Source organism: Providencia sp. UF-183 (assembly GCF_058246155.1).
The window spans coordinates 1-57,671 of sequence record NZ_JBSICD010000015.1; the positions used below are offsets into that span (position 1 = coordinate 1).

The 57,671-nt window shown below is 41.8% G+C and carries 53 protein-coding genes, 1 tRNA gene and 1 pseudogene (1 of these 55 running past the window's edge); 33 read left to right on the plus strand and 22 right to left on the minus strand.

The features are described from left to right. Both AC4IFT_RS14210 and AC4IFT_RS14215 read left to right on the plus strand, forming a co-directional pair. On the plus strand, positions 1–737 hold a 737-nt coding region (locus AC4IFT_RS14210), incomplete at its 5' end, for a DUF4225 domain-containing protein (RefSeq protein WP_490751645.1). Then, positions 734–1,018 carry a hypothetical protein gene (locus AC4IFT_RS14215; RefSeq protein WP_490751647.1) on the plus strand — a complete coding sequence of 95 codons (285 nt, stop codon included), beginning with the start codon at positions 734–736 and terminating at the stop codon, positions 1,016–1,018. The genes AC4IFT_RS14210 and AC4IFT_RS14215, both read left to right, overlap by 4 nt. A gap of 60 nt (positions 1,019–1,078) precedes the next feature. Here AC4IFT_RS14215 and AC4IFT_RS14220 read toward each other — a convergent pair whose 3' ends face one another. From AC4IFT_RS14220 to AC4IFT_RS14230, 3 genes are all read right to left on the minus strand, one after another. After that, positions 1,079–1,903, minus strand: a complete 825-nt coding sequence (locus AC4IFT_RS14220) for a DUF932 domain-containing protein (RefSeq protein WP_490751648.1) — start codon at positions 1,901–1,903, stop codon at positions 1,079–1,081. A gap of 59 nt (positions 1,904–1,962) precedes the next feature. After that, on the minus strand, positions 1,963–2,364 hold the full coding sequence (locus AC4IFT_RS14225) for an antirestriction protein (RefSeq protein WP_490751708.1): 402 nt from the start codon (positions 2,362–2,364) through the stop codon (positions 1,963–1,965). A gap of 229 nt (positions 2,365–2,593) precedes the next feature. After that, positions 2,594–2,941 carry a hypothetical protein gene (locus tag AC4IFT_RS14230; RefSeq protein ID WP_490751650.1) on the minus strand — a complete coding sequence of 116 codons (348 nt, stop codon included), beginning with the start codon at positions 2,939–2,941 and terminating at the stop codon, positions 2,594–2,596. A 99-nt stretch (positions 2,942–3,040) separates the two neighbouring features. On the opposite strand from AC4IFT_RS14230, the gene AC4IFT_RS14235 reads away from it, so the two are divergent. From AC4IFT_RS14235 to AC4IFT_RS14270, 8 genes are all read left to right on the plus strand, one after another. Continuing rightward, positions 3,041–3,616: a YagK/YfjJ domain-containing protein gene (locus AC4IFT_RS14235; RefSeq protein WP_490751651.1), complete on the plus strand. Its 576-nt coding sequence runs from the start codon at positions 3,041–3,043 to the stop codon at positions 3,614–3,616. Positions 3,617–3,819: 203 nt separating this feature from the next. Beyond that, on the plus strand, positions 3,820–4,035 hold the full coding sequence (locus AC4IFT_RS14240; RefSeq protein WP_490751652.1) for a helix-turn-helix transcriptional regulator: 216 nt from the start codon (positions 3,820–3,822) through the stop codon (positions 4,033–4,035). A gap of 302 nt (positions 4,036–4,337) precedes the next feature. Further along, the gene (gene hsdR / locus AC4IFT_RS14245; protein WP_490751653.1) at positions 4,338–6,779 is read left to right on the plus strand and encodes an EcoAI/FtnUII family type I restriction enzme subunit R; all 2,442 of its coding nucleotides are present in this window, start codon (positions 4,338–4,340) and stop codon (positions 6,777–6,779) included. A gap of 71 nt (positions 6,780–6,850) precedes the next feature. Further along, positions 6,851–8,323, plus strand: coding sequence for an N-6 DNA methylase (locus AC4IFT_RS14250; protein WP_490751654.1), 1,473 nt, complete (start codon positions 6,851–6,853; stop codon positions 8,321–8,323). Next, positions 8,323–10,098 (plus strand): restriction endonuclease subunit S, encoded by a 1,776-nt coding sequence (locus AC4IFT_RS14255; RefSeq protein ID WP_490751655.1) that lies wholly within the window; start codon positions 8,323–8,325, stop codon positions 10,096–10,098. The genes AC4IFT_RS14250 and AC4IFT_RS14255 overlap by 1 nt, the downstream gene beginning before the upstream one ends. A gap of 10 nt (positions 10,099–10,108) precedes the next feature. Continuing rightward, positions 10,109–11,200: a DUF8606 domain-containing protein gene (locus AC4IFT_RS14260; RefSeq protein ID WP_490751657.1), complete on the plus strand. Its 1,092-nt coding sequence runs from the start codon at positions 10,109–10,111 to the stop codon at positions 11,198–11,200. A gap of 145 nt (positions 11,201–11,345) precedes the next feature. Beyond that, positions 11,346–12,509, plus strand: coding sequence for a DUF4268 domain-containing protein (locus AC4IFT_RS14265; RefSeq protein ID WP_490751659.1), 1,164 nt, complete (start codon positions 11,346–11,348; stop codon positions 12,507–12,509). A 1,065-nt stretch (positions 12,510–13,574) separates the two neighbouring features. Next, on the plus strand, positions 13,575–16,181 hold the full coding sequence (locus AC4IFT_RS14270) for an SIR2 family protein (protein WP_490751660.1): 2,607 nt from the start codon (positions 13,575–13,577) through the stop codon (positions 16,179–16,181). Positions 16,182–16,976: 795 nt separating this feature from the next. Here AC4IFT_RS14270 and AC4IFT_RS14275 read toward each other — a convergent pair. From AC4IFT_RS14275 to AC4IFT_RS14285, 3 genes and pseudogenes are all read right to left on the minus strand, one after another. Then, positions 16,977–18,100 (minus strand): annotated as a pseudogene (locus tag AC4IFT_RS14275) (tyrosine-type recombinase/integrase). A gap of 219 nt (positions 18,101–18,319) precedes the next feature. After that, positions 18,320–18,404: transfer RNA gene (locus AC4IFT_RS14280), tRNA-Leu, on the minus strand. Between the two features lie 244 nt (positions 18,405–18,648). After that, a complete protein-coding gene (locus AC4IFT_RS14285; RefSeq protein WP_273839056.1) occupies positions 18,649–18,804 on the minus strand; it encodes a hypothetical protein in 156 nt (51 codons plus the stop codon). Positions 18,805–18,821: 17 nt separating this feature from the next. Here AC4IFT_RS14285 and ampH point away from each other — a divergent pair, with 17 nt between their 5' ends. Both ampH and AC4IFT_RS14295 read left to right on the plus strand, forming a co-directional pair. Continuing rightward, on the plus strand, positions 18,822–20,045 hold the full coding sequence (gene ampH / locus AC4IFT_RS14290; RefSeq protein ID WP_490734121.1) for a D-alanyl-D-alanine-carboxypeptidase/endopeptidase AmpH: 1,224 nt from the start codon (positions 18,822–18,824) through the stop codon (positions 20,043–20,045). Positions 20,046–20,243: 198 nt separating this feature from the next. Next, positions 20,244–20,747 (plus strand): hypothetical protein, encoded by a 504-nt coding sequence (locus tag AC4IFT_RS14295; protein ID WP_490734119.1) that lies wholly within the window; start codon positions 20,244–20,246, stop codon positions 20,745–20,747. Between the two features lie 55 nt (positions 20,748–20,802). On the opposite strand, the gene lptG is transcribed toward AC4IFT_RS14295, so the two are convergent. Beyond that, positions 20,803–21,879, minus strand: coding sequence for an LPS export ABC transporter permease LptG (lptG, locus tag AC4IFT_RS14300; protein WP_219244846.1), 1,077 nt, complete (start codon positions 21,877–21,879; stop codon positions 20,803–20,805). Further along, positions 21,879–22,976 carry an LPS export ABC transporter permease LptF gene (gene lptF, locus AC4IFT_RS14305; RefSeq protein ID WP_490734116.1) on the minus strand — a complete coding sequence of 366 codons (1,098 nt, stop codon included), beginning with the start codon at positions 22,974–22,976 and terminating at the stop codon, positions 21,879–21,881. The genes lptG and lptF overlap by 1 nt, the downstream gene beginning before the upstream one ends. Positions 22,977–23,315: 339 nt before the next feature. On the opposite strand from lptF, the gene pepA reads away from it, so the two are divergent. From pepA to AC4IFT_RS14325, 4 genes are all read left to right on the plus strand, one after another. Beyond that, the gene (pepA, locus tag AC4IFT_RS14310; RefSeq protein WP_219244848.1) at positions 23,316–24,827 is read left to right on the plus strand and encodes a leucyl aminopeptidase; all 1,512 of its coding nucleotides are present in this window, start codon (positions 23,316–23,318) and stop codon (positions 24,825–24,827) included. Positions 24,828–25,048: 221 nt separating this feature from the next. Further along, complete coding sequence (locus tag AC4IFT_RS14315; RefSeq protein WP_490751662.1) at positions 25,049–25,498, plus strand: DNA polymerase III subunit chi; 450 nt, start codon at positions 25,049–25,051, stop codon at positions 25,496–25,498. A 35-nt stretch (positions 25,499–25,533) separates the two neighbouring features. After that, positions 25,534–28,404: a valine--tRNA ligase gene (locus tag AC4IFT_RS14320; protein WP_353244094.1), complete on the plus strand. Its 2,871-nt coding sequence runs from the start codon at positions 25,534–25,536 to the stop codon at positions 28,402–28,404. A gap of 170 nt (positions 28,405–28,574) precedes the next feature. After that, complete coding sequence (locus tag AC4IFT_RS14325; protein WP_490735762.1) at positions 28,575–29,069, plus strand: GNAT family N-acetyltransferase; 495 nt, start codon at positions 28,575–28,577, stop codon at positions 29,067–29,069. Positions 29,070–29,137: 68 nt separating this feature from the next. Here the strand turns inward: AC4IFT_RS14325 and rraB are convergent, their stop codons facing one another. Further along, entirely contained in the window at positions 29,138–29,551 is a 414-nt protein-coding gene (gene rraB, locus AC4IFT_RS14330) for a ribonuclease E inhibitor RraB (protein WP_353244034.1), read from the minus strand. A 162-nt stretch (positions 29,552–29,713) separates the two neighbouring features. On the opposite strand from rraB, the gene argF reads away from it, so the two are divergent. The 10 genes from argF (at position 29,714) to AC4IFT_RS14380 (ending at position 38,535) form a co-directional block, all read left to right on the plus strand. Beyond that, positions 29,714–30,739 (plus strand): ornithine carbamoyltransferase, encoded by a 1,026-nt coding sequence (argF, locus tag AC4IFT_RS14335; RefSeq protein WP_490735759.1) that lies wholly within the window; start codon positions 29,714–29,716, stop codon positions 30,737–30,739. 388 nt (positions 30,740–31,127) lie between these two features. Continuing rightward, entirely contained in the window at positions 31,128–31,631 is a 504-nt protein-coding gene (locus AC4IFT_RS14340; RefSeq protein ID WP_490735757.1) for a hypothetical protein, read from the plus strand. 185 nt (positions 31,632–31,816) lie between these two features. Further along, on the plus strand, positions 31,817–32,245 hold the full coding sequence (locus AC4IFT_RS14345) for a hypothetical protein (RefSeq protein ID WP_490735755.1): 429 nt from the start codon (positions 31,817–31,819) through the stop codon (positions 32,243–32,245). Between the two features lie 12 nt (positions 32,246–32,257). Continuing rightward, positions 32,258–32,557, plus strand: coding sequence for a hypothetical protein (locus AC4IFT_RS14350; RefSeq protein WP_490735753.1), 300 nt, complete (start codon positions 32,258–32,260; stop codon positions 32,555–32,557). Positions 32,558–32,591: 34 nt separating this feature from the next. Then, positions 32,592–33,527, plus strand: a complete 936-nt coding sequence (pyrB, locus tag AC4IFT_RS14355; protein WP_206083264.1) for an aspartate carbamoyltransferase — start codon at positions 32,592–32,594, stop codon at positions 33,525–33,527. Between the two features lie 13 nt (positions 33,528–33,540). Continuing rightward, complete coding sequence (pyrI, locus tag AC4IFT_RS14360) at positions 33,541–34,005, plus strand: aspartate carbamoyltransferase regulatory subunit (protein WP_206083263.1); 465 nt, start codon at positions 33,541–33,543, stop codon at positions 34,003–34,005. A gap of 134 nt (positions 34,006–34,139) precedes the next feature. Then, the gene (ridA, locus tag AC4IFT_RS14365) at positions 34,140–34,526 is read left to right on the plus strand and encodes a RidA family protein (protein ID WP_206083262.1); all 387 of its coding nucleotides are present in this window, start codon (positions 34,140–34,142) and stop codon (positions 34,524–34,526) included. A gap of 383 nt (positions 34,527–34,909) precedes the next feature. Next, positions 34,910–37,048, plus strand: a complete 2,139-nt coding sequence (gene nrdD, locus AC4IFT_RS14370) for an anaerobic ribonucleoside-triphosphate reductase (protein WP_490735751.1) — start codon at positions 34,910–34,912, stop codon at positions 37,046–37,048. A gap of 4 nt (positions 37,049–37,052) precedes the next feature. Then, a complete protein-coding gene (nrdG, locus tag AC4IFT_RS14375; RefSeq protein WP_490751664.1) occupies positions 37,053–37,517 on the plus strand; it encodes an anaerobic ribonucleoside-triphosphate reductase-activating protein in 465 nt (154 codons plus the stop codon). 76 nt (positions 37,518–37,593) lie between these two features. Continuing rightward, on the plus strand, positions 37,594–38,535 hold the full coding sequence (locus AC4IFT_RS14380) for a 5'-nucleotidase (RefSeq protein ID WP_273803447.1): 942 nt from the start codon (positions 37,594–37,596) through the stop codon (positions 38,533–38,535). Between the two features lie 42 nt (positions 38,536–38,577). Here the strand turns inward: AC4IFT_RS14380 and AC4IFT_RS14385 are convergent, their stop codons facing one another. Together AC4IFT_RS14385 and bhsA are read right to left on the minus strand one after the other, a co-directional pair. Then, positions 38,578–39,021, minus strand: coding sequence for a YhbP family protein (locus AC4IFT_RS14385; RefSeq protein ID WP_490751666.1), 444 nt, complete (start codon positions 39,019–39,021; stop codon positions 38,578–38,580). Positions 39,022–39,314: 293 nt separating this feature from the next. Beyond that, positions 39,315–39,566 carry a multiple stress resistance protein BhsA gene (gene bhsA / locus AC4IFT_RS14390; protein ID WP_219244861.1) on the minus strand — a complete coding sequence of 84 codons (252 nt, stop codon included), beginning with the start codon at positions 39,564–39,566 and terminating at the stop codon, positions 39,315–39,317. A gap of 281 nt (positions 39,567–39,847) precedes the next feature. On the opposite strand from bhsA, the gene AC4IFT_RS14395 reads away from it, so the two are divergent. Next, complete coding sequence (locus tag AC4IFT_RS14395) at positions 39,848–40,186, plus strand: GIY-YIG nuclease family protein (protein ID WP_490735744.1); 339 nt, start codon at positions 39,848–39,850, stop codon at positions 40,184–40,186. Here the strand turns inward: AC4IFT_RS14395 and AC4IFT_RS14400 are convergent. Both AC4IFT_RS14400 and ubiT read right to left on the minus strand, forming a co-directional pair. Next, positions 40,156–40,662: a GNAT family N-acetyltransferase gene (locus tag AC4IFT_RS14400; protein ID WP_490735742.1), complete on the minus strand. Its 507-nt coding sequence runs from the start codon at positions 40,660–40,662 to the stop codon at positions 40,156–40,158. The genes AC4IFT_RS14395 and AC4IFT_RS14400 overlap by 31 nt on opposite strands. Continuing rightward, entirely contained in the window at positions 40,656–41,180 is a 525-nt protein-coding gene (ubiT, locus tag AC4IFT_RS14405) for a ubiquinone anaerobic biosynthesis accessory factor UbiT (RefSeq protein ID WP_219249530.1), read from the minus strand. The genes AC4IFT_RS14400 and ubiT overlap by 7 nt, the downstream gene beginning before the upstream one ends. A gap of 375 nt (positions 41,181–41,555) precedes the next feature. Here ubiT and ubiU point away from each other — a divergent pair, with 375 nt between their 5' ends. The 4 genes from ubiU to AC4IFT_RS14425 all read left to right on the plus strand — a co-directional run bounded on the left by ubiU (position 41,556) and on the right by AC4IFT_RS14425 (position 44,396). Then, positions 41,556–42,551 (plus strand): ubiquinone anaerobic biosynthesis protein UbiU, encoded by a 996-nt coding sequence (gene ubiU, locus AC4IFT_RS14410; protein WP_490735740.1) that lies wholly within the window; start codon positions 41,556–41,558, stop codon positions 42,549–42,551. Between the two features lie 18 nt (positions 42,552–42,569). After that, positions 42,570–43,445, plus strand: coding sequence for a U32 family peptidase (locus tag AC4IFT_RS14415; protein ID WP_490751668.1), 876 nt, complete (start codon positions 42,570–42,572; stop codon positions 43,443–43,445). A 100-nt stretch (positions 43,446–43,545) separates the two neighbouring features. Further along, positions 43,546–43,884 carry a type II toxin-antitoxin system PrlF family antitoxin gene (locus AC4IFT_RS14420; RefSeq protein ID WP_490751669.1) on the plus strand — a complete coding sequence of 113 codons (339 nt, stop codon included), beginning with the start codon at positions 43,546–43,548 and terminating at the stop codon, positions 43,882–43,884. A 17-nt stretch (positions 43,885–43,901) separates the two neighbouring features. After that, complete coding sequence (locus tag AC4IFT_RS14425; RefSeq protein WP_490751670.1) at positions 43,902–44,396, plus strand: type II toxin-antitoxin system YhaV family toxin; 495 nt, start codon at positions 43,902–43,904, stop codon at positions 44,394–44,396. 4 nt (positions 44,397–44,400) lie between these two features. Here AC4IFT_RS14425 and AC4IFT_RS14430 read toward each other — a convergent pair whose 3' ends face one another. Genes AC4IFT_RS14430 through AC4IFT_RS14440 form a run of 3 tightly spaced genes read right to left on the minus strand, consistent with a single transcriptional unit; the run spans position 44,401 to position 47,682 of the window. Beyond that, the gene (locus AC4IFT_RS14430) at positions 44,401–45,558 is read right to left on the minus strand and encodes an ABC transporter permease (RefSeq protein ID WP_490751671.1); all 1,158 of its coding nucleotides are present in this window, start codon (positions 45,556–45,558) and stop codon (positions 44,401–44,403) included. After that, positions 45,555–46,700, minus strand: a complete 1,146-nt coding sequence (locus AC4IFT_RS14435) for an ABC transporter permease (RefSeq protein WP_225820555.1) — start codon at positions 46,698–46,700, stop codon at positions 45,555–45,557. Before AC4IFT_RS14435 ends, AC4IFT_RS14430 begins: the two co-directional genes overlap by 4 nt. Before the next feature lie 10 nt (positions 46,701–46,710). After that, positions 46,711–47,682: an HlyD family secretion protein gene (locus AC4IFT_RS14440; RefSeq protein WP_490751672.1), complete on the minus strand. Its 972-nt coding sequence runs from the start codon at positions 47,680–47,682 to the stop codon at positions 46,711–46,713. Positions 47,683–48,139: 457 nt separating this feature from the next. Between AC4IFT_RS14440 and AC4IFT_RS14445 the strand changes: the two genes are divergently transcribed. Continuing rightward, positions 48,140–49,825, plus strand: coding sequence for a LytS/YhcK type 5TM receptor domain-containing protein (locus tag AC4IFT_RS14445; RefSeq protein WP_490751673.1), 1,686 nt, complete (start codon positions 48,140–48,142; stop codon positions 49,823–49,825). An 18-nt stretch (positions 49,826–49,843) separates the two neighbouring features. Next, entirely contained in the window at positions 49,844–50,560 is a 717-nt protein-coding gene (gene btsR / locus AC4IFT_RS14450; protein ID WP_490751675.1) for a two-component system response regulator BtsR, read from the plus strand. 248 nt (positions 50,561–50,808) lie between these two features. Here the strand turns inward: btsR and AC4IFT_RS14455 are convergent, their stop codons facing one another. From AC4IFT_RS14455 to truB, 6 genes are all read right to left on the minus strand, one after another. Further along, a complete protein-coding gene (locus AC4IFT_RS14455; RefSeq protein WP_273803442.1) occupies positions 50,809–52,752 on the minus strand; it encodes a DEAD/DEAH family ATP-dependent RNA helicase in 1,944 nt (647 codons plus the stop codon). Next, entirely contained in the window at positions 52,742–52,822 is an 81-nt protein-coding gene (locus tag AC4IFT_RS14460; RefSeq protein WP_490751709.1) for a hypothetical protein, read from the minus strand. Before AC4IFT_RS14460 ends, AC4IFT_RS14455 begins: the two co-directional genes overlap by 11 nt. A gap of 101 nt (positions 52,823–52,923) precedes the next feature. Further along, positions 52,924–53,841: a lipoprotein NlpI gene (gene nlpI / locus AC4IFT_RS14465; protein ID WP_353244063.1), complete on the minus strand. Its 918-nt coding sequence runs from the start codon at positions 53,839–53,841 to the stop codon at positions 52,924–52,926. Between the two features lie 96 nt (positions 53,842–53,937). Continuing rightward, a complete protein-coding gene (pnp, locus tag AC4IFT_RS14470; RefSeq protein ID WP_490751676.1) occupies positions 53,938–56,064 on the minus strand; it encodes a polyribonucleotide nucleotidyltransferase in 2,127 nt (708 codons plus the stop codon). A 275-nt stretch (positions 56,065–56,339) separates the two neighbouring features. Continuing rightward, a complete protein-coding gene (rpsO, locus tag AC4IFT_RS14475) occupies positions 56,340–56,609 on the minus strand; it encodes a 30S ribosomal protein S15 (RefSeq protein ID WP_047755880.1) in 270 nt (89 codons plus the stop codon). A gap of 111 nt (positions 56,610–56,720) precedes the next feature. Beyond that, positions 56,721–57,671 carry the 3' portion of a tRNA pseudouridine(55) synthase TruB gene (gene truB / locus AC4IFT_RS14480; protein ID WP_219244875.1) on the minus strand. The gene runs 3 nt beyond the window's last position, so the window shows 951 of its 954 coding nt (coding positions 4–954); its start codon lies beyond the right edge, outside the window; the stop codon is at positions 56,721–56,723.

Genomic DNA, 57,671 nt, shown 5'->3' on the forward strand with positions numbered 1-57,671 from the left:
GCCAAAAAAGTTATGAACAAGGTTCCGCCGAGTTAAAACAGGAAGAGAAAAGCTTACTGGAACAATCACTAAACTGGTTAACTAATGGTCTTTCAATTTTTGGTGGTGCAGGCATGGTGTGGGCTGGTGGTGCATTATGTGGAACAGGGCTTGGCTGTATTATCGGAGCTCCTTTAATTGCACATGGCGCTAATGGTATTTACGAGGGTGTAGAAGGTTTAGTAGAAGGACGAGACGATATTGATGGCCCATTAAGAAAAGGTTATCAAATAGCGGCTAAAGAGCTTGGCTTTAATGAGTCTGTTGGAAATCTTACTTATGACCTTATAGATTTAGGAATATCTGTGCATGGTAAACTAAAACTCGTCCCAAAACTAAATGAATTTGGTGCTCCAAAGAAAAATCTATTTATTAAAGAGTACGCGCGACAAGATTTAGAAAAAGCATACAAACAAATAAGTGATAAACTTTTAAGTATTGAAATACTTAGTGATACTATCAATTTATTCAAAATAAAAGATGACATTCAGAATGCTTTTCTTCTAGACCAAGACTCTAATAATGTGATGATGGTTGTTGCTGAACCACAAAGCATTACTAATGTAAAAGATATTGTTGAGAACTGTGAACTTTACATTGTGATTTCAAACAATGATGAAAACAATTCTTACTACAAATGTACTGATGATAAAGGGAATGAGCAGAAGTATCACACTAATGGGGATATTATGAAATGATTCCCTATATTGCTTACTATTTTTTTGCTTTATTAGGGGTAATAGCCTATTTTGAAATAAAAAAACGCTATGCTGCAAATTATCATCACTCAAAACGATTAATTCTGGCAAGACGGCTCTTAATCATTTCTGATTATATTATTGCAGCCTATGGTATTTACTTAGCCTCAGAATTAAAAGGAGATACATTATTCAATTGGAGTATACTCGTTTCAGCTGTGATCATTTTATTATTTTATTTAAAAATGATATGGGCATTAGAGTCTTTAGGGCGGCGTTAATATAAGGTAGAGCCCTAGTCTCTACCCACATTATACCCTCCCTAAACACTCAATGGAGCTTCATTTGCCAATATACTCATACATCTTTTCTGTCATCACCCACAGCGCCTTATTCAATTTGATATCGCCATCAATGCCATTCACTGAACGAGTGCGAGCACGCTTACCTTTAGCGTTCCGACCAGTCAATCCCCCTTTGATTAAATTCTCCTGTAAACGTTGATACACCGTCCAGAGGTCATCTTTCTTATCTTCCCAGCGACGAGTCTGTAATACTTGTTCTTCGGTAATAGGTTGATGTTCCTCACCAAAGCGATACGTCAAAGCTGCTTGTGCCAAGGCTTGTTGTGCTGGTGGCGGTAACAATAGTGATTGCATTTGTTCACGCTTTTCAGCAACAGAATCAAACGTTTCTAAAACTTCATAAGCCCCTTCAATTACCTTCTCAATGACATCACCTTTATGGGGTACACGCACTTCACCAAAGGTATCTCCGCAAACTAAACCGTTGGAGCATACAGCTCTAAAAAGTCCCGGTAACATCTGATAACTACTTGAGCCGTCATGGCTATTGAGCAAAATAATTTCAGGAACTTGTATTCCCGTGATTTGGTCATGTCGTCTAAGTCGTAGCATGTGTTTAGTATGCTCTCGACGACTAGCATCACGTACACGAGTCTGACAGGCAAAGAACGGATAGAAACCTTCTTTTTGTAAACTATCGAGTAAGGTAATGGTTGGAATATAAGTGTAGCGGTCACTTCTGGATTCATGTTTCTCTTCAGAGAAAACACTGGGTACAGTACGGAACAATTCTTCGGCAGTTAACGGGCGGTCACGACGAATGCTATTCGCCGTACCAAAGCGGGAAGCTAAACGAGTCATAATTAATTTCCTTGAAAATAAATAAGATAGGTAAAACTGAAAAATGAATTAAGAGGGAGTTAATCGATAAGATGAAAAATAGCTGAACTTTCAGGATGTTGAATGGCGTAATCACGAAGCTGATAGAAACGCTCGACTAGCAATTCACTTTCTGTTCTAAATGACCACTGGCTATACAGCATCAAGCAGACAGCGACACCAGCCGCTTCAGGGCTCAGTTGTGCTTCATTGCCATTGTGCATATTGAATAGTGTGAGTTTTTCAGGGGCTAAATCTGGGTAAATAAATGCACCGCCGTTGAGTAATGTGCAGTATTCCCAATAGCCGCCTGTGTACTCATCACAGAACTGGCCCATGATAGTGAAAATCACTACTTCAAACGTGGCGGAGCCTTTAACGGTGCCAAAGTGGGTTTGCCAGAAATTCGGTCTAGCTGAAAGCGGCACGACATTAGCTTGCATAAGCGTGTTTGGTTGTAAGACTGAATAAGGGGAGGACATGTGATATCTCTATGTAATAATTGAATAATAAATAGGCTTAGGGGTATAACTAAGAATAGAATTGCGTTTGGTAGATGACGTGAGGCAATGAGTTTTACATTAGATGTCAGAGAGGGGGCACTGATAAACAAAATAAGGTAGCCTGCTATGTTGAGCAGGCCATAAAAGATTAAGTTAAAAATAAGAATGATTATTTGAAATTAAATGTCCATGCACCTTGATTTGTATCAACAGCCACTTCGAGCACATTACAGGGTGTTCCCGCTCGTTTCCCTGTGAAAATACGTTCATAAGTGCTGCCAAAATTCAGCCTAATTGACTTCCAAGGAAGATACTCTGCATCTTTACAGTTGCCTCGATTAACGATGCTTTTTTTGATAACCACACTATCGACATTGGAAGTAATATACACTTTACTGTATGTACGCCCTGCATTACTGGGGCCTGATTTGAGTTGAATCGGTGCTTGTTCAGCATAGACGGAAAAAGCACTGACCCCTAATAAGAGCGCACAAAGTAGTCTAATGATTGATGGCAAGGTCCCACCTAGAACTATCATGATTTACTTTCTATTTCATTCAAAATTTAAATAGTGCCGTTATCCCATGAGAAACATTAATCACTGAGGATAACCATTATGAAAAGTGCAATTAATTTTAATCACAAACCAGACTATTTATTACAACATGATTTATTTAATCATCAAGATGATCTATTTGAGTATTATTCAAAACTCCTCATGTTGCGTATCGATTTTGCTTATCGTAAAGACAGTGAATCATTTAAATATGCCGATATTTATCAAATCACGGCTGATATGATATCGCTGATTGAAAAGATAAAAGATATTTCTAGCATTGTAGGTTTTGCATGGGTATTAGAATATGGAGAGCAACATCGTTTGCATATTCACGCAGCATTTTACATTAATGGTCAACGTCATCAGAAGGTATGGAGTTTCTGGGAAGATATTCGCGATATATGGGATGAAGTTACTGAAGGTGAAGGTTATGCACACCACTGTGAACCAAAACCATATTATCGAGTTCGTGGTGAGCGTGTTATTAAACATTCCGATGAGAAGAAGCGCAGCGGTATGAAATATATATTAAGTTATTTAGGCAAAGACAGTCAGCGTACAGAACGCCGTATTTATCAGCTCAGCGATATTCCGACTGCAAAACAAATTGGAAGAAAACGAAATAAAAAATAGGTGAGTGAAAACTGGCATCATAATTTCATCCCCCCCTAACTCAGGGGGGAATTCTTCATACATGGGCAACAGTCATTAAGCTCGACCTAATCTTTCATGCTGAGTCAAAAATAACGCCAGTCAGTTATTGTTTGAAGGATTCCCGCAACTCCCATTATCCCTTTTCGAATCCTTCTCCTTTTCAATTATCGGAGAAACAAACAATGACTATTCAAACAACTGGCACCCCACTACTGAACGACCAATTCATTGACATGAAATTTATCACTAAACTAACGGGGTTAACGGATAAGTGGTTTTATAAGCTGATCCAAGATGGTGAGTTTCCTAAGCCTATCAAACTAGGGCGTAGCTCACGTTGGTTAAAGAGCGAAGTTGAAAATTGGTTACAAGCACGTATTGCTGAATCTAGAGCTTAATCATTACACTACCCTATCTTTCTGCATCAAAAGTGTGAATATTTAAACCATATCGTAAATTCAACAATGAAAACGTATCATGCTGCCATTAGGGATTGTATTCCCATTATCTATACTGGCTGAATGACTTTACGAATTTGTAGCTTGTCAGACCGATATACCATCTTGTAATAAAAAACATCTACCAACTGAAGAGTCATAATCATAGTATCACTAATCACACTCTGTTAGTTATAACCTAACTCCCTCCTATATTCTGTGTATAATTAAGCACTAAACCCAATTTCGTTGAGAGAGCGGCTATGGCTGGTATGAATAAATCTCATCTGACTGAAACAGACACCATTACAAAATATATCCTCCCAGCAGTTAAAGATGCAGGTTGGAACCTGATGTCGCAGATCCGCCAAGAGGTCAAACTTCGTGATGGTAAAGTGGTGGTCCGTGGTAAGTTAGCAGCACGGTTGACAGTGAAATCAGCCGACATAGTGCTCTACCATAAGCCAGGGTTGCCCCTTGCCGTCATAGAAGCGAAAGCGAATAAACACGAAATGGGGAAAGGGATGCAGCAAGGGCTAGATTACGCACGCCTACTCGACGTCCCTTTTATTTTTGCTTCTAATGGCGATGGTTTTATCTTCCATGACAAGACCAACCCTGTACAACTTGAATCCGAAATCGCTCTTGAAGATTTTCCAACACCAGAACAGCTTTGGGATAAATACTGTACTTGGAAAGGTTTTACTGCCGAGCAGCTACCTATAATTAGTCAAGATTACTACGATGATAGTAGCGGGAAGTCCCCTCGTTATTATCAACTACAAGCCATTAATAAAACCGTAGAAGCCGTTTCAGCTGGACAAAAACGTGTATTACTCGTGATGGCTACGGGGACTGGCAAAACCTATACCGCATTTCAAATTATCTGGCGTCTATGGAAAGCAAAAAATAAAAAACGCATACTTTTTCTTGCCGACCGCAATATCCTTGTCGATCAAACTAAAAATAATGACTTCCAACCTTTTGGCAGTGCAATGGCAAAAGTGACAGGTAGAACAATTGACCCAGCCTATGAAATTCAATTGGCACTCTACCAGGCAATTACTGGCCCAGAAGAGCACCAAAAAGCTTTTAAACAAGTTGCTCCCGATTTCTTTGACCTGATTGTTATCGACGAGTGCCACCGAGGTAGCGCCTCGGAAAACAGCGCATGGCGAGAAATTCTTGAATACTTCAGCAGTGCGACCCAAATTGGCTTGACCGCAACACCAAAAGAAACCGATGACGTTTCTAGCACTGATTACTTTGGCGACCCCGTTTATACTTATTCACTTAAAGAAGGTATCGAAGACGGCTTCCTGGCACCTTATAAGGTGGTACGAGTCGATATCGATGTCGACTTACAAGGTTGGCGTCCCACAAAAGGCCAAGTTGATAAACAAGGCCAGCTAATTGATGACCGAATTTATAACCAAAAAGACTTTGACCGCACTATGGTGATTGATGAGCGTACCCAACTGGTGGCTCAAACCATTACTGATTACCTAAGACGCACCAATCCAATGGATAAAACCATCGTTTTTTGTAACGATATTGACCACGCTGAACGTATGCGCCGTGCATTGGTAAACCTAAATCCAGAGCAAGTGCGAAAGAATGAAAAATACGTGATGAAAATCACTGGCGATGACGACATCGGTAAGGCACAACTCGATAATTTCATCAACCCGAAAAAACCTTACCCAGTGATAGCGACTACCTCAGAATTGATGAGTACAGGTGTAGATGCGCAAACATGCAAACTGGTTGTGCTAGACCAAAACATTCAATCCATGACCAAATTCAAGCAGATCATCGGGCGTGGAACACGTATTAACGAGAAGTTCGATAAACTTTGGTTCACCATTCTCGATTTCAAAAAAGCCACCGAACTGTTTGCAGATGAGCGCTTTGATGGCGTACCTGAAAAAGTGATCCGCACAACACCTAACGATATTTCCGATCCCGAGTCTGATTTCAATGATGTATTAGAAGATGAGGCTTCAGGAAACGAAGCGTTAGATCACGATGTATTTACTGGTGCAGAAGAACCTTCCGCTCACTATGGTACCACATCAGAAAGTGACAGCGGTGCTTTTGAAGAAAGCGACGAAAACAGAATTCGTAAATATCATGTCAACGGAGTTACCGTAAAAGTACTGGCAAAACGTGTCCAATATTACGATGCCGATGGTAAATTAGTCACCGAATCCTTTCAGGACTACACCCGTAAAACGCTACTCAAAGATAAAGACTTTGCCTCTCTTGATAACTTCATTCGAAAATGGCACTCTGCTGAACGCAAACAGGTTATTATTGATGAGCTCCAGCAACTCGGCGTGCTTTGGGAAGTGTTAGCAGAAGAAGTGGGCAAAGATCTTGACCCATTCGATCTCCTTTGCCACGTGGTTTATGGTCAACCGCCCCTGACGCGTAAAGAACGGGCTGACAACGTGCGTAAACGTAACTACTTCACCAAATATTCAGAATCTGCACAACATGTACTCAATACCTTGCTGGATAAATACGCAGATGAAGGCGTTCAGGAAATTGAAGACATTCAGGTACTAAAACTGAAACCGTTCGACAGCCTAGGCCGTCCGCTAGAAATCATCAAAAGTAGCTTTGGTAATAAACAAGCTTACGAGCAAGCGGTCAATGAACTGGAAGACCAAATTTATCAGTTACCACCTCGTCAGGCCTAATAACCCATATTATTTTACCACCGTGAGTCATCAACTCTCGGTGGTTTCATTTTTACCAATGGAATACAAACATGTCGATTAGCTCAGTAATTAAATCCTTACAAGACATCATGCGCAAAGATGCAGGTGTAGACGGTGATGCTCAACGCCTTGGGCAACTGTCCTGGCTATTATTTCTGAAAATATTTGATACTCAGGAAGAAGAGCTTGAACTCGAGCAAGACGATTACCAACTCCCCATTAATGCGCGTTACTTATGGCGTACTTGGGCAGCAAACAACGAGGGAATTACTGGGGATGAACTGCTCGAATTCGTCAATGACGATTTATTCCCTGCTTTGAAAAATCTCGCAGCGCCTATTGATAAAAATCCGCGGGGTTTTGTGGTAAAACAAGCGTTTAGCGATGCCTATAACTACATGAAAAATGGTACGCTTCTACGCCAAGTCATCAATAAACTGAATGAAATCGACTTCAGCAGCAGCCAGGAACGTCATCTGTTTGGTGATATCTACGAGCAGATCTTGCGCGACCTGCAAAGCGCCGGTAATGCGGGCGAGTTCTATACCCCGCGTGCGGTGACGCGTTTTATGGTCAACCGCATCGATCCAAAGCTTGGCGAGTCGATTATGGACCCGGCATGTGGTACCGGCGGCTTCCTTGCCTGCGCGTTCGACCATGTGAAACAACATTACGTTAACACCACTGAAGATCATAAAACGCTACAACAACAGATCTTTGGTGTAGAAAAAAAACAGCTCCCACATTTGCTGTGCACCACTAATATGCTATTGCATGGTATTGAAGTTCCAGTACAAATTCGTCATGACAACACATTGAACAAGCCACTATCCGCTTGGGATGAACAACTCGACGTCATTATCACCAACCCACCGTTTGGTGGCACTGAAGAAGATGGGATCGAGAAAAATTTTCCAGCGGAAATGCAGACTCGAGAAACCGCTGACTTGTTCCTGCAATTGATCATTGAAGTGCTTGCGGATAAAGGCCGTGCAGCCGTCGTTCTGCCGGATGGCACACTGTTTGGTGAAGGCGTCAAAACCAAAATCAAAAAACTACTGACCGAAGAGTGTAACCTACACACCATCGTGCGTTTACCAAATGGCGTGTTTAACCCATATACCGGAATCAAAACCAATATTCTGTTCTTCACCAAAGGCCAGCCAACCCAAGAAGTTTGGTTCTACGAACACCCCTATCCTGAGGGAGTTAAAAACTACAGCAAAACCAAACCGATGAAGTTTGAAGAGTTCCAGAGTGAAATCAACTGGTGGGGTAATGAAGCCGATGGTTTTGCCAGCCGGGAAGAGAACAAGCAGGCATGGAAAGTCGGCATCGACGAGATTATCGCCCGTAACTTTAACCTTGATATCAAAAACCCATATCAAGGCGAAACTATCAGCCACGATCCCGACGAATTACTGGCGCAATACCAAACACAACAAGCTGAAATTAGTGAATTACGTCATCAATTACGCGATATTCTTGGTGCGGCATTAGCTGGCAATAAGGAAACAAACTGATGACCGTTGAGAAGCTAATTACCGACCATATCGATGTTTGGTCTTCCGCGCTGCAAACTCGCTCCACCGCAGGGCGTGGCAGCAACGGTAAAATTGATCTTTATGGTATTAAGAAATTGCGCGAGCTGATTTTAGAACTGGCAGTTCGTGGAAAATTAGTACCGCAAGACCCAAACGATGAGCCTGCATCTGAGCTGTTAAAACGTATTGCAGCTGAGAAAGCGGAGCTGGTGAAGCAGGGAAAAATAAAAAAACAAAAACCACTGCCAGAAATTAGTGACGATGAGAAACCGTTTGAATTGCCAGAAGGGTGGGAGTGGGTGAGATTTGGAGACATATCAGAAATAGAGCGAGGCGGATCTCCTAGACCAATTAAAGATTATTTGACCACTGAGAAAGATGGTCTTAACTGGATAAAAATTGGAGATACCGATATTGGCGGTAAATATATTTCTTCGGCTAATGAAAAAATTAAGCCTTCAGGTCTACACAAAACACGTATGGTATATCCTGGTGATTTCCTTCTTACGAACTCAATGAGCTTTGGGCGGCCTTATATAACTCTTATTGAAGGTTGTATACATGACGGTTGGCTAAGAATCTCCCCTCCATCTTTGCTAGATAAAAATTTTCTTTACCAATTACTGTCTTCACCATTTATTATAAAAGCATTTAAAGAAAAAGCATCAGGTGCAGTTGTATTGAACCTTAATGCAGATAAAGTACGTGAAACTTTTATTCTTATTCCTCCATTTGATGAGCAACAACGAATTGTTGAAAAAGCTAATGAGCTCATGATTCTCTGCGATCAACTAGAACAACAATCGCTAACCAGCCTTGATGCCCATCAACAGCTCGTTGAAGCCCTGCTAGCAACGCTTACAGATAGCCAAAACGCAAAAGAACTCTCTGAAAACTGGTCGCGAATTAGCCAGCATTTCGACACACTATTTACCACCGAGGCGAGCATCGATACGTTAAAGCAAACCATTTTGCAATTAGCCGTCATGGGTAAACTGGTGCCACAAGATCCTAACGATGAACCAGCTTCTGAACTGCTAAAACGTATTGAACAAGAAAAAGTACAGATGGTGAAAAACGGTAAAATTAAAAAACAAAAACCATTGCCGCCGATTAGTGATGAGGAAAAACCATTTGAGTTGCCACTGGGATGGGAGTGGTGTCGCTTAGGGGATCTAGCTCATAATTCAGAAGCTGGCTGGAGCCCTCAATGCGAGGCTTCACCAAGAGTTGATGATAATTGGGGAGTATTGAAAATTAGTTCCGTCACATGGAGTGAATTTAATCCTAATGAAAATAAAGCACTTCCAAAACATTTAGAACCTAAAATAGAATATGAAGTGAAGGCAAGGGATTTTTTAATTTCAAGAGCAAATACTGCCGACCTTGTGGCTCGCTCTGTCGTAGTTCCTGATTCTCCACCGAAACATTTAATGCTTAGTGATAAAATCATTAGGTTTCAATTCTCTAAATTAGTCGATGCGAACTATATTAATTTAGTCAATAACTCTAAGTATTCTCGAACTTATTACTCTGAGGTTGCTGGTGGAACGAGCTCTTCAATGAAAAACGTATCAAGAATACAAGTATCTTCCTTACTGGTTGCCTTACCTTCTTATAGCGAACAATTAAATATAGTTGAGAAAGTGCGCGATTTGACATTGCTATGTGAACACCTCAAATCCCGACTGCAATCCGCTCAACAAACCCAGCTCCACCTTGCGGATGCTCTCACAGAAGCTGCATTAAACTAAGGAACAGACGATGTCGATCAATCATGCTATCTGGCGTGTTGGTGATAATCCCCAACCGCTAATAACTAGCAAACTTGCCAGCGAACAACTACTGGAAAAAATGATTTTAAACGACCCAGCTATTCTCTCTGACCAATGGATGATTATTGGGCATCAAGAAAATACTCTCGATAAAGGTCGTATCGACCTACTGGCAATTGCTCCAGATGCATCTCTGATCCTAATTGAGCTTAAACGTGACCGTACACCGCGTGAGGTAGTCGCACAAGCACTGGATTATGCCTCTTGGGTTGATGACCTCAGTGCTGATCGTCTGTCGCAGATTTACGAAAAATTCTCTAATGGAGGAAACCTAGGTGATGCATTCAAACAACGTTTCAATGTTGAGCTAGAAGAAGAATCACTTAACCAGTCCCATCAAATTATTATCGTCGCAGCAGAAATCGACCCGTCTACTGAACGTATCGTGGACTATCTAAGCAAAAATGGTATTTCGATCAACGTTCTGTTTTTTAAAGTATTCCAACACGGCGATGAACAATTTCTAAGTCGTGTTTGGCTTATTGACCCAAGCGAAACACAAACCAATGCGGCACTGGCAACCACTGGCTCAAATGCGAATACCAAGGAACCTTGGAACGGTGAGTTTTATGTCTCTTTTGGAGGCCGAATTTGGGAAGAGGCACGCCGTTACGGATTTATCAGCGCAGGTGGTGGAAGCTGGTATAGTCAGACACTAAAACAGCTTCAACCAGGTGATCGTGTGTGGGTCAAAATTCCAGCGACAGGTTATGTTGGTGTTGGCATTGTACAAAGCACCGTTGAACCTGCTAGTAGCTTTACCATCAACACTGATGATGGTGAAAAACTGGCAATGGATGTACTCAAATACAGCGAGCTTTATCAACAGAATGCAAATGACCCTGATAAATCTGAGTATTTTGTTCCTGTAAAGTGGCTAGAAACCCGTGATGAACAAGAGGCAGTTAGTGAAGTCGGATTCTTTGGTAATCAAAATACGGTCTGCAAACCCACAACACCGAAATGGCGTCACACAGTCGAAAAATTAAAGCGCTATTTTACAAACTGGGATGCGAAATAGTTATTTCCGATGGTGCTTTTGCGGGATATATAAAATACTAGTACTTGATAGGCGTTTTAACTAGGCTTTCAGACATTCTAGCCGTCAACTACTCTCAAGCGAAATTACATTACCTAAGGCTGAAAAGAACTAAAAGAGGCAATTCATGTATAAAGTCGATAAGCAGGAAAATACCCTACACTCTTTACAAGAAGTGTCTTTCAGTAGCTTAGGTTTCCGTGAACGTGAACATCTACAAGAATGGTTAGCTAAAAATCCGCAAGCATTAACTAAAAAAGAAGAAGTTAACGATGAACTGTTAATTATACAAAAAGAATTTGCTGGATTTGATGAAACTAAAGAGCGTCTAGATCTACTTGCATTAGATAAAGATGGTAATTTGGTGATTATTGAAAATAAGCTTGATGATTCAGGCCGTGATGTGGTTTGGCAATCACTAAAATATGCGGGGTATTGTGCTAATTTACGTCAAGAAAGTATCATTGATATATTTCAGCGCTATCTCAACCAGTATGAACCAAATGAAACGCGCTCAGCATCTGAAATCATTATTGAATTTATTGGCCGTGAAGTTGTACTTAACCGCAAAGGTACACAACGCGTCATCATGGTAGCTGCTCATTTTCGCAAAGAAGTGACCAATACAGCATTATGGCTGATGCAGTTTAATATTCGTATCCAATGTTTTAAAGTCACTCCTTATTGCTTTGGTAACGACGTGTTTATCGATATTCGACAAGTTATCCCAACGCCTGAAGCCGAATCGTTCATGATCGGCATGGCACAAAAAGAAGCAGAAGAACAATCATCAGGTAATGACCTTCAGCAGCGCCACTATTTACGACGTGAGTTTTGGACACAAGCACTAGAAGAGTTTCGTCGCAGTCGCTGCGATCTTTTTAATAATCGTTCACCATCAACAGATCATTGGTTAGCTGCGGGTTCTGGTCTCAGTGGAGTACCATATGAGCTGATTTTTTCGCAAAAAGATGCCCGAGTACAACTCAATCTTTCTCGAGCAGATGCCCAAGAAAACACATGGTTGTTTGAACATTTACTCGAAAAAAAATTACAAATTGAGCATACTTTTGGTCATAAATTAGAATGGAGACCATTACCAGAGCGAAAAAGTTGCCAAATAGTATTCCTTCAATCTTTTGATGGCATGGATAAAGAACAATGGCCAACCATCATAAATTGGATGATTGAAAATATGTCCAAATTAGAACTTGCTTTAAGACAGCCTCTTGCAGAACTTTCTATTGAGCTTAAACAGAGTGGCCTAATCACAGAGGGTGAAGAAGAGTAAATTTTAAATGAAAAGGTTTTAGACAAATTAGGTTCTATTAATTTTTGGAGTAAAACTGGGGAATTTCACATGCCCCTAGTATAGACTATAATGGTGAAAAGGCAGTATGTTCATCTTTATAAGATTTGTTTGCCCAGTGGAGTAAACACTCGAATAACTTTTGTAACTAAAACGGTTGTACTTACAACACAAGTATTTGATGAATTTAGTTGTGGGGTAATTTTGCATCGTTGATAACGCAATCCTGTGATGTTATTGAGGTAAGAATATCACCTCTAGTCAGGTGGCCAAATTAACTATGCCACTTCAGTAGTACAATTTCTATGACTTTTCGGTCACCCTCTCCAAACTATATTTTATTATCTTGATAATCTAGACGTTCAAAGCCAAAAGTCTTCTGCAATTTTATACATTAAATACTCATAGATTTAATCTTAAACCTGATGGGTGTTCCTTCATTATTTTTCAATTAATACAGTTTGTTACATAAAAACAGAGATTTGGTTCAGCAGGTATATTTAAACAAGTCCCTTCTAAGTATGAGAAAAACGATACCACACCGTAATGCGCTAGAAAAATGAACCTGTCAGAATCAAGATTAGTGTTCAGAAATGAACTAGCCTAGAACTAATTATAATGACTAATTAATGATCTTCTGTAAATAACTCATAAATTAACATATAAAATTCAGCTAAAAATATTAGTTTTTATGGTTTATATATTTAGAAATTATTTAAACAAATACTCAAACCTTAATAATTAAGTAATTAGAACCAGCCAGCATTCAATCCCCTAAATAAAGACTCTCTGGTTTGCTTGATAACAATCAAATTTTCATTTAAATAACCGTCATATCAACTTAGAAAAAAATCTATTTTCCATTATATTTCATAAGATTTTTATAATCAAATTATTCCATTAAAAAATAAGTTTTAATCAAAATTAAAAACTAAAAAGCAACTTATATTTATTTTTTCATTGAAAAATTGAAGGGCAATCACTTTATTTAGGTAAAAAAAATGCCATAATTTTTATTAATTTAAGCAGAAAATCATAGGAACAAAAATGGATTCAGAAAAAAAGATGAATAATATCCCTGAAGTAAAGTTGTTATTCAAAAAACGAAGTATTAAAGATCTAGCTGACTATATAAGGATTAAATCTGGAACATCTCCCAATTATGCTATATTTCTTGGTGCTGGAGCATCGGTAACCTCCGGAATAAAAACTGGTTTTGAATTAGTTCAAGAATGGCGAAAGGAAATTTTTGATAGACTCAGTCCAAATCCTTACACTGACCCTGATTCAGCGGCAGAATGGTTAGCTGAAAATCATCCTGATTGGTATGATAAAAATAATGAATATTCTTCATTATTTGAAAAAAAATTTGATCTACCTTCACAGCGTAGAAGATTTGTTGAACTTCAAGTAGATAAAAAACTACCTTCTATAGGTTATGCATATTTAGTTGAATTATTTGAATCAAAATTTTTTGATACCGTTTTTACAACTAATTTTGATGATTTAATTAATGAAGCTTTCTATCAATTTTCTTCCGATAGACCCTTATTATGCGCACATGATTCATCTATAAAAGGCATTTCTATAGCATCATCTCGACCAAAAATAATAAAATTACATGGAGATTATCTTTTTGATAGTATCAAAAGCTCACTAAAAGAGACTGAATCGCTAGAAAATAATACCAAAGAAAAGTTAGTAGAGTTCTCCAAAGAATATGGATTAATATTTGTAGGCTATGCAGGAAATGATAATTCTATCATTGAGGTATTGAAATATTTATTAAAACAACCTGATTACTTAAAAAACGGGATATATTGGTGTAAAAGAAAAGGAGATAAAATTACACCTGAATTATTTAAACTCTTAAATCAGGAAAAAGTTTATTGGGTTGAAATTGATGGCTTTGATGAGTTAATGGCAGAGCTGGTTCATGAGCTCGGAAGTCAATTATCCCTGGGTGAAACTCTTAAATCAACGAAAAGAGAAAAAATGATACAAAATTTCATCACAGATAATCATGGTTTAACAAAAAACAAATTTATAAGTAAAGATTTAATAAAATTAAAAAAATACACATACACTCAAGACATATCTTCATTAATAAATGAACTATCTGAAAGTGATAATGATGAGCAAAAAATACCTGAAGAGGATTTCAAAAATTTACTATTCATTGATAACTTGATCAGAGAAAAAAATTTCTCTCTTGCAGAGGAAAAATTAAAAGACTTTATATCTGATAGTAACAATCATAACATAAAGTCAAAATATCTTCAGAGAATAATTAGTTTAAAAATTAACAATGAAGATATAAAGTCTGCTTTAGAATATAGTGATAAACTAATAGAGTTAGACGAATTTAATTTAAACAATGCATTATCCAGAACTAATATACTTCCTAAGTTAACTGAAAAAATACAATACTTAAAAGATTTGAAATTAAAATTCAATCATAGCATCAATGTAAAAAATAATTTATGCAGGATAGCCTTACGATATTTGGAATATAATAAAGAAAGCATTTTTAGCTTTAAGGAGATATATGACCTAATAGAAGAAAGTCTATATCAAGATAATAGCCTTCAAAACTCCGCATGGAGAATAAAATTCGACACAATTTTAGACGAGTATTCTGATTGTATAGATAAAAAAGAAAGAAGAGAAAAACTATACGCTTTGCTAAATAAAATTAAAGATATAAACCCGACACATGACACATATTTAAATATATTTTCATCTTGTTCTATATTAGAAAAAGAAAAATCAAAAATATTTGATTGCATTAGTCACCTAGAAAATGTATATAATTCTTCATCAAAAAATAAGAAAAAAAACATATTAAAATACTTAACTAAACTTCACTCATGTTTATTGACACTAGATGATGGAGAGAAAGAAAAAACTATTATTAATGAATTTATTAACAAATATTCAGAAGATGAAAACATTTCCAACATCGCTCCATTTAAATTATTTATAGCAAAATATGAAATAGGGCAAAATAAAGATATAGCCAAGGGAATTGAGTTAGCAAAAGAAGCAATCGATAGTCCTTGGAGAAATGAAAACATTCATGAAATTTTATCAATCTTACTAATTGATAAAAATAACATACAAATATCAGAAGAGTTCCTAGACAATATATCTAAAGATATTCCAGAAACATCCTATTTAGAAAGTAAAGTAGAAATATTAAATAGTAAAAATGAATTTAGTAAATCACTTAAGATTTTAGAAAAAATGTTTCATAAACAATATAATTTTAGTCGTTATATTTCTTCAAAAGTTTATACACTATTAATGGATGAAAACTATAACGAAGTCATTACTATTGTTAATGAAAACTTAGATAAGTTAAGAGATTACCAAGAAAAAGATATCCTTATAATTAACAGGGAATTAGCAAAATCAAAAATAGGAATAGACATATCGAAACATGAACTACATTCTATTATTTCTCACAACCAATCTAAAGGTGATGTAGCTATGTGTGCATTCTTCATTCTAGGAGACGAATTGAATGGTAACAGACAGCTTAAAAATGCTATAGAAAAGGATTATATGAATTATTTTAATTTTTTAAAATGGCCTGCAATACCTAAGAAATTTTTATCGATATATAGTAGTCAAGATAGTAAAGTAGCTTAACCTTGTATGGGTATTTTGGTAACTGCTAAAATATCCTTACAACCACATTATTTCACTACATCTATTCATGGGTTTAAACTAGAATTGTTTTAATTAATATATAAAAATAATCTTATAACCGCTTAATCATCAAAATATTCATAAAAGGAGCCATCATAATCTCTGATATTAATTCATAAAATTTAAGCAAAGAACTAATAATAAAGAAATCATCACTTCTTTAGATAAAGGTAGCGAAGCACAGTTCCTTATTTATTAATCATATCTGAAATAGAATCAACAAAATTTCCTTATCTTAGCCCCTTAGATAAACAAGCTTTTTGACTGCTTAAGGTTAAATATTAATACTGAAATGCATAGCGTAATTGACAAAAAATCTAAGGAAAAATTCACATTTGGCCTCCTTGATTTGAATGAAAGATTCCATATAGAAAATCATATTTATATTTCGACAAATACAATGTAACTAGTTGAGATGAATTTATTTTTCTTTAATCTTACAAAATCACTCTATCGAATAATATGTGATTATTGCGCTTAATACTGACATATAATCTGAATACATCTCAAAGATATTATTACGGCTAACTGTAAGAGCGACTTCAAGCTCAAAGTAGACTGTTAGATTTTTAATTATTGACCTTAGTCAAAATATAGTTTGGCCTACTACAACTATATTCTAAAAAAGCTATCTGTATATGGTTGTATAAAATACAACCATATACGCAACCTTCCAATTATTGCTAATATGCTATCGGCAACTTTTATAATTTAACTATGCAGCTAAGTCCAACATCACTTCCCAAACCCAAACGCCCCTACATGCCCTTCCCTATTCGCATCCAAATAATCCGCCCACCATTGCACCATCAGCCGCCTTTCCTCAATATGCTCCGCCTTATGAATATAAGCAGCTCTCACTGAGTTGCGCTCTTGGTGACTCATTTGCCTTTCTACTGCATCCTTCGACCATAACCCTGACTCAATCAACGAACTACATGCCATTGTTCTGAAACCATGTCCACACACTTCCGTCTTCGTATCATAGCCCATCACACGTAATGCATTGTTAACCGTGTTTTCACTCATTGGTTTTCTAGGATTATGATCGCCGATAAAGATCAGCTCATGGTTACCACTGAATTGATAAATCTGTTTTAAGATCTCAATGGCTTGTCGGCTAAGAGGAACTAAGTGAGGGGTACGCATTTTTGATCCGCGATGGGAATGCTTAACCCCTTCTATCGCTTCGCGTTCAGCGGGGATCGTCCACATGGCATTATCAAAATCGATTTCATCCCAACGGGCGAAACGCAGTTCACTGGAACGAATAAAGACTAATAAGGTGAGTTTGACTGCAAGTTTAGTTAAAGGTCTTCCTTTATAATCATCAATACGTTGTAAGAACTCAGGTAGGCGTTTAAGTTCTAAGGCTGCTCTGTGGACTCGTTTGCCTATGGCGACTGCGCCAGCCATATCTTGCGCTGGGTTATAGTCGATTAAACCGCTTTGTACGGCATAACGCATAATAGCTGTCACACGTTGTTGTAAACGTGCTGCCACCTCAAGACGTCCAGACATCTCCACGGTTTTAATCGGTTCGAGTAGGTCACGAGTTTTCAGTTCGGCAATATTGCGTTTACCAATAGCAGCAAAGATATTGTCCTCAAGACTTTTGAGGACTCGATGACTATGCCCTTCAGACCACTTTTTGTTGGTCGCGTGCCAATCGCGAGCAACTTTCTGGCGGCATCTCTTTTCTCTCTGGCTTCTGCGAGTGAGATTTCAGGATAGATACCCAGCGCTAACATTTTTTGCTTACCGCCAAAGCGATACTGTAAACGCCAATATTTTGAGCCGTTGGTATGTACCATCAAGTGCATACCATCACCATCGGTCAATTTATACGATTTACCCAAAGGCTTGACAGCCCTGACTTTAGCATCAGTAAGATGCCATAATTTATCTCCTTGCGTTGGTACAAACTATTATCGAATCGAGAGATACCAACACATATACCAACAGTAGGTACTTGATGTGGGTTGAACTTAGTATACTTGGGAAGACTGAAAAGTAGGAAAAAGCCTTGTAAAACTGGAATTTCAGACATAAAAAAAGACGCCTTAGCGTCTGATTTTTGGTGCCGAAGGCCGGACTCGAACCGGCACACCCGAAGGCGGTTGATTTTGAATCAACTGCGTCTACCAATTCCGCCACTCCGGCACTGAAGTGATGTGTTTCTTGGAAAACGCTGCCATTATACTTGCCTTGTGTCCACTGGCAACACTTATTCGTGCTGGAGGTGATTGTTCGATTAAAAATAAAGCATATTGAACAATAATATTGGGATCGAGTAGGAAAGCTTCTTTTGTTTATATATTGATTAATGAGTATGTTAGTTTTTTGCTAATTATTTTTATCGTATCCATGCTTGGGTGGCTAGCGATAGACTATTATTTTTGTTAGTTTAACCGCAATCTAATGCAATGTTGAAAGGCTTTATCATGGGTTTTGTTGGGTGGATAGCGACAGGGGTCGTTATTGGCATCTTAATTGGTGCAATAATGCGAATTTTCGCTAAGAAAAAATAAGATTGGCTGAAAAGCCACTTGCAAACAATCATATCGGCTGGCTCCAAACATGAAGAAATCATTTCTAAAAATCCTGTCTGTATCCGCGTTGTCCCTTGCTTTAATGGCATGTTCAACCAAGACAGAGAAAACACCTAAGTTTTTACAAGGTAATGATGTTGAATCCTCAGATTGGCAGGTTTTTGAGGGAGATAGAAGGACTTACGAGCGCGTCGCTAAGATTGTCGATTTATATGCTAATCGTATTTTTAATGAAAGTGATGCACGAGGTATGGCGATTATCGTGATTGATAATAACCAAACGCTATCCCGTTATTATGGGGAAACCGCTCCGGGTAATGGAAAAAAACCCGGCCCAAATTCATTAATTCGTATCGCATCAGTGACCAAATTAATGACAAGCGAAATACTCATTAAGCTTGAGCAAGACAAAAAGCTGCTGATCACTGATCCATTACAACAGTATGCTTACCAAGGTGTTACTGTGCCTGATAATGCCAGTGGGCAACCTATCCGTCTGTATCACCTTGCTAGCCACACCAGTGGTTTACCCCGTGAACAGCCCGGTGGAAAATGGGGTCGACCTGTGTTTATTTGGCCGACACAAGATAACCGCTGGACATGGCTAAAAACAGGCAAGTTGGATGCGACTCCAGGAACTGAAGCCTCCTATTCCAACCTTGCTTACGATTTACTGGCGGATGCGATGGTAAAAGCGACAGGGCAGCCATATCCGCAATTATTTAGCCACTATGTGACCTCACCTGCGAAGATGACGGACACCACTTATACGCCAAGTAATGCACAATGTGCTCGTTTAATGGAAGGCACGAAACCAAGCCCTTGCCATAATACCCTTGCGGCCGCTGGCAGTGGTGGTGTGTATTCAACGCCAGCGGATATGCAAAAATGGATGCAACAATTTTTATCCACTGACACTAATTTGCGTAAAGCGACCGCAGCACGTGAACAGGGTATTTATTTCCCTCGCGAAAAGCTTTTAGAAATTAAAGGGATGGATGTTGCTGGTCACGCTGACGGGTTAGGTCTAGGTTGGGTTTATATGAAACCGAAAAATGGCATCCCCGGCATTTACCAAAAAACCGGCGGTGGTGGTGGGTTTAATACCTATATGGCGATGATCCCACAGCAAAATATCGGCGTTTTTGTAGTGATGACACGCAAAGATAGCAGTAAATTTAGTAAGTTAACGGTTGGAGTTAATGATTTAGTTGCTTCTCTTTCATCTAACCATGCGTATGGGAAACATTGAAAGGGTACCGTCGACGCTTTACAGGCAATGGCGAGCTATACCCCTACTCTAAAACGTGGATTTACCCGCGTTCTTACATTAATTGCAACAACAGCCTGACCCGTTCAGGCTGTTTTTCCTTTCAGCGCTTTGTGTAATACCTCGCCCAACCTAAACGATATTCTTAAACCCTCTTCGGCTACAAAGACAGGATTTAAGATGAAAGTCGCTTCTTTTTTATTAGCTCACGTACTTCGCCCCAGCCCCACTAAACAAGAAAAAGTCTCCGAATTAGTGCAACAGCTCAGAAAAATCCATAATCACCAAAGTGCTTTTCCTACCCCTAAAAAGCCCGACAATATTGAGATAGACCTAAGCCAGTTAGATTATCCCCCGTTAAAAACAAATAAAATTAAGTTGGAAGACACAAAGGAATATAAGCAACTGGTTAGCGATACACGCCAGCAAGTCTGGAATGAATTTGCAAAAATAGAACGAAAAAATGCCTACACTATTCAGCAATCCTATACTGCCAATGGCGGATTTTTCTCTTATGCGCAGCAATTAGCCAATAGAAGCGGCTCGAACGTTATTGGTGTTAAAGGGGAATATATCAGTGCAACGGAAGGAAATAAGCAGCAATACATCTTATTTCGGCCACAAACTAAATTGCTCGAAATCATCAGCAATTTGGGTAATTATTTTCTGAGTAAGTGGCAATAAACGAAAAAGGCTGTGATACCTGAAGGATCACAGCCTTTTATCAACAATAAAATAATTATTTTCTTTTAACTAACAAGACGATACTGACAATTAAGAACAGTAAACTCGGTAATATAGCAGCAATAATCGGTGGAACTGAATAGACAAGGCTCCAGTTACCAAACCCTTGGTTTAGCACGTAAAATAAGAAGCCGCCAACAATCCCTGATACTACTCGCACTCCCATAGGTACTGTACGTAATGGCCCGAAAATAAAGGAAACTGCCATTAACATCATCACCGCCGCAGATAGCGGAGCTAAGATTTTTTTCCATAAACTCAGCTCATACACCGCCGCCACTTGGCCGCTCTCTTTTAAGTATGAGACGTATTGATACAGCCCACGAATTGATAGCGAGTCCGCATTCAGAGAGACAATTCCCAGTTTTTCGGGGGTCAAGTTGGTTTTCCAATCAACAGTAAGCCGTTGTGAACCTGTGATTTTTTTCTCGCTGCTTAAAATCGATTCATCCACTTGTGATAATACCCACTGCTGATTCGCTGTATCGTATTCACCACTTGAAGCAAACATAACCGATTTTAATTTTTGTTGTTCATCAAAGCGATAGATAGAAACGTCTTGGATAGATGTTGAGTTATTGATACGCTGAATATGAATGAAATCACGACCATCTTTCGCCCACATCCCTTCGTCAGTCACCACTAATGAATTACCAACAATTTTTTCTGCGCGATAATTTCGAGCCCACTGTTCACCCGCAGGCGCGACCCACTCACCGATAAACATCGCCACAATCACCAATGGGATTGCGGTTTTCATCACGGACAGGGCGATTTGCAAACGCGTAAAACCAGAGGCTTGCATCACCACCAGTTCACTCCGCGAAGCCAGTGCACCTAGCCCCATTAAGGCACCTAACAATGCCGCCATCGGAAAGAAAATATCGATATCTTTTGGTACGGTCAGTAAGGTGAAAACGCCTGCACTGAGTGCGGTGTAATCACCATCACCCACTTTGCGAAGCTGCTCGACAAATTTAATGATCCCAGACAGCGAAACCAATAAAAATAGCGTCACCAAAATGGAATTTAGGATGGTTCGCCCGATATATCTATCTAAAACTCCAAACATCAAGCAGCCCCTTTACTCAGTTTAAGACGCATACGGCGCATTGGGACAGTGTTCCACGCGTTGAGGATCACCGCCAAGACCAAGTAGCCTAAATTCACCGCCCACATGGTATAACGCGGGTCAAGATCGCCTTTATCAGCACTATTACGCAACGTACTTTGCAGTAAGAAGAAAATGAGATACAGCAACATTGCAGGCAACATACTGAGCACGCGCCCTTGACGCGGGTTCACTTCACTTAATGGCACGACCATCAAGGCCATAACCACCACAGAGAACACTATCGTTAAACGCCAGTGAAACTCCGCATTCACCTCTGGGGTATTTTCATCCCACAGTTGCAGCATGTTCTTTTGCTCAACACGGTCATTGCGGGTTTCACCTGATTGGTGGTCTACAATCGCTTGGTAATTCACAAAATCTGTAATACGGAAATCACGCAATAATGCAGTTCCTTCGTAGCGTGTTCCTTCATTAAGAACAACCACTTGGCGACCATCTGGGTCTTCTTTCATGTAGCCGCTATCTGCGACGACGACAGAAGGACGTTGTTCATTCGCTGCGCGTAATTGGGCAAGGAAAACATTTTTGAAATTACTGCCCTTAACATCACCAATATACAGCACATAGTTGCCATCTTTGGTGGTTTTAAACTGCCCTTCTACCATCGCCGCAAGGCCTGGATTTGCTTTCGCATCTGCCAGCACTTGTTCTTGATATTGCGATGACCACGGCAGCATCCATGTAATATTGGCAATCGCGACCATCGCTGTGATTGCGGCAAGAACTAACGCGGCTTTGACTAACACACTTTTGCCCAAACCACAGGCATGCATCACCGTAATTTCGCTTTCAGTGTAAAGTTTACTGTATGTCATCAATAGCCCAAGAAATAGGCTTAAAGGCAAGATAAGCTGCGCCATTTCGGGCACACCTAACCCCAACAAAGGAAGTACTAAGTTTGAGGGAATATTGCCCTGAACAGCTGCGCCCAGAATGTCTATCGACTTCTGGCTAAAAAAGATTAGCATCAATACAAAAAGTATGGCTAACTGACTTTTCAGGGTTTCCCGTACCAAATATCTAATAATGATCACGCTTATTACGCCTGTGAAAACTTGTCTTTTGGGAAGAAAATGGCTAAGTTCGTTAAATGTCTGCCATTTACTAACATATACTCTGGTTTATTGTATGGCTAGAATGATATAAAAGCATTCTCTATACTGATTGAAATATCAGAACATGCTTAATATTCGTGAAACCAGATATACTTGCCATACTTCACGTTGTTTCGCGGTAAACAGCATACAACGTGAGTTATTTCGCGTATAGATGGTTAGTTTAACATAAAGAGTTTATTCTCTATGAGGTAGATCATGCGAAACGCTAATTTTAGCGGGAGCATCGGCCTTTGTCTTTAAGATTCAGGAGAACGCATGGAGTTTAGTGTAAAAAGTGGTAGCCCGGAGAAACAACGCAGCGCATGTATCGTTGTCGGTGTCTTTGAACCACGCCGTCTGTCCCCAATTGCTGAACAGTTGGACAAAATCAGTGACGGTTATATCAGCGCCCTGCTGCGCCGTGGCGAACTTGAAGGTAAAGTAGGTCAATCCCTGCTACTCCATCATGTGCCTAACGTTCTGTCTGAACGCATTCTACTTATCGGTTGCGGTAAAGAACGCGAATTAGACGAGCGTCAATTTAAACAAATTATTCAGAAGACAATCAGTACGCTGAATGAAACAGGCTCAATGGAAGCAGTGTGCTTCCTAACTGAATTACATGTAAAAGGCCGCAATAACTACTGGAAAGTCCGTCAAGCCGTCGAAACAGCAAAAGAATCGCTGTATGTGTTTGATCAACTGAAAAGTAATAAAACAGAACATCGCCGTCCACTGCGTAAATTGGTGTTTAATGTACCAACACGCCGTGAACTGACCAGCGGTGAGCGTGCAATTTCTCACGGTCTGGCTATCGCCTCGGGTGTTAAAGCCGCTAAAGACTTGAGCAATATGCCGCCAAACATCTGTAATGCGGGTTATTTAGCGTCTCAAGCGCGCCAATTAGCAGACCTTTCAGACAGCAAACTGACCACTCGTGTGATCGGTGAAGAGCAAATGAAAGAGCTGGGTATGAATGCCTATCTGGCGGTGGGTCAAGGTTCACAAAATGAATCGCTGATGTCCATCATGGAATATAAAGGCAACCCAGACCCAGATAGCAAACCAATCGTACTGCTAGGTAAAGGATTAACCTTTGACTCAGGTGGTATTTCAATCAAACCTGCCGATGGCATGGATGAAATGAAATACGATATGTGCGGCGCCGCGTCTGTTTACGGTGTGATGCGCTTTATCACTGAGTTACAACTGCCTATCAACGTGATTGGGGTTCTGGCTGGCTGTGAAAACATGCCGGGTGGCCGTGCTTATCGCCCTGGTGATATTCTTACGACCATGTCAGGCCAAACCGTTGAAGTGTTAAATACCGATGCGGAAGGTCGTTTAGTGCTGTGTGATGCATTGACCTACGTTGAGCGTTTCGACCCTGAATTAGTTATCGATATCGCAACCTTAACAGGTGCGTGTGTGATTGCGTTAGGTAGCCACTATACAGGCTTGATGTCGAACCACAATCCGCTAGCCCATGAGCTGTTAAATGCATCTGAGCAAGCGGGTGACCGTGCATGGCGCTTACCGTTAGCGGATGAGTATTTTGACCAAATCACGCCGAACTTTGCGGATTTAGCGAATACCGGTGGTCGTCCTGCTGGGGCTATCACTGCGGGCTGCTTCCTGTCTCGTTTTGCGACCAAATATAACTGGGCGCACCTTGATATCGCAGGAACAGCATGGCGTTCAGGTGCAGCGAAAGGGGCAACAGGTCGCCCTGTTTCTATGTTAGCGCAGTTCTTATTGAACCGTGCTGGCTTAAATGGTGACGAATAATCCCATTTAGTGACTTAGCAGTACCTCGTTAGTAAAAATATCCCGATGAGCAATAGCGATTCGGGATATTGTTTTTTGGGTTTTCGCTACATGCATAAAGCCATTTTGAGGCAGCTATAAAAAAGTATATAATTCAGCGTAGATATAATCTTGCGCTGACCGCTGAATAAAGCATAGCCAACACCCCTACAAATTTAAGTATGACGGGTATAATGGGTATTATGAAAAAAGGTACATTCTATCAACTTGAACACCCTTCACCATCATCTGAACTTGAAGCCCACGAATGGTTAGCTTGTGAGCTTGCAGCGCAAATGTGGCGTCATGGGAAGCGGGTTTTGATTGCTTGTGAAACACAGCAGCAAGCCGAGAAAATTGATGAAGCCTTGTGGCAACGTGACCCTCATCAATTTGTGCCTCATAATTTGGCGGGTGAAGGCCCTCGTTATGGTGCGCCTATTGAAATTTGTTGGCCTGCAAAACGAGGCAATACGCCGCGTGATATTTTGATTAATTTACAATCGCAGTTCGCAGATTTTGCAACTGCTTTCCATGAAGTGATAGACTTTGTACCTATTGATGAAACTTTAAAACAGTTGGCGCGTGAACGGTATAAAACATACCGTAGCGTCGGCTTCAATTTGACTATGGCGACGCCGCCAACTTACTGAATATAAAGACGATGGAAAAGAAACCTGATAGCCCAATGAACGAGCCTTCGCTCGACAAAACCTATAACCCCGCAGAGATTGAGCAGAACCTGTATGCTCATTGGGAGAAAAGCGGTTATTTTAAACCTAATGGGGATACCACCCAAGACAGTTTCTGTGTCGTCATTCCACCACCGAACGTCACTGGTAGCCTACACATGGGGCACGCTTTCCAGCAAACTATCATGGACACCATGATCCGTTACCAACGTATGCAAGGTAAAAACACCTTATGGCAAACGGGTACTGACCATGCGGGTATCGCAACTCAAATGGTCGTTGAGCGTAAAATCGCTGCGGAAGAAGGCAAAACTCGTTACGATTACGGTCGTGAGCCGTTCATCGATAAAATTTGGCAGTGGAAAGCAGAATCAGGCGGCACTATTTCCCAACAAATGCGCCGTTTAGGTGACTCTGTTGATTGGGATCGTGAACGTTTCACGATGGACGAAGGCTTGTCCAAAGCGGTTAAAGAAGCTTTCGTACGCATGTACAAAGAAAACCTAATTTACCGTGGCAAACGCCTCGTTAACTGGGATCCAAAACTGCATACCGCAATTTCTGACCTTGAAGTTGAAAACCGCGAAATCAAAGGTTCCATGTGGCACCTGCGCTACCCTCTGGCTGACGGCGCAAAAACGGCTGAAGGCAAAGATTATTTAGTGGTTGCAACCACCCGCCCTGAAACCATGTTAGGGGACACCGGTGTTGCCGTTAACCCAGAAGATCCTCGCTATAAAGATTTGATTGGCAAAGAAATCATTCTGCCAATAATCAATCGCCGTATTCCTATCGTCGGTGACGAACACGCGGATATGGAAAAAGGCACAGGTTGTGTAAAAATCACGCCTGCTCATGACTTTAACGACTACGAAGTGGGTAAACGCCATCAGTTAACCATGATTAACATGATGGACTTAGACGGTAACGTCCGTAATGAAGCCGAAGTTTTCGATACTAACGGCCACCCATCTACTGCGTATAGCTGTGAAATTCCTGAAAACTACCGTGGAATGGAGCGCTTTGCTGCGCGTAAAGCCATTGTCGCTGAATTCGATTCACTGGGTTTATTAGTTGAAGTTAAACCTCACGATTTAACCGTACCTTACGGTGACCGTGGTGGCGTAGTTATCGAACCAATGCTGACTGACCAATGGTACGTGCGTACTGCGCCTTTAGCGAAAGACGCTATCAAAGCGGTAGAAGACGGCCGTATCCAGTTTGTTCCACGCCAATATGAAAATATGTATTTCTCTTGGATGCGCGACATTCAAGACTGGTGTATTTCTCGCCAATTGTGGTGGGGTCACCGCATTCCTGCGTGGTATGACGAAAAAGGCAATGTCTACGTCGGTCGTGATGAAGACGAAGTTCGCCGTGAAAACAATTTAGCCGCGGATGTTGCACTGCGCCAAGATGACGACGTACTGGACACTTGGTTCTCATCCGGTCTTTGGACATTCTCAACCCTTGGTTGGCCAGAAAATACCGATGCACTGAAAACTTTCCATCCAACGGATGTATTAGTCAGTGGCTTCGATATTATTTTCTTCTGGATTGCCCGTATGATCATGATGACCATGCATTTCATCAAAGATGAAAACGGCGAGCCACAAGTGCCATTTAAAACTGTCTACATGACAGGTCTTATTCGTGATGAAGAAGGCCAAAAAATGTCTAAATCCAAAGGGAACGTTATCGACCCACTGGATATGATTGACGGGATTTCGTTGGAAGACCTGCTGGAAAAACGCACAGGCAATATGATGCAGCCACAACTGGCTGAAAAAATTGCTAAACGCACTCAAAAAGAGTATCCAGAAGGTATTGAAGCACACGGTACTGACGCCCTGCGTTTCACCTTAGCAGCACTGGCTTCAACGGGCCGTGACATCAACTGGGATATGAAGCGTTTATCTGGCTACCGCAACTTCTGTAATAAGCTCTGGAACGCAAGCCGTTTCGTGCTGATGAATACAGAAAACCAAGATTGCGGCCAAAACGGGGGCGAAATGAGTTTCTCATTAGCCGATCGTTGGATCATGGCTGAGTTTAACCAAACAGTTAAAGCCTACCGTGAAGCGCTAGATACCTATCGTTATGATATCGCAGCAAATATTCTTTACGATTTCACATGGAATGAATTCTGTGACTGGTACTTAGAGCTGTCTAAACCAGCGGTTCATAAAGGGAATGAAGCTCAAGTTCGTGCGGCACGTTTCACACTGATTGAAGTGCTTGAAGGCTTACTCCGCCTTGCGCACCCTATCATTCCGTTTATTACAGAGACTATCTGGCAGCGCGTGAAAGTGGTTAAAGGCATCGAAGCCGATACCATTATGCTACAAGCGTTCCCGGAGTTTGATGCAGCGAAAGTGGATGAGCTGGCACTCAATGACCTTGAGTGGATCAAAGAGGCGATCATTGCAGTGCGTAATATTCGTGCTGAAATGAATATCTCGCCAGGTAAACCGCTGGATGTGATGCTGCGTGGCGCGTCAGCAGATGCACAGCGTCGCGTTGAAGAGAACCAAAACTTTATCAAATCCATGGCTCGCCTTGCGACAATCCGTGTTTTAGCGGATGGTGAAGAAGCGCCAGTGTCTGTGACCAAACTGGTTAACGGTGCTGAGCTGCTGATCCCAATGGCAGGCTTAGTCGATAAAGACGCAGAATTAGCGCGTTTAGATAAAGAACTGGAAAAAGTGACGAAAGAAATCGACACCATCGAAAGCAAGCTGGCTAATGACGGTTTCGTCAGCCGTGCCCCTGCTGCGGTTGTCGAAAAAGAGCGTGAGCGTCTTACTGCAAATATTGAAGCGAAAGCGAAAATTGAAGCACAGAAAGTGACTATCGCCTCTTTATAATAATTGATTAATCAATCAATTTAGCAGCCCTTATTCGTTCACGGATAAGGGCTTTTTCTTGCCTGTTAATTCGCGTATTATCAAATAACTGCATTCGCAGTTCTCAGATTGAAGTGCCCTTCAGGTTCTCTCTACACTGAGTTGTACACAATAATAATTAAGAGTTTCACATGACAACACAAAACTACAACGTTCGTCTTATCGAACAACAAGACAATGCAGGGATCGCAGCAGTGATCCGCGAAGTTTCCGCAGAACATGGCTTAACAGCAGACAAAGGCTTCGCAGTAGCTGACCCTATTTTAGACACCTTATTTGAAGTTTATAGCCAGCCACGCAGCGCATATTGGGTGGTAGAAATGGACGGGGAAATTGTCGGGGGTGGTGGCGTGTCACAACTGGCAGGTGGTGATAACGAAACGGCTGAGCTACAAAAAATGTACTTGTCTTCTGTCTTACGTGGCAAAGGCTTAGCGAAGCAAATCGTCCTGATGTCGTTAGAGTTTGCAAAAGCACAAGGCTATACTCGTTGCTATTTAGAAACCACAAAAGAGCTACAAGCAGCCATTAAGCTGTATGAAAAATTAGGCTTTGAATTTATTGATGAAGCCCTTGGCAGTACGGGCCATAGTGACTGCGAAATTCGCATGTTGAAAGCACTGTAGTTCTGTCATTAACAAAAAAGGATAGTATTTAACTATCCTTTTAAGTATTTGAATGATGCGACTAACAATTAATGAACGCGATCTTCTGGTTCGATATCGTCACCGTCTTCATCATCATATTCTGCATCTGGATCTTCGAAATACGTGCCCCAACCATCGTAATTGACGCCCATTTTCTCAGCCAGTTTCATTAATTGGTCAACTTGTGCATCAATTAACTCTGCATTTAATGCGCTTTCGCTGATCACATCACAGCACATTAGCGTTTCACCCGTTTCGATTTCGAGCTCTTCCGCATCCGTCACTTCATAACCCAATTTGAACGCTTCAACTGCGGCTTTTTCTAATAACGCAAAGTTATCCGCAGAAAAGTGATGCTCAATGGCATACAGTGCATCAGGATCGCTGCCATCTTCCAGTAATTCTTCGATAATTAGACGAGTTTCTTCGTACTGCGCGTCGAGTTCCGCTTTATCAACCATATCCACACCCCTTATTCCATTATCGCTATTCTCTGCGCCATTCTCCCATAGGGTTAACAGTGAAACCATACCTTTCAGAATAATTCTTTTTCATTGGGGGTTGATTTTGAATTTTTATGAATATAAATTGAATATTAATTCAATCAAAAAAGGCTGCATTTTATGAACCCCCTATATAGTAAGCATTTTCTAAGGTTATTGGATTTCACCTCTAGCGAAATTCATTCATTGTTAAAGCTCTCTGCCTGGTTAAAATCAGAAAAAAAAGCAGGCACAGAGCCCCCCCTTCTCGCAGGGAAAAATTTTGCCCTGATCTTTGAAAAAGACTCCACTCGGACCCGTTGCGCTTTCGAAGTTGGTGCCTTCGACCAAGGTGCAAGAGTCACCTATTTAGGGCCTTCTGGCAGCCAAATTGGTCACAAAGAAACCATGAAAGATACGGCAAGGGTCCTCGGCAGAATGTATGACGGTATCCAATATCGGGGTTTCGCGCAAAGCACCGTTGACGTACTAGCCGCACACTCGGGAGTGCCTGTATGGAATGGACTAACTAATGAATTCCATCCCACACAGTTATTAGCCGACCTGCTGACCGTTCAAGAGCACCGACCAAACACCCCATTTTCTGAAATTAAATTTGCATACTTAGGCGATGCGCGCAATAACATGGGCAATTCCATGTTAGAAGCTGCTGCACTGACAGGGCTAGACCTGCGTTTAGTCGCACCTAAAAGCTGTTGGCCTGAACAGGAACTGGTTGATACCTGCCAAGAAATTGCCAAAACGACAGGGGCAAAAATCACGCTTACCGAAGACGTTGCAGAAGGGGTCAAAGGCGCTGACTTTATTTATACGGATGTGTGGGTGTCGATGGGTGAAGCTAAAGAGGTTTGGGCGCAAAGAATTAACCTGTTAAAGCCGTATCAAGTCAATATGGATGTGATTAAGTTAACAGGTAACCCTAATGTGAAGTTCCTGCATTGCTTACCAGCATTTCACAATGAAGACACCACGCTCGGCGCGCAATTGGCGAAGGAATTCAATATGTACGGTGGATTAGAAGTCACCGAGGAAGTGTTTGAATCTCCTTATAGCATTGTTTTCGACCAAGCAGAAAACCGTTTACACACCATTAAAGCCGTCATGGTAGCCACATTAGCACCTGAGTTACCTGTCAATATTTTCTAAGCTTAACTCCCTCAACGCTAGCTATTGTGTTGAGGGAGTAACAACTCCGTATTGAATCAAAATATCCCCTCCCAAAATCCATATAAGGTTTTTATTTTAATATTATTTACAGTTTAAATAACTTAACAAATTTAACTTATTTAAAAAACAATTAACTGTAAAAGATATCAATATTACTTACGTAATTAAACGTGTAATTATAAAAACAATATTAAGTATTTATGCTAAAAATTAAAATTGATTAATCCATAGCGGTTTAAAAAAAGAATTTAACTTTATATTAGTCAGCACACCAAAATTAAATTTTTATTTGCATCACCTCTATTCAATAAAAACAATATATTGACTAAAATGTTATTTCTTAATATTAATTAAAAGGAATTTTTTCATGAATTTGCTAAAAAAAAGTGGTTTAGCATTACTCGTTTGTGTCTCTTTACCGGCCCTATCCGCTGTTCAAAATATGCCAATTAACATCAAAGGTACATTTTCTAATGTGACTCAGCCTTGTAATGATACAAAATTAGAAAATACAACGACCTTTGGTGCAATCAATACATTAGAAAAAATCGGTGATGAGACTGCATTTAAAAGCTCAGGCTATTTAAGTTTCTCCTGTGAATTCCCTGCTGATGCGAAATTAACGTTTGCTGCAACTAATGCGCCTAAATTACCCGAAGCCTTTAGAACCTCTAGTGACGCATTTGGTGTGAAATTAAAATACAACAGTACTGAAGTAAAACCGGGTCAATCAGATAGCATTAAAATTGCTAAAGGTGGAAACACGATTTATTTCTATACGAGTATTGCTCGATTAACGGCTAACGGCCCTAACGATTTCGGTAACCACACCTTTGATATTACAGGTAACTTAGCAATTACTTACCAATAATATATTCTCTATCTACATTTTGAGCTGAGTAATAAAACCACACGGCTCAAAATGTATGATGAAAAAAAAATAAATCATATTTTATTTGAGATACTTCATTTATGCGCGCTATTAAATTTATAATATATGTCCAATCTATATTATTAGTTGGTATTATCCCTTATTCTCAAGCAGCAACACAAAATATGCCTATTCGTATTCATGGCTCGTTTTCAAACGCACCACTATTATGCCAACTCACCGATAACGCTATTTATTCAAACTTTACACACGGGGATGTTTCCTCTAAAAGGATGGGGCAAGAAACCGTAACACACAAAATCCCACTTTCCATTGACTGCAAAACGACAGTGGATGCTAAGTTATCATTTGCTGCGCCTGCAAACGCCTACTCTAACCAGTTATTCCAAACCACCAGCAAAGCACATGCAGTCAAACTGAGCTGGCAGGGAGAAGCAATCTTACCCAATAAAGGCGTTGCTATTACCATGACGCAAAACCAAAAAGTCTATTATATTGACGCTACTTTAATTAAAGTCGTACCAAATAGCGCAGGTGATTATGGTGAACACTCGTTTAACATCGCGGGTAATTTAGCGATTGAATACCCATAAAAAATGTTCCGCATGCAACAACCAGCAAAACTTGCCATCCCACTGATTTTTTATATTTTATCCACTTGTTCAATTTTCAATCGAAAAGCACACTCGAAAAAAATTTCATTTTTCTTTATGCAAACGCTTGCGTCAGCGAGAGACATGCGTATAATGCGCCACAATTTGTCGGGAGAAACCATGAACGCTGCTGCTGTATTTTTTACACAGAACACCTCCAACGCACTGCCTTCGAGCGGTCTGGACAGCCTGTTTTTCCCCTCCGTATTAATAAGAAAGCCCCTCATTGAGGGGCTTTTTTTTGGCCTATAGACCTAACATGTCTTGCTGACAAAGGAGAACAACCATGCCGAATCCTTTATATCTTCGCGATATCATTTCGATTAACGATTTAGACCGCTCAGACCTTGAGCTTGTGCTCAACGTGGCTGCATCATTAAAAAAACAGCCACAACCTGAATTTCTAAAACATAAAGTCGTTGCGAGTTGTTTCTTTGAAGCCTCAACCAGAACGCGCTTATCATTCGAAACTGCAATCCATCGCTTAGGTGCTTCCGTTGTGGGGTTCTCGGATAGCACCAACACATCGTTAGGTAAAAAAGGCGAAACCTTAGCAGATACCATTTCTGTTATCAGCCAATATGTCGATGCCATTGTGATGCGCCACCCACAAGAAGGTGCGGCGCGTTTAGCCAGCCAGTTTGCGGGTAAAATCCCTGTCATCAATGCAGGTGATGGTTCTAACCAACACCCAACACAAACGTTGCTGGATTTATTCACCATCCAAGAAACACAAGGCCGTTTAGAAAACCTGCAAGTCGCCATGGTCGGAGACCTCAAATATGGCAGAACCGTACACTCACTTACGCAGGCTTTATCTAAATTTGAAGGTAATCACTTCTACTTTATCGCACCTGAAGCACTGTCTATGCCAAACCATATCTTGCATATTTTGGAAGAAAAAGGCGCCACTTACAGCCTGCACAATAACATTGATGAAGTGATGCCAGAACTGGATATCCTGTATATGACTCGCGTCCAAAAAGAGCGTCTCGACCCATCTGAATATGCCAATGTGAAGGCACAGTTCATCTTACGCGCTGAAGACCTGCACTCGGCAAAATCGAATCTAAAGGTCTTGCACCCACTACCACGTATCGATGAAATTACAGTCGATGTCGATAGCACCCCTTATGCGTATTACTTCCAGCAAGCAGGTAACGGCATCTATGCACGCCAAGCGTTGCTATCACTGGTTTTAAATAAAGAATTGGCTATCTGAGGAGGACACCATCATGACACACGACCATAAACTACAAGTTGAAGCGATCAGCCACGGTACGGTTATCGACCACATTCCTGCTCAAATTGGCTTTAAACTACTGAAATTATTTAAATTGACCAAAACAGATGAGCGCATCACTATCGGGTTAAATTTACCGTCTAGTAATCTGGGCAAAAAAGACATTATCAAAATTGAAAATACTTTTTTAACCCCTGAGCAAGCTAACCAATTAGCGATGTACGCACCAGAAGCGACCGTAAACCGCATTGAAGATTACCAAGTCGTTGAAAAATTAGAATTAACATTACCAGAGCATATCGATAACGTACTGGTATGCCCAAACAGTAACTGCATTAGCCACAATGAACCCGTTTCAAGCAGTTTCCGCGTGAAGAAAGTGGGCAAAGAAGTCGCGCTAACTTGCCGTTTCTGTGAAAAAGAGTTCGATAGAGACGCCGTGATCAATAATCAATAGGTTATTTCAGCGTAGACTTCGGTGTTGTCAGGGCGCAATCCGTGTTTTAATAGCGCCTAATAGCCATAAAAATGTGGCTCCGCCTAAGGTATATCAGGCGAGTCACTTCTCTTACGTGATGAAACGGAGTAATTATGTCATACGAAATCAATACAGAAAACGCACCCGCTGCCATTGGCCCATACGTTCAAGGCGTTGATTTGGGTAGCATGGTTATCACTTCAGGCCAAATCCCTGTTGATCCAAAAACCGGTGAAGTGCCAGAAGATATCGCTGCACAGACGCGCCAATCACTGGCTAACGTCAAAGCAATCTTAGAAAAAGCAGGCTTAACCGCAGCTGATATCGTTAAAACCACTGTATTTGTTAAAGACTTAAATGACTTTGCGACAGTCAACGCAACCTATGAAGAATTCTTCAAACAGCACAACGCACCATTCCCAGCACGTTCTTGTGTTGAAGTTGCTCGTCTGCCAAAAGACGTAAAAATTGAAATTGAAGCCATTGCCGTACGCAAGTAACGCTTAATTCAATGAAGGCACCCCATGATATCAGTGGGGTGTTTGTTTTGCCCAAAGCCTGTTATTCCTCTCCCATTTTTCATCTCCCAAATGCCTTACCTCTCCATTAACCGAATCGAAACTTAAGGTAAACTTTTTTCTTACTCTCTAAATTATTTATTTTCAGCTCCTGCTTTTGATATTCAGACACTTAATTATTTTCTTTGTTTTGGATCAAACTAATGTCAGCTAAAAAAAAGCAATAACCTATATATTGTGCTTTAATTACCTACATAGGCACAATATATAGTATTTATTCACATTTTATCCACAGTTATACGCTCAGCAGAAAGATAACGGATAACACCGTTAATACTGTGGATAACTTAAAAAGGAGAGAGACAGTGGGAACGGTTGTCATTAAAAGAGATGGTTGTCAGGTCAATTTTGACCTTCCAAGAATACAAGAAGCCGTAAAGCGCGCAGCCGCAGCGGTGGATGTTAAGGATGACGATTATTGTCTTCAAGTTGCCTCTATTGTCACAGAGCAGCTTTGCAACCGTAACCAAGTGGACATTGGTGAAATCCAAGATGCTGTCGAAAACCAGCTGATGGCTGGGCCGTACAAAGATTTAGCCCGTGCATACATCGAATATCGCCATGATAGAGATAGCGAGCGTGAAAAACGTAGCCAGCTTACCCATGATATTCGTGGATTAATTGAGCAAAGTAATGTCTCTTTGTTAAATGAAAATGCCAATAAAGACAGTAAAGTGATCCCAACTCAGCGAGATTTACTTGCTGGGATCGTAGCAAAACATTATGCCAAACAGCATATTTTACCTCGTGATGTCGTTTTGGCTCACGAACGAGGTGAAATTCACTATCACGATCTCGACTATGCCCCATTCTTCCCGATGTTTAACTGCATGCTGATTGATCTAAAGGGCATGTTAACTAATGGATTTAAGATGGGAAATGCGGAAATTGAGCCCCCTAAATCTATTTCAACAGCAACAGCGGTAACCGCGCAAATTATTGCTCAAGTGGCTAGCCATATTTATGGTGGCACAACCATCAACCGCATTGATGAGATTTTAGCGCCTTATGTGGCGATCAGTTACCAAAAACACTTAGAAGTGGCCCAAGAATGGGGAATTGCTGATGCAGAAGGTTACGCGCAAAGCCGTACCGATAAAGAGTGTTACGATGCGTTCCAATCTTTAGAGTATGAAGTGAATACACTGCATACCGCCAATGGCCAAACACCGTTTGTCACATTTGGTTTTGGGCTAGGTACATCAAAAGAAGCGCGTTTAATTCAGCAATCAATCCTGAAAAACCGCATTGCAGGCCTTGGTAAAAACCGTAAAACCGCCGTGTTCCCTAAACTGGTTTTCGCTATCAAAGATGGGCTAAACCACAAACTTAGCGATCCAAATTACGATATCAAGCAATTAGCCTTAGAGTGTGCCAGCAAGCGCATGTACCCCGATATCCTTAATTATGACCGTGTGGTTGATGTCACTGGTTCGTTTAAAACGCCAATGGGTTGCCGCAGCTTCTTAGGAATTTATGAAGAAAATGGCGAACAAATTCATGATGGCCGCAACAATTTAGGTGTTATCAGCCTGAACTTGCCGCGTATCGCCATTGAAGCGCAAGGCAATGAAGATGCATTCTGGGCGTTATTAGACGAGCGCCTCGCTATCGCGAAAAAAGCCTTAATGACACGAATTGCCCGCCTAGAAACAGTGAAAGCCCGCGTTGCCCCTATCCTGTATATGGAGGGTGCGTGTGGCGTAAGATTAAAAGCGGACGATAATGTTGCTGAGATATTCAAAAATGGCAGAGCCTCAATTTCCTTAGGTTACATTGGATTACATGAAACCATCAATGCGCTATTTGGCTCCGAAACCCACGTGTATGACAGCGAAAAATTACGTGAAAAAGCCGTAGCTATTGTTGATCGCCTACGCCAAGCAACAGACGAGTGGAAAGCACAAACAGGCTACGGTTTCAGCTTATATAGCACACCAAGTGAAAATTTATGCGACCGTTTTTGTCGCATCGACACCGCAGAATTCGGTGTCATTAATGGCGTCACAGATAAAGGCTACTACACCAACAGTTTCCACTTAGATGTTGAAAAACAAGTTAATCCCTACGACAAAATTGACTTTGAAGCGCCGTATCCTGCAATCGCGAATGGCGGTTTTATCTGTTACGGCGAGTACCCTAACTTGCAACATAACGTCAGGGCGCTGGAAGATGTGTGGGATTATAGCTATCAACATGTTCCTTATTATGGTACCAACACACCGATAGATGAATGTTATGAATGTGGTTTTTCTGGCGAGTTTTCCTGTACCAGCAAGGGGTTTACCTGCCCAGCTTGCGGCAACCATGACACTAACCGTGTTTCAGTGATCCGCCGCGTATGTGGCTATTTAGGCAGCCCAGATGCACGCCCATTTAACGCAGGTAAGCAAGAAGAAGTGAAGCGCCGCATCAAACACTTAGGTAATGGCCAAATAGGTTAATAGCATGAATTATCACCAATATTATCCTGTTGATGTGGTTAATGGCCCTGGAACTCGCTGCACACTGTTTGTGGCGGGGTGCGTCCACCAGTGTCGCGGTTGTTATAACCAAAGCACATGGCGAGTAGATTCTGGCGTACCATTCACTCAAGAAATGGAAGACCAAATCATCCAAGATTTGCAAGATACCCGTATCCGCCGGCAAGGACTCACCCTCTCTGGCGGAGACCCTCTACACCCAGCTAATTTGCCAGCGGTGCTCAAGTTAGTGAAGCGAGTGAAAGCGGTCTGCCCGGATAAGGACATCTGGGTATGGACTGGCTATAAGCTAGCTGAATTGACGCTCGAACAACAAAAGGTTGTCAGCTTGGTCAATACCTTGATTGACGGCAAGTTTGAGCAAGATTTACATGACCCACGCTTAATTTGGCGCGGCAGTGCAAATCAGGTGATCCATAATCTCAGATAAATTAGTCGATATAGCGTTATTCCTCTACTAAAGATAAATCTCATCCGAACATTTTCGCTATAACTGGAGTAGTTTCATGCCCTATGATCTTCAAACAAGACTTGTTATTGGTGTTGCTTCAAGTGCAATGTTCAACTTGCAAGAAGCTGATGAGGTATTCCGCACTAAAGGCGAAGAGGAATATCGAAAGTATCAATCTAAAAATATAGATAATCCTCTAGAAAAAGGGGTATCTTTTTCGTTTATTAAACGATTGCTTTCTCTAAACAATTTAAGTCAAAACCCTGAAACAGATCCGCTCATTGAAGTTGTATTACTTTCACGAAATGACCCTGACACAGGTCTTAGGGTTATGAAATCTATTGAACATTATAACCTGCCTATTTCTAGAGCTATTTTTATGCAGGGTAAATCACCTTACGAATACATTCCTGCACTCAATATTTCATTATTTTTATCAGGTAACTCCGAAGATGTTAAAGAGGCAATTCGTTTAAAGTATCCCGCAGGATATGTTATGCAATCAGCTATTGTTGATGAAGCTAATGATAACGATCTTAGAATAGCATTCGACTTTGATGGTGTTCTGGCTGATGATGAATCTGAAACGGTAATGCACGAAACGAAGGATTTACGTAAATTTCATCAACATGAAATCCTTAATGTCTTGCAACCACATAATCCAGGCCCCCTTAAAGAGTTCCTAGTAAAAATATCTGCAATACAACAGATTGAAACGCAAAAAAAACTAACAGATCCTAACTATAAAAACCGCATCAGAGTCTCAATAGTAACAGCTCGAAATGCACCTTCTCATGAAAGGGCTATTAATACTTTAAAACAATGGGGTGTTATAACAAATGATGCATTTTTTCTAGGCGGTGTAGATAAGGGATTAGTTTTAGGTGTTCTTAAACCGCATATTTTCTTTGATGATCAATCTGGTCACCTAAATTCCACAAGTTCAGTAGCGCCATCAGTTCATATACCTTTTGGTATAAAAAATACTGAGCAATAAGAAAAACTGAGCTGATGGTACGATTAAATATTTAAATTTTAATCATTTTTTATGTTCAGATTTCCAATGCAATTTAGTGCCAAACCCCAACTTATTGTCCACCATTTTTACCTTCGCTAAATGAAGCTGCCACACAGGTAGCTTCGCCGAGAGGGCCACGGGGAATCGTCGGCAATAGGCATTTCGCGCTTGCTGCTCAGCCTCCCCCTCAAGTTTTTCAATTTCACCAATAAATTGAACCCCTTGTATCGCATTTACCGTTTTGGTTTGTGTAGAGATTGTGCCCGCCACTTGGGCGTTAGCCACCATCAGCTGACCATGTGTAGAGTTGGGATCCGTCATGAGGATCAACGACATACTTTTCGCATCAAATGCATAATAACAACTGGCAGGCCAGATATCATTGAGGTGGTGAGTGAATAGGGAAAAAACGTGTTGGCGGGAAATATAGCGCTGGATGTGTTTTAAGGTTTGTTCAGGCGTCATAGCGGTTTCCATATAAACCCGTTCAGAACAAGCTCTTGGAGATGACTCCGTGAGCTCGTTAAAACAGTTCTGAACGTAGGCGTAAAATTCGCTATTACTATACTCTAACTAGCTGAAATATTAAGCTAAATATTTTTAGGCTTATATGCCAACTAAATTCGAGTATTTACTCTAAATAATTCGAGTTGTAGCTAGGCGGCAAGTGAACGAGGCGCTAGGAGCATACATAAGTATGTGACTAGTGCGAATGAACGCGGCCAACAACGCTACGGCTCGAAGTATGACGAGTAAATTTATTTATAGATAGCCGCAGTACCACTCATTGAATTCTCACCACTTGCAGAAATCACGCGGAAAGAAGTTGCGCCAGCTTCATCAGCTTTTTTGGCCAATTGTGCGGTCAGGTCATTGACGCTAACTGCACCAGTCACTGAGACATAACCCGCAGCTGGTTGGCTAGAATGTTGAACTTCGTCAGCAGCCATTGAACCAAATGATACAGCACCTAAAGCTAAAGCAGCAGCAAATAATGTTGATTTTTTCATCGTATATTCCTTTTTGTAAACTTGTTGTAAACTGGATTTTTAATCGGGGTTTTTACTGTCCCCCTGTGATATGGATCATATTATGCGCTTTAACTTGGAATGAAAATTAGCATATTTTGCTATAGTTATTCAAATAAATTGAATGACAACCTATGTTGAGGTTACAGCTTTGTGACAACTTTATTGCATTTTTTATTTATATATTAATGTGTTATAAATAACTTCCTTAACGAATATATTCGTCTTTAACTCATTGTTTTTAACTGGTAAAGCAGCACAAAATGACAAATATCACCTCAGAAAAAAGCGAGTTAAAGCAAAATAGCTGGTATCTCTATCTAGTGAGAGAGAAAAATAACGCACTTTATTGCGGGATCACGACGGATGTACAGCGCCGGTTTGAGCAACACAAAGCGGGAACAGGGGCAAAAGCATTGAAAGGGAAAATGCCACTAACATTAGCATTTTCATGTTTGATTGGTTCACGTTCAGCGGCATCCCAACTGGAATATAAGGTTAAGCAACTGAGTAAAAAGACAAAAGAAAGGCTGGTCATTGACCAGCCTAGCGATTTGACGGCTTATTTAACTCAAGCTAAATTGTCAAAATGTGAAGAATAGACCACATCACCTTGTTGCTCGCCTATCCCACCATTTTCTAACCCACAAATTAAAAAGTGAGCTTGTTGTTCTGGCCACTGGCAATGAATGTTATGTTTAGACGCTGGTACAAACCCAAAGCGCGAGTAATATTGCTCATCCCCCAGCACAACCACTGCGCCATAACCAAATTCATTCAGGCTATCTAACCCCTCATAAACCAGTTTCTCTGCAATGCCTTGCCCTTGGTGGGCTTTATTAACGGCTAAAGGTGCTAACCCCACCCATTGTACGTCTTCGCCATTTAGGTCAACAGGAGTGAAACCCACATAACCTATCACTTCACCATTATCATTGGTGGCGACAACTCCCAATGTCAGTAAACCGTCTTCACGTAGGTGTTGAACAAGGTTAGCTTCAGCTTCCGTTGGGAAGGTTTCTCGCAGTAGCCTATCAATGCCCATGGCATCAACAGGGATCTCTACCCGAATTAGCATGAGGTCAACGCAGGGGCTTTATGCTCTGCGTCCTCGCTATCTTGTACCGTTTTAATCACTTCAGCTAATTGCAATAATGCGAAACGCAAGGGGGCTGGCATATTTTCGAGCTCAAACGCATCCATCAAGTTTTTCACATATAACCCTAACTCGGTATCCCCTTCAATCACCAAACGGCGTTGGAAAAATAATGTATCAGGGTCTTCTTTCCGTGCTGCAATCAACACCAAATCATTGGCATTGCCGCTAACACTGACATCGGCATCTGCCTGTTGCTTAACCGCTAACTGACCATTTTGTAGGCTGATAAACCACACCAGTGCTAAATCACGAACTTCCACTTTAAGCCATTTATCTTCGAGAAAATCAAGCTCCCCTTCTTTTACTGACTCACGAAACTGCCAACTTAACAGTTGTTCAAGCACCTGACGCTGCACAGCAAATGGGGTCACTTTTAAAGGCAATTTCAAAAGTGAAGGGCCTTTTGTGATGAGTTGAGAACGAATTTTACCTAACACAATATTGACTCCCGTATTCATTGTCTGCCCGTTTTCGTGTAACTACTTAATCAGAGTAGCAGCTCGAAGTAATTAGGGTAACATGTTGTCTATACACATAATTTAAAAAAATTATAACAATCAATAATAACAATGGTTGATATTATTGATGTGTTATTTGGGTTATGATAAGTATCTTGCCAAAAAATCGGGTTACTGGTCTGATCCTATATCAATTTTTACCCATCTCGCCAATATTTATTTTTTATCTGCCTGTTTTGCTATTTGCGTAACGAATACAAACATCCATTAACAATTTCTCTGCTCTAAATCAAAATCTATAACAGTTCCCTTGACTAAAATAGCGGCTGTCAAAATTTATACAGGGATAGGTCAATGGAATTACTCTGCCCAGCAGGAAACTTACCTGCTTTAAAAGCTGCTGTGGATAATGGCGCTGATGCGGTGTATATCGGGCTAAAAAATGATACTAACGCACGCCATTTTGCAGGTTTGAATTTTACACAAAAAAAACTGCATGAAGCAGAGCGTTATATTCACAGCCGCAATCGTAAATTGCATATCGCCATCAATACATTTGCTCACCCGGATGGCTACAAACGATGGCAAGATTCGGTAGATCTTGCCGCTGACCTTGGTGCCGATGCCCTTATTATCGCCGATATCGCGATGTTAGAGTACGCTGCCACTAAATACCCGCATATTGAAAGACATGTTTCCGTGCAAGCCTCTGCAACCAATACTGAGGCAATCCGCTTTTATCAGCGCAACTTTGATGTCCACCGTGTCGTACTGCCTCGCGTACTTTCGATTCATCAAGTTAAGCAATTGGCGAAAAATAGCCCTGTCCCCCTCGAGGTATTTGCTTTTGGTAGCCTGTGTATTATGGCTGAAGGGCGCTGTTATTTATCCTCTTACCTGACGGGAGAGTCCCCAAATACCGTTGGCGCCTGTTCTCCTGCCCGCTTTGTGCGTTGGCAACAAACTGCCAATGGTATGGAATCACGTCTCAATGATGTACTTATCGACCGCTATAAAGCCGATGAAAACGCAGGTTACCCAACATTGTGTAAAGGCCGCTATTTAGTAGACGAGCAGAAATACCATGTTCTTGAAGAGCCCACCAGCCTCAATACGATTGAATTATTACCTGAGCTAATGGCAGCAAATATTGCCTCCGTGAAAATTGAAGGTCGCCAACGTAGCCCTGCTTATGTTTCTGAAGTCGCACGTATCTGGCGCCAAGCCATTGACCGTTATAAATCCAACCCTGATAACTTTGTCACCGATCCTAAATGGATGAAAGCACTTGGAAAGCTTTCTGAAGGAAGCCAAACCACATTAGGTGCTTATCATCGCAAATGGCAATAATTAAAAGGTAAAACTATCATGCAGTACTCTTTAGGATCAGTGCTTTATTACTGGCCAAAACAGACGTTAAACGATTTTTATCAACTCGCGATGCAAAGTGAAGCCGATATTATCTATCTTGGGGAAACGGTATGCAGCAAGCGCCGTGAAATGAAGCCCAATGATTGGATAGAGCTTGCCCAGCAATTAGCCAAAAGTGGTAAGCAAATCGTCTTGAGCTCCCTTGCGCTACTGCAAGCGCCTTCAGAGCTAAAAGAAATCACCAAATTGGTGGATAACGGCGAGTTTTTACTTGAAGCGCACGATTTTGGCGTCATCAACATGTTGGTGGATAAAAAGCTACCATTTGTGGCTGGACACGGCCTCAACTGTTACAACGCCCAAGCATTGAATATTCTACTGCGACAAGGTATGACTCGTTGGTGCATGCCTGTTGAACTCTCCCGTGATTGGTTGGTGAACTTGCTCAGTCAATGTGAAGAAATTGGAATTCGCCATAAATTCGAAGTGGAAGTTATGAGTTACGGCCATCTCCCCCTTGCTTATTCAGCGCGCTGCTTTACTGCACGTTCAGAAAATAAGCAAAAAGATGATTGCGAAACCTGCTGCATTAATTACCCTCAAGGACGTAAGGTGCTTTCCCAAGAGCAACAGCAAGTGTTTACCTTAAATGGTATCCAAACGCTCAGTGGTGATTGTTATAACCTCGGGAATGAGTTGGCATCGATGAAAGGTTTAGTGGATATTGTGCGCATTTCCCCTGAAAGCGTTGAGTCCTTAGATGTGCTTGCTCAGTTTAAAGCCAATGAAGATGGCATGATGCCATTGCGTATTGAAAACCAAAGCTGTAACGGCTATTGGCGGCAGATAGCGGGCTTGTCGATGGTGTCTTAGTTAAATTTTATTCACTCGCATACAAAAAGTAATGCACTTGCATTGTGCAATGCATTTGCATTACACTCATTGTAGAATGAAATGCGATGAGACAAATAAAATGATTGATTTAAACCTGACGTCGGTATCGCTGCGAGCCAAATCCCGCCTGACCGAGCGCAGCCAAACAACGATCCCCGCCGCTATACGTGATGCTCTACACTTAAAACCCGGTGAAACCATTGAATATTCACTACTTGCAGACGGTAATGTCATTATGTCCCGCCAAACTGAGCCACAAGACGACCCTGTTGTCTCTCAATTTTTGACATTCCTTGAGAAAGACATGAGAGAAAACCCACGACATATCTACCCTGCCCCTGTAGCATTATGGAATAAGATCAATGAACTGACCGCTAATATAGATATTGATTTAGATGCGCCACTGACTGACGAGTAACATGAGGTAACAGGGAAATGTTAGAAATTAATGGATGGAAAATTTTTTTTCACGCCTGTTTTTTAGAGCAGCTAGTGGCATTAGTCAGCACAGTTCAATCCTTAAAAATCGCCGATCCAGCAGGCTATAAAAAGAAAGTACCAACCAAATTATTGGCGGCAATAAATAAAGTCATCGAAGAACGTATTGCCGTTAACCCACTCGATCCTATGTTTTACCAAGGAAATACGTTGGGGACAGAACATAAACATTGGTTTCGAGCTAAATTCTTACAGCAATTTCGCTTATTCTTCCGTTGTAGTGAGAAAAATAAAACTATCATCATTGGCTGGGTGAATGACTTCAGCACATTACGTGCTTATGACTCAAAGAATGATGCCTACAAAGTTTTTTCCGCCATGCTTAAAGCAGGGGTTCCCCCCGATGACTGGGAAACATTAAGCAAAGAGGCTCAAATGGTGTCTCAAACCATCGAGCCTCACATTATGGCAGACTTATTTTCGAATAAGTAGAAACCTAGCGGTGGTGCCGACGCCAACGGTTAAACATATGGGTTAAATGACGCAGCTCTCCATCGCGCAACATACCAATAAAGACCCCAATGACGGTGTAAATCACGCCTAGCGTCAACATCATCACGATATCCATTAATACATCGCTAAATGGTAGGCCCATTTGGTTAAGGCCCGCCATGGCATTCGTTGCCCACGTGGATGGCAGTGCAGAAGCAATCATTCGTACCCAATCTGGCATCGCTTGCAACGGCCAAATGGTGCCTGACATATAAAACACTGGCGTGGTAATAAACGCCAATGTTAAATAAATCATTTCCACACTGCGTAGGCATTCCGTGACCAACTTGCCAAGGCCAAGTACGGCTAACAGGAATGGGAAAGTGAACAGCCAAATCACATACAGTGGCGCTTCTTGTCGGTACCCCAACACCCATGGCCAAAGGGCAAAAAATACCGTCGATAAAAATAACCAAATCGGGATCAACGCCGATAACGCGCCTAAATAAACAGCTAACGGCGGTTTTCCTTTAGGCGTAGAGCGAACAGCGATACTCACCCGTACACAGGCAATTAACAGGGAGTGCTGTAATAACATGACCAACAAGCCAGGGAAAACAATCGCCGCAAAGCTAACACCAGGGTTATATAAGGGCTCTGTTTCACTACGCACAGGGGTGATAATCACCTTCGCTTGCTCTTGGCTATAACCCGCTTTAGTTAATAACTGCGTGTTATACGCATTGAGCAATGTTTGGTATGCCTTAGAAAGTTCTTGCTGAATTTGCCCACTCGCCAAGCGGTTTGTCGCATCCCCGTACACAGGTACGGTAATGTTTTTACCGCTCAATAAATGCTGTTGAAAATCCGTTGGAATGATAATTATCGCAAAGAGTTTTCGTGCAATCATGTCTTGGCGAGCTTGTGCAAGATTGTCATAACCGTGCAACTGCACTTTTGGTGTTGCGTCTAAATCGCGGATCAGCTCGCGGCTCGCCGTGCTGTGATCCATATCAATCACTGCAACAGGCAAGTCCCATAACACAGGCCTCGCATACACCAAACTCATCACACACAGCGATACCAACAGAAGCAACCACATGGGTTTTTCTAACATCCCAAGTAACACTTTACGGAAGGTCGCAAAATACACAGTAATCATGCGGCGCCTCCTTGGGTTTCCAACCGTTTCACTAAGCGCTTACGCACTAAAAAAGCGGTAACAACAGGGTAAATCAGTAAAAATAAACAAACCTCGACTATCCGCCCAAACGATATTTCCCGTAAGAAGATATCGAACATCGCATTAAGCGTATGGGTTAGTGGCTCGATATTCGAAATAATCTGTGCCGGCAAAATCATCGCTAATTCAGGCACGGCCATCCCTGAGAACGCTAACGCGATACTAACTAGCATCCCAATTAAACTGTACGCCATGATGGCGCTCGAGGTAAAACTAAAGAGCAATAGCCCAACACTTTGCGCCGCTATTACATAAAAGAAACCAACCACAATCATGTACAACGGGTTCCCGATGACTTTGGCGTCAAAAATCGTGACTAATGCAGCCAATTCAATGGCTAATAACGTACTAAAAAATAAGGTATAAGGTGCCATTTTGCCTAACAAAGCGGTGGCAAAAGGTTTGACACTCTGTAAAGTCGTACCACGTGACATGGTGTAGATTGTCGCCGTGACCACAAACAGCTGGAGCATATGAATTGTGGCGGCAAACTGTTGATAATAAATATAACTGCCGCTTGGGTTGAACAGGCTGTCATAGGAAAGTGTCACTTGCGCTAACGGTGGCAAGGCTTTTCCCATCGATTTTGCCATTTCTTGGCGGTATTTCGCATTTAGCTCCGCCACCAGCCCACTAAAGTCTTGAATGGCGTAACTACCAGACGCGTAAAATAACGCATTGTAATACATCCGTAATTCAGGCTGACGTCCACGCAGGACATCCTCTTCAAAATTATGCGGAATATACAATAGTGCGTAGTCTTTTGAACTTCCTAACCTTTTAAGTGAGGTACTGAGGTTATCGTCCACTGTTTTTACATCAGCGTGAGGGCCCGCATTCAGGTCGCGAATAATTTGTCGAGACACTGGGCTGTGATTATCATCCACCACTGAAACAGGCAGATCCATCAAGGTTCCCTCAGAAAAGTTAGCGCTAACTAACGTAAACAACATCAGCGGGAACAACCAGCTCAACCAGTGAAAAACAGGGCTACGGATAGCCATTTGGGTTTCGCGGCTAAAAGCATGTTCAAATCCGTGCCAAGCGAACTTTAATTTCATGGCAACACCTTTACTTATCCCAGTGCCATAACACGCTCATACCGGGTCTTAACCCATCGATTGGCTCAACAGGATACAAACGAATTTCAAAGGTTTTTAAGTCAAAATCCCCTGTTGCACGCGTCGCTCGCTTCGTTGCATAGTCACCTTTTGGCGCGATATAGCGAATTTCTGCTTCAACCATTTTGTTCCCTAAAGCAGGAATATCGAGCTGAACTTTATCGCCTTTTTTCACCCCAACTAAAATATCTTCGCGCAGGTTATAAATAAAATACGCTTGTGGCAGGCGGATCAGTGATACCAGCGGGCTACCTGCGTTGAATAACTCACCAATTTCTGCGGGGATTGGACCAACTTCACCATCAACAGGGGCTTTAACCTGTAAATCATCGATTTGCACTTGGATCTCAGCCAATTTTTGCTCTGCTTGCTGCAAAGCCGCCTCATATTGATGGCGCTGCTCAATACGATCGCCGTGCTGCCCTTCATCTAAACGAGCTTTTGCCCCCTGGACTTGCGAGAAAGCAACATCTTTAGCTTTACGTGCATTATCCAGCTCATTTGCTGAAACATAGCCTTTGCTTTTTAAATTACTTAAGCGCGCGTATTCACGGGATGCATTTTGGTATTGTGAATCGGCTTGAGCTAACGATGCTTGCAAATCACGAATGGTTTCTGCACGTGTGCCATTTAAGGATTGATCGAGTTGTGCTTTGGCTTGGTCTCTTGCTGCTTTAGAGGCTTCGTACTGCGCTTGCAGTTCCGGACTTTCAAGGGTTAACAACAATTGCCCCTGTTTAACATCATCCCCACGCTCCACATGCCGCTCCATCACGCGGCCTTTGGCTTTTGAAGTGACAATGACTTCAGGCGCATCCACTTCTCCCTGCAACAATAAATATTGATTATGGGAATGAAATAAGGCCGCTGCTGCAATTAAGATAAGCATCAGCAAAATCAGTACTATTGTTCTTTTTTTCATTATTTATGCGAACCTTAAATAATAACGGGGGAAACTATTATCCCTAGAGTATGACAAGAAAATTAGGTATAGCGTTAATAAATTCGTGCGCAAGATCACGAAAAGGCAGGTCTTTGTCTAATATTGAATCGATTTTTTTCTTATGTCAAATAATGATGAATTGCCCTAATTCAAATGTCGATTACTTAACCAATGACTTACGGTATAATTACGAAGAAAATAAACATTAAAAATAGATAGCCAAAGTGAATAATTCCGCTCATACACAGCACTAAAAAGTCTGTCGTAAAATCGCCGAATTCTCCACTTACCACAATGCAAAATTTAACGAGCCATGCTCTAAATAGTTCGCATTGTGGGTAGGCAACCAGAGAGGGTATCTTGGGGAGCATACATAAGTATGTGACCCGAGTAACCGAACGCAGTCAACACCCCCACAATGTGAAATATGACGAGCATGTACGAATTTGACTTAATATTATTATTACTCCAACAAATGTGCGTCTACTTAGTTATCGCTTGGGCACTCAGCCGCACCCCGCTAGTCATTCCATTATTAAAGGTCACCATCCGCTTACCCCATAAAGTGATGTGTTACCTGATTTTCTCTGTCTTTTGTATTATCGGAACGTATTTTGGTCTGCATATCAATGATTCTATTGCTAATACACGCGCCATTGGTGCGGTATTAGGTGGACTACTTGGCGGCCCCGCCGTGGGGTTTGCTGTAGGCTTTACTGGCGGGATACACCGTTATTCATTAGGGGGTATGAGTGCATTTGCCTGTATGATTTCGACTATTGTGGAAGGACTTATTGGTGGGTTAGTTCATCGTTACTATATGAAACGCGGTGAAATTAATAAAATTTTTAACCCTGTTACTGCTAGCTGCGCCACTTTCGTGGCTGAACTGCTTCAGATGTTAATTATTCTATTATTGGCTCGCCCCTTCGATGAAGCAGTTGAGCTGGTAAGAAGCATTGTCGCGCCGATGTTAGTCGCAAATACCATTGGTGCTGCGATGTTTATTCGTATTTTACTCGACCGACGTGCGATAGTGGAAAAATACACCACCGCGTTTTCTGCACAAGCCCTTAAAATCGCCTTAACCACGGAGGGTATTTTACGCAAAGGCTTTAATGCAGATAACAGTATGAAGGTTGCCAAAATTATTTACCAAGAGCTCGAAATTGGTGCTGTTGCGATTACTGATCGAGAAAAAATACTCGCTTTTATTGGCATCGGTGCTGATCACCACCGCCCCGGAACACCTATCTCATCGAGTCAATCAAGGCAAGCCATTGATAATAATGAGGTTGTCTATGCCGATGGCAATGAAACACCGTATAAGTGCTCTCTTTGTCCAACCTGTAAACTCGGCTCTGCTCTCGTTATCCCCTTACGGGGGGAGAATGACCGCGTGATTGGTACCATAAAGCTCTATGAGGCTAAAAATAGCTTATTTAGCTCGATTAACCGTACATTAGGCGAAGGTATCGCAAGCTTATTTTCTGCGCAAATTCTAGCGGGTCAATATGAACGTAATAAACAGTCGCTACTGCAATCAGAAGTAAAACTGCTCCATGCCCAAGTTAACCCTCACTTTTTATTTAACGTACTCAATACGTTGCAAGCAGTGATCCGCAAAGACAGCCAACAAGCTGGGCAATTGGTTCAATACATTTCGACCTTTTTCCGTAATAACCTCAAGCGCCCAGAGCAAAGTGCCACTTTGGGTGAGGAAATTGAGCATATCAATGCCTATTTACAAATTGAAAAAGCCCGTTTTCAAGATAGCTTGCAAATCCATATTGAAATTCCAGAAGAAGCCAAACATGTCGAACTGCCCGCATTTACCTTGCAACCCCTTGTTGAGAATGCGATTAAACATGGCACCTCACAGTTATTAGAGACGGGATATATTACAATACGCAGCTATATCGGCAGTGAACATGTGTATATCGAGATAGAAGATAACGCGGGCTTATATAAACCTGCAAAACAGTGTGATGGCCTTGGGATGGGCTTGGTCGATAAACGCTTACGTTTAAAATATGGCGAACAATATGGCATTAGCGTAGAGCATGAGCCGGAAAAATTTACCCGAATGAAAATTCGCCTACCGTATTTGGCAGCACCCTAATAATGATAATGTAACCCTATGAATGTATTAATTGTTGATGATGAACCCCTTGCACGGGAAAACGTCCGTTGCTTACTCGAAGAACACGATGATATTGAAATTATCGGTGAATGCGCAAACGCCATTGAAGCGATAGGCATTATTCATAAAAAAAAGCCTGATGTGGTCTTTCTTGATATTCAAATGCCGCGCCTAACAGGCTTAGAAATGGTGCGCATGCTAGATCCCGAAGACCGCCCTTATATTGTATTTCTGACCGCTTTCAATGAATTCGCTATCCAAGCGTTTGAAGAACATGCGTTTGATTACCTGCTAAAACCCCTTGAACCTGAGCGGCTCGAAAAAACCTTGAACCGCTTACGCCAAGGCAAACAAAAACAAAACCTTGAGCTTTTAGGTAACAATGAGCCGCTAAAATTTATCCCGTGTACAGGCCATAGCCGTATTTACTTGATGAAGCTTGATGAAGTTTTGTATGTCACATCGCGTATGAGCGGTGTTTATGTGATGAGTACACAAGGGCAAGAAGGTTTTACTGAACTGACACTACGCACATTAGAGACGCGTACCCCGCTGGTGCGTTGCCACCGGCAATATTTGGTGAATATGACCCAACTGAATGAAATTTTGTTCGGTGATAGCGGCCAAGCCGAGTTGGTGCTCAGCTCAGGTGAGCACATTCCTGTTAGCCGCCGCTACCTAAAGCCGCTAAAAGAGGCGCTGGGGTTGGTTTAAAATCACAATATGGGAAACGATTCTCTACTATGCATAACAATTTGAAAACGCGACAATCAAATGCTTTATTAAAACTGATTATGGCTGCTAAAAATGACGTAGATAATAATCGTGTAATGACAGTAAGTGAAGCAAGGAGAAGGCTGCTTGAAAGAAGGATTAAACAAACTTAAATAAAAAAACCCGCACTCCAAAGAAATGCGGGTTTTGTGTTTTAGTGGGGAATTAATCCCGATAAAACCAAACTATTATGCGTTATGGCTGCTGCTACGACGACGTGGAGCTGCAGTATTGCCTTCTTGACGTGGAGCAGAGTTACCACGGTCACGGTTACCACCGCCACGGCGTTCACCACCACCACGACGCTCGCCACCGCGCTCACCGCCACGGTCATTACGACGACCTGCACCGAAACCACCTTCGCTACCACCTTCACGACGTGGACCACCACGACGCTCACCGCCACCGCGGCGTTCGAATGGCTGTGCATCACCGATCAGTTGCATTTGCGTTGGTTTATTCAAAATGCGTGCGCGACTTAAGTGAGTTAACACGTCAGTTGGCATACCTTTTGGTAATTCAATTGTTGAGTGAGTTCCGTACAATTTGATATTACCAATATAACGGCTGCTGATATCAGCTTCGTTAGCAATCGCACCAACAATGTGACGAACTTCCACACCATCATCGCGGCCAACTTCGATACGGTACATTTCCATATCGCCAACGTCACGACGCTCACGACGGCCGCCACGCTCACCACGTTCTGCACGATCGAAACCGTTGCCGTTGCTATTGCGATCACGGCGGTCACCATCACGACGACGATCATCACGGTCGTTGAATTCACGACGTGGACGACGTGGTGCATCTGGTGGCAGGATCAGCGCGCGCTCACCTTGTGCCATTTTTAACAGTGCCGCTGCTAAGGTTTCCATGTCGACATCTTCAGATGGGGACATTTTCGCTAACAGTGAACGGTATTGATCTAAATCGCTGCTTTCTAATTGCTGTTGAATTTTTTCAGCAAATTTCGCCTGACGACGTTGGCTCAGCAGGTCTGCATCTGGCAGTTCAACTTCAGGAATAGTCAGCTTCATTGTGCGCTCGACATTACGCAGCAGGCGACGCTCACGGTTCTCAACGAACAGTAATGCACGACCGGCACGACCTGCACGGCCAGTACGACCGATACGGTGAACGTAAGACTCTGCATCCATTGGGATGTCATAGTTAACGACTAAGCTAATACGCTCAACGTCCAAACCACGCGCTGCAACGTCAGTCGCGATCAAGATATCCAAACGGCCATCTTTTAAGCGCTCTAAAGTTTGCTCACGCAGTGCTTGGTTCATGTCACCGTTCAGTGCCGCACTGTTGTAACCATTGCGTTCTAACGCTTCGGCCACTTCTAATGTTGCATTTTTGGTACGCACGAAAATAATCGCTGCGTCAAAGTCTTCTGCTTCTAAGAAACGCACTAACGCTTCATTTTTACGCATGCCAGACACAGTCCAATAGCTTTGAGCAATGTCTGGACGAGTTGTAATGCTTGCCTGAATACGAATTTCTTTCGGATCTTTCATAAAACGACGTGTAATACGACGAATTGGTTCAGGCATTGTTGCAGAGAACAGCGCAGTTTGGTGTTCTGCTGGAATTTGGCTCATGATGTTTTCAACATCTTCAATGAAGCCCATACGCAGCATTTCATCAGCTTCGTCTAAGACTAAGCCTTTTAATTTAGATAAATCTAACGTGCCACGTTTCAGGTGGTCAAGCAGACGACCCGGTGTACCCACAACAATTTGTGGACCTTGGCGTAATGCACGTAATTGCACGTCATAACGTTGGCCACCATATAGGGCAACAACGTTTACGCGGTTCATATGTTTAGAGAAATCGCTCATTGCTTCCGCAACTTGCACAGCTAACTCACGCGTTGGTGCAAGCACTAAAATTTGCGGTGCTTTTAAATCTGCATCAATGTTTTGCAGTAATGGCAAACTAAACGCAGCAGTTTTACCGCTACCTGTTTGTGCCATACCTAATACATCGTTGCCATCCATTAACAATGGAATACATTGTTGCTGGATTGGAGAAGGTTTTTCGTATCCCAGGTCGTTCAGTGCAGTCAAAATAGGTGCTGATAAACCTAACTCAGCAAAAGAAATATCGGTCTCAGTAGTCATGTAAAGGTGCCTCATACTTAGTGGCAGCCAGTTTACATAACCATCGGAAAATCATTTCGGTCATTTTCATTTAAAATGTGAACTGGCTCAAATTGTGTTTATTAAACGAACAAATAGGCCGTCACCCCGAGGGATGATGACTTAAAATTTTTTCAATGAAATGTTCGTCAGCTATTGCTGGCCCGATTCTAAAAGGTCGTCTTGTTCTTGGCCTAACAGCGCCAATTCCAACAATGCATAGCGGTGTTCAACAAAGCTGTGAGCGTTGTTAGCTACCGTCAGTTTGAATAACGCAACTGCGCTATCCTTATCCCCCAGACTTAGGTAATGTTTACCTAAATAGAAGTTAGTTTCACTGAGATGCTCAGCGAGCGAAGTGTTATCCGTAGATGTTTCTTTCAATCGCGCCATCAATGTATCTTCATTGATATTGCCAAGATAGAATTCTACGATATTCCAGCCCCATTGCCCTTTCTCCGCTTGGTTGTAGCGGGCAGCAAGATTATCTTGCGCCATACGCGGGTCTATGTCTTTCTCGACGAGATAAAGCCACAGAGTACGAAAAGGATCATTTGGATCTATCTGATAATACGCCAGCAGATCATCCTGCGCTAGTTTGTACCGTTCACCGTAATATAATGCGATGCCACGATTCATCCGCGCGAAATTGTAAGTTGGATCAAGCTCTAAAACAGAATCAAACGCTTCATAGGCAGCATCATAGTTGCCTGCCTGCGTAAAATATATCCCTAAAAAATTAAAAACTTCAGGAATATCAGGACGTATGGCTAACGCAGTCGAAAAATCGTTACGTGCCAGCGCCCTTAAACCGAGACTATCATACAACACACCGCGCTCATATAAAAGCTGTGCGTACTCATCATCGGTTAAAGATCGGCTCGCAAGGATTTGTTCCATGCGCGCCAATATCACTTCTTGTTGTAATGAAGGTTGAAGTGGAACGGCAAACACCTCGTTCTTTCGCCAATCTTTGCTGCTACATCCAATAATAACAAAAAAGATAAGCGCCAAGAGCACACGCGGGAGCGTGCGATAATCTCTCACCCGAAGACAGATACTGTTCAGCATACTCCGTCCTTACATTACCACGCTTTACAAATTATCGTTTCAGCCTCATTGGCCGATAGCGCTCTACCCAAGTAGAGCGCTGTTTTTTAGGTCAGCTTACTCTGCTGAGTCCTGTGGCTGCGCACCCTGTTCTTCAGTTGGTGCAACCGCTTCTTTCATGCTCAGGCGAATACGGCCTTGACGGTCGATTTCTAATACCTTAACAGGAACTTCTTGACCCATTTGCAGGTAGTCAGTCACTTTCTCTACACGCTTATCCGCGATTTGAGAAATGTGTACCAGACCTTCTTTACCGCCACCGATTGCAACAAATGCACCGAAATCAACGATACGCGTCACTTTACCTGGGTAAATGCGACCGACTTCAACTTCAGCGGTGATGTCTTCAATACGACGAATTGCTTCTTTCGCTTTCAAGCCATCAGTTGCTGCAATCTTCACAGTACCATCATCTTCGATTTCAATCGTTGTGCCAGTTTCTTCCGTTAACGCACGGATCACTGAACCACCTTTACCGATGACATCTTTGATTTTGTCTGCATTAATTTTGATTGTATAAATGCGTGGTGCAAATTCAGAGATTTCTTCACGTGGACCATTAATCGCTTGTTCCATTGTACCAAGAATGTGCAGACGCGCACCTTTTGCTTGGTTCAGAGCAACTTGCATGATTTCACGTGTGATACCTTCGATTTTGATGTCCATTTGCAGTGCACTGATACCTTCACGGCTCCCAGCAACTTTAAAGTCCATATCACCTAAGTGGTCTTCGTCACCTAAGATATCAGACAGAACAACGAAATCGTCACCTTCTTTCACCAGACCCATTGCAATACCTGCAACAGCGGCTTTAATTGGCACACCTGCATCCATCAGTGCTAATGACGCACCACAAACAGACGCCATTGATGATGAACCATTAGATTCAGTGATTTCAGACACAACACGGATAGTGTATGGGAAATCAGCGTGATCTGGCATGACTGCTAACACACCACGTTTCGCTAAACGGCCATGACCGATTTCACGACGTTTAGGTGAACCTACCATGCCTGTTTCACCAACAGAGTATGGAGGGAAGTTGTAGTGGAACAAGAAGCGGTCAGTGTATTCGCCCATTAATTGGTCGATAACCTGTGCATCACGCTCTGTACCCAGAGTTGCGGTAACCAGTGCCTGAGTTTCACCACGTGTAAACAGTGCAGAACCGTGAGTACGTGGTAAAACACCCGTACGAACGTCCAGTGCACGAACCATGTCTTTCTCACGGCCATCGATACGCGGCTCACCACGGATAACACGGGTACGAACCACTTGTTTTTCTAAGTTCGCTAAAATATCTGACACTTCAGATACATCAACGTTTTCGTCTTCAGCGACTAAAGTTGCAATAACTTCATCTTTGATTAAATCAACTTGCGCATAACGCTCTTGTTTCTCAGTGATACGGTAAGCATCACCCATGCGGCTTTCTGCTAATGCAGCAACGCGGTCATGCAGAGCTTGGTTAACTGGCTCTGGCTGCCAATCCCATTTCTCTTTGCCTGCTTCTTTAACTAATTCGTTGATGTTCTGAATAACAACTTGTTGTTGGTCGTGGCCAAACACCACCGCACCTAACATTTGCTCTTCGCTTAACAGTTCAGCTTCAGACTCAACCATTAATACTGCGTTATCAGTACCCGCTACGACTAAATCTAAGCGGCTTTTTTTCAGTTCATCTGCTGTTGGGTTCAGAACATATTGGTCATCGATAAAACCAACACGCGCAGCACCGATTGGGCCATTGAATGGAACACCAGACAGCGCTAATACCGCAGATGCACCGATCATCGCAACGATATCTGGGTTAACTTGTGGGTTAACAGACACAACGGTTGCAATGATTTGGATTTCGTTCAAGAAACCTTCTGGGAACAGAGGGCGCAGTGGGCGGTCAATCAAACGAGCGATTAACGTTTCACCTTCACCAGGACGACCTTCACGGCGGAAGAAGCTACCTGGGATACGACCTGCAGCGTAAGTACGCTCTTGATAGTTAACCGTTAAAGGGAAGAAATCTTGGCCTTCTTTAACTTTTTTCTGTGCCACGGCAGTCACAAATACTGCAGTGTCATCCATGTTAACCATAACTGCGGCTGATGCTTGACGAGCAATCATGCCTGTTTCAATCGAGACGGTATGTTGACCGTACTGGAATTTACGAACAATAGGATTTAACACAATAATACCCTTTTTGTAAGGCCACCTGAGCATCTCGGGTAGCATTGGCTTATTCTTCCTACAGCCTCGCGACTAATGAGAAGATTGATATTCCAGTCATCAACGTTCTCATTAGCCGCGCGAATCGGATGCAGCGAAGAGGCATACTAAAACAGTTAATTACGACTTATAGCTTAACATTTAAGTTAAGTACAATTCGAGTATTACTTCAACTTTCAAAATAACTTTTAGCAGAAAAGGGGCCAATTGGCCCCTTTCCACTGAAACTGACAAGATTAACGACGCAGACCCAGACGCTCGATCAGAGCTGTGTAGCGTGCGATATCTTTACCTTTCAAGTAAGCTTGTAAGCGACGGCGTTGTGCAACCATACGCAGCAGACCACGACGGCTGTGGTGATCTTTTTTGTGCTCTGAAAAGTGGCTTTGCAGATGGTTGATTTGTGCAGTCAGCAGAGCGATTTGAACTTCGCTTGAACCAGTGTCATTTTCACCGCGACCGAACTCAGCAACGATCTTAGCTTTCGCTTCATTACTTAGAGACATAATAAACTCCAAAAAATTAATGTAAGTGGTGAGAGCCAATCTCTAATTTAGCATCTCAAGATTAAGCGCCGCTATTCTACGCTGCTTAACGCAGCAAAGCAATAAGGGCCACTATGCGGATTGTTCATTTTCCACGACCAAACGCTTCGGTGCAAGGCGGCCATCTTCGCTGATCAGGGCAATACCGATAAACCGTTGCTCTTCACCGCAGGTGACACGAACCATACAACCTTCATCAAGGTCTTGAACCGCAGCTCGCACAGGTTGACCCTGCTTGAAATAAGCCGCTGTTTCTTCTGTAATATTCACCGCGGGAAAATGAACAACTGCGGTATCCATCGGTAGCAATAAGGCATCCAGCAAGGATTCAAATGACCCTTCTTCTGCGTCCACTTTTGCTCTCAATGCCGCCAATTGTTCTAATGTCACCATGCGTTCATAAGGGTAGTTAGCCACTTGTAACCGACGCAAATAAGTGACATGCGCGCCACAACCTAACATCTCACCTAAATCATCAATGATGGTGCGAATATAGGTTCCTTTCGAACAATGAATCTCTAGCTCTAACTCGTTATTTTCTAAACGAATAAACAGTAATTCATAGACGGTAATTGGGCGTGCATCACGTTCGACAGTAATGCCTTTACGTGCATATTCATACAATGGACGACCTTGATGTTTCAGCGCTGAATACATTGAAGGAACTTGTAATGTATCACCGCGGAAAAATTCTAAGGCATCATCCAGTTGCTGCTGTGTAAACTCTACGTTACGCTCACTGATAATTTCGCCGTGTGAATCCGACGTATCAGTGCGCTGCCCAAGACGAGCAATCACGCGATAACGCTTATCTGAATCGAGTAAAAATTGGGAAAATTTCGTTGCTTCACCAAGGCAAACAGGCAGCATACCTGTCGCGAGCGGGTCTAGAGCCCCCGTGTGCCCAGCCTTGTTAGCATTAAAAAAGCGCCGCACTTTTTGCAGCGCATCATTTGAAGAAATATCCGTGGGTTTATCCAGCAGCACTACGCCGTCAATATTACGGCCGCTACGACGACGCCC

Excerpts from the sequence above, each read along its gene's own strand:
- nlpI (WP_353244063.1), bottom strand. The coding sequence starts at position 53,841 with ATGCTGAACAGTATCTGTCTTCGGGTGAGAGATTATCGCACGCTCCCG.
- pyrB (WP_206083264.1), top strand. The coding sequence starts at position 32,592 with ATGCCGAATCCTTTATATCTTCGCGATATCATTTCGATTAACGATTTA.
- AC4IFT_RS14285 (WP_273839056.1), bottom strand. The coding sequence starts at position 18,804 with ATGATTGTTTGCAAGTGGCTTTTCAGCCAATCTTATTTTTTCTTAGCG.
- AC4IFT_RS14395 (WP_490735744.1), top strand. The coding sequence starts at position 39,848 with ATGACAAATATCACCTCAGAAAAAAGCGAGTTAAAGCAAAATAGCTGG.
- AC4IFT_RS14320 (WP_353244094.1), top strand. The coding sequence starts at position 25,534 with ATGAACGAGCCTTCGCTCGACAAAACCTATAACCCCGCAGAGATTGAG.
- ampH (WP_490734121.1), top strand. The coding sequence starts at position 18,822 with ATGAAGAAATCATTTCTAAAAATCCTGTCTGTATCCGCGTTGTCCCTT.
- AC4IFT_RS14225 (WP_490751708.1), bottom strand. The coding sequence starts at position 2,364 with ATGCAAGCTAATGTCGTGCCGCTTTCAGCTAGACCGAATTTCTGGCAA.
- AC4IFT_RS14420 (WP_490751669.1), top strand. The coding sequence starts at position 43,546 with ATGATTGATTTAAACCTGACGTCGGTATCGCTGCGAGCCAAATCCCGC.
- AC4IFT_RS14385 (WP_490751666.1), bottom strand. The coding sequence starts at position 39,021 with ATGACGCCTGAACAAACCTTAAAACACATCCAGCGCTATATTTCCCGC.
- AC4IFT_RS14325 (WP_490735762.1), top strand. The coding sequence starts at position 28,575 with ATGACAACACAAAACTACAACGTTCGTCTTATCGAACAACAAGACAAT.
- AC4IFT_RS14295 (WP_490734119.1), top strand. The coding sequence starts at position 20,244 with ATGAAAGTCGCTTCTTTTTTATTAGCTCACGTACTTCGCCCCAGCCCC.
- pepA (WP_219244848.1), top strand. The coding sequence starts at position 23,316 with ATGGAGTTTAGTGTAAAAAGTGGTAGCCCGGAGAAACAACGCAGCGCA.
- AC4IFT_RS14255 (WP_490751655.1), top strand. The coding sequence starts at position 8,323 with ATGACCGTTGAGAAGCTAATTACCGACCATATCGATGTTTGGTCTTCC.
- AC4IFT_RS14215 (WP_490751647.1), top strand. The coding sequence starts at position 734 with ATGATTCCCTATATTGCTTACTATTTTTTTGCTTTATTAGGGGTAATA.
- nrdG (WP_490751664.1), top strand. The coding sequence starts at position 37,053 with ATGAATTATCACCAATATTATCCTGTTGATGTGGTTAATGGCCCTGGA.
- AC4IFT_RS14345 (WP_490735755.1), top strand. The coding sequence starts at position 31,817 with ATGCCTATTCGTATTCATGGCTCGTTTTCAAACGCACCACTATTATGC.
- AC4IFT_RS14235 (WP_490751651.1), top strand. The coding sequence starts at position 3,041 with ATGAAAAGTGCAATTAATTTTAATCACAAACCAGACTATTTATTACAA.
- hsdR (WP_490751653.1), top strand. The coding sequence starts at position 4,338 with ATGGCTGGTATGAATAAATCTCATCTGACTGAAACAGACACCATTACA.
- rpsO (WP_047755880.1), bottom strand. The coding sequence starts at position 56,609 with ATGTCTCTAAGTAATGAAGCGAAAGCTAAGATCGTTGCTGAGTTCGGT.
- bhsA (WP_219244861.1), bottom strand. The coding sequence starts at position 39,566 with ATGAAAAAATCAACATTATTTGCTGCTGCTTTAGCTTTAGGTGCTGTA.
- AC4IFT_RS14380 (WP_273803447.1), top strand. The coding sequence starts at position 37,594 with ATGCCCTATGATCTTCAAACAAGACTTGTTATTGGTGTTGCTTCAAGT.
- AC4IFT_RS14350 (WP_490735753.1), top strand. The coding sequence starts at position 32,258 with ATGCAACAACCAGCAAAACTTGCCATCCCACTGATTTTTTATATTTTA.
- AC4IFT_RS14265 (WP_490751659.1), top strand. The coding sequence starts at position 11,346 with ATGTATAAAGTCGATAAGCAGGAAAATACCCTACACTCTTTACAAGAA.
- lptG (WP_219244846.1), bottom strand. The coding sequence starts at position 21,879 with ATGTTTGGAGTTTTAGATAGATATATCGGGCGAACCATCCTAAATTCC.
- AC4IFT_RS14220 (WP_490751648.1), bottom strand. The coding sequence starts at position 1,903 with ATGACTCGTTTAGCTTCCCGCTTTGGTACGGCGAATAGCATTCGTCGT.
- rraB (WP_353244034.1), bottom strand. The coding sequence starts at position 29,551 with ATGGTTGATAAAGCGGAACTCGACGCGCAGTACGAAGAAACTCGTCTA.
- AC4IFT_RS14415 (WP_490751668.1), top strand. The coding sequence starts at position 42,570 with ATGCAGTACTCTTTAGGATCAGTGCTTTATTACTGGCCAAAACAGACG.
- btsR (WP_490751675.1), top strand. The coding sequence starts at position 49,844 with ATGAATGTATTAATTGTTGATGATGAACCCCTTGCACGGGAAAACGTC.
- argF (WP_490735759.1), top strand. The coding sequence starts at position 29,714 with ATGAACCCCCTATATAGTAAGCATTTTCTAAGGTTATTGGATTTCACC.
- AC4IFT_RS14340 (WP_490735757.1), top strand. The coding sequence starts at position 31,128 with ATGAATTTGCTAAAAAAAAGTGGTTTAGCATTACTCGTTTGTGTCTCT.
- AC4IFT_RS14400 (WP_490735742.1), bottom strand. The coding sequence starts at position 40,662 with ATGCTAATTCGGGTAGAGATCCCTGTTGATGCCATGGGCATTGATAGG.
- AC4IFT_RS14425 (WP_490751670.1), top strand. The coding sequence starts at position 43,902 with ATGTTAGAAATTAATGGATGGAAAATTTTTTTTCACGCCTGTTTTTTA.
- ubiU (WP_490735740.1), top strand. The coding sequence starts at position 41,556 with ATGGAATTACTCTGCCCAGCAGGAAACTTACCTGCTTTAAAAGCTGCT.
- AC4IFT_RS14440 (WP_490751672.1), bottom strand. The coding sequence starts at position 47,682 with ATGAAAAAAAGAACAATAGTACTGATTTTGCTGATGCTTATCTTAATT.
- pyrI (WP_206083263.1), top strand. The coding sequence starts at position 33,541 with ATGACACACGACCATAAACTACAAGTTGAAGCGATCAGCCACGGTACG.
- ridA (WP_206083262.1), top strand. The coding sequence starts at position 34,140 with ATGTCATACGAAATCAATACAGAAAACGCACCCGCTGCCATTGGCCCA.
- AC4IFT_RS14250 (WP_490751654.1), top strand. The coding sequence starts at position 6,851 with ATGTCGATTAGCTCAGTAATTAAATCCTTACAAGACATCATGCGCAAA.
- AC4IFT_RS14240 (WP_490751652.1), top strand. The coding sequence starts at position 3,820 with ATGACTATTCAAACAACTGGCACCCCACTACTGAACGACCAATTCATT.
- AC4IFT_RS14260 (WP_490751657.1), top strand. The coding sequence starts at position 10,109 with ATGTCGATCAATCATGCTATCTGGCGTGTTGGTGATAATCCCCAACCG.
- AC4IFT_RS14435 (WP_225820555.1), bottom strand. The coding sequence starts at position 46,700 with ATGAAATTAAAGTTCGCTTGGCACGGATTTGAACATGCTTTTAGCCGC.
- AC4IFT_RS14270 (WP_490751660.1), top strand. The coding sequence starts at position 13,575 with ATGGATTCAGAAAAAAAGATGAATAATATCCCTGAAGTAAAGTTGTTA.
- AC4IFT_RS14460 (WP_490751709.1), bottom strand. The coding sequence starts at position 52,822 with ATGAAAATGACCGAAATGATTTTCCGATGGTTATGTAAACTGGCTGCC.
- AC4IFT_RS14430 (WP_490751671.1), bottom strand. The coding sequence starts at position 45,558 with ATGATTACTGTGTATTTTGCGACCTTCCGTAAAGTGTTACTTGGGATG.
- AC4IFT_RS14455 (WP_273803442.1), bottom strand. The coding sequence starts at position 52,752 with ATGACTACTGAGACCGATATTTCTTTTGCTGAGTTAGGTTTATCAGCA.
- AC4IFT_RS14445 (WP_490751673.1), top strand. The coding sequence starts at position 48,140 with ATGTACGAATTTGACTTAATATTATTATTACTCCAACAAATGTGCGTC.
- AC4IFT_RS14315 (WP_490751662.1), top strand. The coding sequence starts at position 25,049 with ATGAAAAAAGGTACATTCTATCAACTTGAACACCCTTCACCATCATCT.